Source organism: Erythrobacter aurantius, from assembly GCF_023823125.1.
Lineage (GTDB): Bacteria > Pseudomonadota > Alphaproteobacteria > Sphingomonadales > Sphingomonadaceae > Erythrobacter > Erythrobacter aurantius.
The window spans coordinates 2,949,188-3,006,858 of the sequence record NZ_CP090949.1 but is presented as its reverse complement, the minus strand read 5'-3'; the positions used below and the strand labels follow the sequence as shown (position 1 = coordinate 3,006,858).

Annotated in this window: 42 protein-coding genes (2 of these 42 running past the window's edge); 16 read left to right on the top strand and 26 right to left on the bottom strand. The window is 61.9% G+C overall.

Annotation, left to right across the window (positions count from 1 at the left end; translation table 11 throughout):
• Positions 1–2,215 carry the 5' portion of a TonB-dependent receptor domain-containing protein gene (locus L1K66_RS14345; RefSeq protein ID WP_252258474.1) on the bottom strand. The gene continues 707 nt to the left of window position 1, outside the view, so 2,215 of the gene's 2,922 nt are visible here — the first part of the coding sequence; the start codon lies at positions 2,213–2,215; the stop codon falls past the left edge of the window.
• 520 nt (positions 2,216–2,735) lie between these two features.
• On the opposite strand from L1K66_RS14345, the gene L1K66_RS14340 reads away from it, so the two are divergent.
• Positions 2,736–5,582 carry a TonB-dependent receptor gene (locus L1K66_RS14340; protein WP_252258473.1) on the top strand — a complete coding sequence of 949 codons (2,847 nt, stop codon included), beginning with the start codon at positions 2,736–2,738 and terminating at the stop codon, positions 5,580–5,582.
• An 11-nt stretch (positions 5,583–5,593) separates the two neighbouring features.
• Positions 5,594–6,628 (top strand): phytase, encoded by a 1,035-nt coding sequence (locus L1K66_RS14335; protein ID WP_252258472.1) that lies wholly within the window; start codon positions 5,594–5,596, stop codon positions 6,626–6,628.
• Between the two features lie 347 nt (positions 6,629–6,975).
• Here the strand turns inward: L1K66_RS14335 and L1K66_RS14330 are convergent, their stop codons facing one another.
• Positions 6,976–7,479 (bottom strand): DUF6702 family protein, encoded by a 504-nt coding sequence (locus L1K66_RS14330; protein ID WP_252258471.1) that lies wholly within the window; start codon positions 7,477–7,479, stop codon positions 6,976–6,978.
• The gene (locus L1K66_RS14325) at positions 7,476–9,935 is read right to left on the bottom strand and encodes a M1 family metallopeptidase (protein ID WP_252258470.1); all 2,460 of its coding nucleotides are present in this window, start codon (positions 9,933–9,935) and stop codon (positions 7,476–7,478) included. Before L1K66_RS14325 ends, L1K66_RS14330 begins: the two co-directional genes overlap by 4 nt.
• Before the next feature lie 277 nt (positions 9,936–10,212).
• Between L1K66_RS14325 and ggt the strand changes: the two genes are divergently transcribed.
• The gene (ggt, locus tag L1K66_RS14320; RefSeq protein WP_252258469.1) at positions 10,213–11,988 is read left to right on the top strand and encodes a gamma-glutamyltransferase; all 1,776 of its coding nucleotides are present in this window, start codon (positions 10,213–10,215) and stop codon (positions 11,986–11,988) included.
• Between the two features lie 51 nt (positions 11,989–12,039).
• Here the strand turns inward: ggt and L1K66_RS14315 are convergent, their stop codons facing one another.
• A complete protein-coding gene (locus tag L1K66_RS14315) occupies positions 12,040–14,427 on the bottom strand; it encodes a YbcC family protein (RefSeq protein WP_252258468.1) in 2,388 nt (795 codons plus the stop codon).
• Positions 14,428–14,439: 12 nt separating this feature from the next.
• Positions 14,440–16,056 carry a proton-conducting transporter transmembrane domain-containing protein gene (locus L1K66_RS14310; protein WP_252260523.1) on the bottom strand — a complete coding sequence of 539 codons (1,617 nt, stop codon included), beginning with the start codon at positions 16,054–16,056 and terminating at the stop codon, positions 14,440–14,442.
• Between the two features lie 47 nt (positions 16,057–16,103).
• Between L1K66_RS14310 and L1K66_RS14305 the strand changes: the two genes are divergently transcribed.
• The 3 genes from L1K66_RS14305 (at position 16,104) to L1K66_RS14295 (ending at position 19,462) form a co-directional block, all read left to right on the top strand.
• Complete coding sequence (locus L1K66_RS14305; RefSeq protein WP_252258467.1) at positions 16,104–16,967, top strand: LysR family transcriptional regulator; 864 nt, start codon at positions 16,104–16,106, stop codon at positions 16,965–16,967.
• 130 nt (positions 16,968–17,097) lie between these two features.
• Positions 17,098–18,294 (top strand): acyl-CoA dehydrogenase family protein, encoded by a 1,197-nt coding sequence (locus tag L1K66_RS14300; protein WP_252258466.1) that lies wholly within the window; start codon positions 17,098–17,100, stop codon positions 18,292–18,294.
• Positions 18,295–18,325: 31 nt separating this feature from the next.
• Entirely contained in the window at positions 18,326–19,462 is a 1,137-nt protein-coding gene (locus L1K66_RS14295; protein WP_252258465.1) for an acyl-CoA dehydrogenase family protein, read from the top strand.
• Between the two features lie 91 nt (positions 19,463–19,553).
• On the opposite strand, the gene L1K66_RS14290 is transcribed toward L1K66_RS14295, so the two are convergent.
• The 5 genes from L1K66_RS14290 to L1K66_RS14270 form a co-directional block, all read right to left on the bottom strand.
• Positions 19,554–21,842 carry a GAF domain-containing protein gene (locus tag L1K66_RS14290; RefSeq protein WP_252258464.1) on the bottom strand — a complete coding sequence of 763 codons (2,289 nt, stop codon included), beginning with the start codon at positions 21,840–21,842 and terminating at the stop codon, positions 19,554–19,556.
• A complete protein-coding gene (locus L1K66_RS14285; RefSeq protein WP_252258463.1) occupies positions 21,839–22,348 on the bottom strand; it encodes a hypothetical protein in 510 nt (169 codons plus the stop codon). The genes L1K66_RS14290 and L1K66_RS14285 overlap by 4 nt, the downstream gene beginning before the upstream one ends.
• A gap of 230 nt (positions 22,349–22,578) precedes the next feature.
• A complete protein-coding gene (locus L1K66_RS14280; protein WP_252258462.1) occupies positions 22,579–23,799 on the bottom strand; it encodes an NHL repeat-containing protein in 1,221 nt (406 codons plus the stop codon).
• A gap of 24 nt (positions 23,800–23,823) precedes the next feature.
• Entirely contained in the window at positions 23,824–24,957 is a 1,134-nt protein-coding gene (locus tag L1K66_RS14275) for a pyridoxal phosphate-dependent aminotransferase (protein WP_252258461.1), read from the bottom strand.
• A 31-nt stretch (positions 24,958–24,988) separates the two neighbouring features.
• A complete protein-coding gene (locus L1K66_RS14270; protein WP_407931954.1) occupies positions 24,989–25,810 on the bottom strand; it encodes a sulfite exporter TauE/SafE family protein in 822 nt (273 codons plus the stop codon).
• Positions 25,811–26,214: 404 nt separating this feature from the next.
• Here L1K66_RS14270 and L1K66_RS14265 point away from each other — a divergent pair, with 404 nt between their 5' ends.
• The 4 genes from L1K66_RS14265 to L1K66_RS14250 are packed head-to-tail and all read left to right on the top strand — an operon-like array spanning position 26,215 to position 35,766.
• On the top strand, positions 26,215–27,603 hold the full coding sequence (locus L1K66_RS14265; RefSeq protein WP_252258459.1) for a cytochrome c family protein: 1,389 nt from the start codon (positions 26,215–26,217) through the stop codon (positions 27,601–27,603).
• 2 nt (positions 27,604–27,605) lie between these two features.
• Positions 27,606–29,552 carry a heme-binding protein gene (locus tag L1K66_RS14260; RefSeq protein WP_252258458.1) on the top strand — a complete coding sequence of 649 codons (1,947 nt, stop codon included), beginning with the start codon at positions 27,606–27,608 and terminating at the stop codon, positions 29,550–29,552.
• 2 nt (positions 29,553–29,554) lie between these two features.
• Positions 29,555–31,468 (top strand): hypothetical protein, encoded by a 1,914-nt coding sequence (locus tag L1K66_RS14255; protein WP_252258457.1) that lies wholly within the window; start codon positions 29,555–29,557, stop codon positions 31,466–31,468.
• Positions 31,468–35,766 (top strand): multiheme c-type cytochrome, encoded by a 4,299-nt coding sequence (locus L1K66_RS14250; protein WP_252258456.1) that lies wholly within the window; start codon positions 31,468–31,470, stop codon positions 35,764–35,766. Before L1K66_RS14255 ends, L1K66_RS14250 begins: the two co-directional genes overlap by 1 nt.
• Before the next feature lie 85 nt (positions 35,767–35,851).
• On the opposite strand, the gene L1K66_RS14245 is transcribed toward L1K66_RS14250, so the two are convergent.
• From L1K66_RS14245 to L1K66_RS14230, 4 genes are read right to left on the bottom strand one after another with little or no spacing between them, the layout of a single operon-like run.
• Positions 35,852–36,733: a metallophosphoesterase gene (locus L1K66_RS14245; protein WP_252258455.1), complete on the bottom strand. Its 882-nt coding sequence runs from the start codon at positions 36,731–36,733 to the stop codon at positions 35,852–35,854.
• Positions 36,734–36,735: 2 nt separating this feature from the next.
• Entirely contained in the window at positions 36,736–38,523 is a 1,788-nt protein-coding gene (locus L1K66_RS14240; RefSeq protein ID WP_252258454.1) for a cytochrome c3 family protein, read from the bottom strand.
• An 11-nt stretch (positions 38,524–38,534) separates the two neighbouring features.
• The gene (locus tag L1K66_RS14235) at positions 38,535–39,395 is read right to left on the bottom strand and encodes a hypothetical protein (RefSeq protein WP_252258453.1); all 861 of its coding nucleotides are present in this window, start codon (positions 39,393–39,395) and stop codon (positions 38,535–38,537) included.
• Entirely contained in the window at positions 39,395–41,839 is a 2,445-nt protein-coding gene (locus L1K66_RS14230) for a cyclic nucleotide-binding domain-containing protein (protein ID WP_256471460.1), read from the bottom strand. Before L1K66_RS14230 ends, L1K66_RS14235 begins: the two co-directional genes overlap by 1 nt.
• Positions 41,840–41,946: 107 nt before the next feature.
• Between L1K66_RS14230 and L1K66_RS14225 the strand changes: the two genes are divergently transcribed.
• Positions 41,947–42,915 (top strand): tetratricopeptide repeat protein, encoded by a 969-nt coding sequence (locus L1K66_RS14225; RefSeq protein WP_252258452.1) that lies wholly within the window; start codon positions 41,947–41,949, stop codon positions 42,913–42,915.
• Between the two features lie 75 nt (positions 42,916–42,990).
• On the opposite strand, the gene gdhA is transcribed toward L1K66_RS14225, so the two are convergent.
• The gene (gene gdhA / locus L1K66_RS14220; protein WP_252258451.1) at positions 42,991–44,343 is read right to left on the bottom strand and encodes an NADP-specific glutamate dehydrogenase; all 1,353 of its coding nucleotides are present in this window, start codon (positions 44,341–44,343) and stop codon (positions 42,991–42,993) included.
• Between the two features lie 98 nt (positions 44,344–44,441).
• A complete protein-coding gene (locus L1K66_RS14215; RefSeq protein WP_252258450.1) occupies positions 44,442–44,780 on the bottom strand; it encodes a tRNA-binding protein in 339 nt (112 codons plus the stop codon).
• A gap of 122 nt (positions 44,781–44,902) precedes the next feature.
• Here L1K66_RS14215 and L1K66_RS14210 point away from each other — a divergent pair, with 122 nt between their 5' ends.
• From L1K66_RS14210 to L1K66_RS14190, 5 genes are read left to right on the top strand one after another with little or no spacing between them, the layout of a single operon-like run.
• A complete protein-coding gene (locus tag L1K66_RS14210; RefSeq protein ID WP_252258449.1) occupies positions 44,903–45,382 on the top strand; it encodes a (2Fe-2S)-binding protein in 480 nt (159 codons plus the stop codon).
• Positions 45,383–45,385: 3 nt separating this feature from the next.
• Positions 45,386–47,638 (top strand): xanthine dehydrogenase family protein molybdopterin-binding subunit, encoded by a 2,253-nt coding sequence (locus L1K66_RS14205; protein WP_252258448.1) that lies wholly within the window; start codon positions 45,386–45,388, stop codon positions 47,636–47,638.
• Between the two features lie 34 nt (positions 47,639–47,672).
• On the top strand, positions 47,673–48,137 hold the full coding sequence (locus L1K66_RS14200) for a c-type cytochrome (RefSeq protein WP_252258447.1): 465 nt from the start codon (positions 47,673–47,675) through the stop codon (positions 48,135–48,137).
• A 22-nt stretch (positions 48,138–48,159) separates the two neighbouring features.
• The gene (locus tag L1K66_RS14195) at positions 48,160–49,107 is read left to right on the top strand and encodes an XdhC family protein (RefSeq protein WP_252258446.1); all 948 of its coding nucleotides are present in this window, start codon (positions 48,160–48,162) and stop codon (positions 49,105–49,107) included.
• Positions 49,100–49,696 (top strand): nucleotidyltransferase family protein, encoded by a 597-nt coding sequence (locus L1K66_RS14190; protein WP_252258445.1) that lies wholly within the window; start codon positions 49,100–49,102, stop codon positions 49,694–49,696. Before L1K66_RS14195 ends, L1K66_RS14190 begins: the two co-directional genes overlap by 8 nt.
• On the opposite strand, the gene hemN is transcribed toward L1K66_RS14190, so the two are convergent.
• The 10 genes in view from hemN to ccoN are tightly spaced (at most 45 nt apart) and all read right to left on the bottom strand, a layout consistent with a single transcriptional unit that may run on beyond the window.
• Positions 49,680–50,990 (bottom strand): oxygen-independent coproporphyrinogen III oxidase, encoded by a 1,311-nt coding sequence (gene hemN, locus L1K66_RS14185; protein ID WP_252258444.1) that lies wholly within the window; start codon positions 50,988–50,990, stop codon positions 49,680–49,682. The genes L1K66_RS14190 and hemN overlap by 17 nt on opposite strands.
• Positions 50,991–51,035: 45 nt before the next feature.
• Positions 51,036–51,257, bottom strand: a complete 222-nt coding sequence (locus L1K66_RS14180) for a hypothetical protein (RefSeq protein WP_252258443.1) — start codon at positions 51,255–51,257, stop codon at positions 51,036–51,038.
• Positions 51,254–51,406 (bottom strand): cbb3-type cytochrome oxidase assembly protein CcoS, encoded by a 153-nt coding sequence (gene ccoS, locus L1K66_RS14175; protein ID WP_034955154.1) that lies wholly within the window; start codon positions 51,404–51,406, stop codon positions 51,254–51,256. Before ccoS ends, L1K66_RS14180 begins: the two co-directional genes overlap by 4 nt.
• Complete coding sequence (locus L1K66_RS14170) at positions 51,403–53,535, bottom strand: heavy metal translocating P-type ATPase (RefSeq protein ID WP_407931993.1); 2,133 nt, start codon at positions 53,533–53,535, stop codon at positions 51,403–51,405. Before L1K66_RS14170 ends, ccoS begins: the two co-directional genes overlap by 4 nt.
• A 2-nt stretch (positions 53,536–53,537) precedes the next feature.
• On the bottom strand, positions 53,538–53,999 hold the full coding sequence (locus tag L1K66_RS14165; RefSeq protein WP_252258442.1) for a FixH family protein: 462 nt from the start codon (positions 53,997–53,999) through the stop codon (positions 53,538–53,540).
• A complete protein-coding gene (gene ccoG, locus L1K66_RS14160; protein ID WP_252258441.1) occupies positions 53,999–55,576 on the bottom strand; it encodes a cytochrome c oxidase accessory protein CcoG in 1,578 nt (525 codons plus the stop codon). The genes L1K66_RS14165 and ccoG overlap by 1 nt, the downstream gene beginning before the upstream one ends.
• Positions 55,563–56,516, bottom strand: a complete 954-nt coding sequence (gene ccoP, locus L1K66_RS14155; RefSeq protein WP_252258440.1) for a cytochrome-c oxidase, cbb3-type subunit III — start codon at positions 56,514–56,516, stop codon at positions 55,563–55,565. Before ccoP ends, ccoG begins: the two co-directional genes overlap by 14 nt.
• Positions 56,509–56,670 (bottom strand): cbb3-type cytochrome oxidase subunit 3, encoded by a 162-nt coding sequence (locus L1K66_RS14150; RefSeq protein ID WP_252258439.1) that lies wholly within the window; start codon positions 56,668–56,670, stop codon positions 56,509–56,511. The genes ccoP and L1K66_RS14150 overlap by 8 nt, the downstream gene beginning before the upstream one ends.
• Positions 56,667–57,434, bottom strand: coding sequence for a cytochrome-c oxidase, cbb3-type subunit II (ccoO, locus tag L1K66_RS14145; RefSeq protein ID WP_252258438.1), 768 nt, complete (start codon positions 57,432–57,434; stop codon positions 56,667–56,669). Before ccoO ends, L1K66_RS14150 begins: the two co-directional genes overlap by 4 nt.
• Positions 57,435–57,446: 12 nt before the next feature.
• Positions 57,447–57,671 carry the end of a cytochrome-c oxidase, cbb3-type subunit I gene (ccoN, locus tag L1K66_RS14140; protein ID WP_252258437.1) on the bottom strand. It continues 1,440 nt past the right edge of the window, so only the last 225 of its 1,665 coding nucleotides appear in the window; the start codon falls outside the window, past its right edge; its stop codon occupies positions 57,447–57,449.

Sequence of the window (57,671 nt, the reverse complement as noted above, 5' to 3'; positions counted from 1 at the left end):
GGCGCAGCAGGTCGAGAGCAATTGCGTTGTCATCGCCAAAGGTTCCGACCAGCCCGGTTTGCCGGACGCGCCAGTAGTCCGCCGTCAGCGTCAGGCCGGGAATGAACTCGGGTTCGAGCACGACGCCCAGATTGATGCTGGTGCTGTCTTCGGGGACGAGGTTTTCCGTACCCGAACGGAAGCTGATCACGCCTTCGCCCGGACATCCGCCGAGGTTTGCCAGCGTGCCCTTTTCAACCCGCGCCTGACACACGACGAAATCGTCGCGGGTGTTCGAACGGGTGGTGCCTTCGTCGTTGACCTGCACAAGGTTCGGTGCGCGGAAACCTCGCGACCATGCGCCGCGCAGGGTAACCCCCGGCAGCGTCGTCCACGATGCCGCGACGCGCGGAACGGCAGCGGTTTCGTTGATGTCGTCGAAATGCTCGATCCGGCCTGCCAGCTGCAGGTTCAGTTCCTCGATCAGCGGAATGTCCATGTCCGGGCCGACCAGCGGCACGAACAGCTCGGCATGCGCCGAATAGACATTGCGAGAACCATTGGTGTCGGGCGAGGGGCTGGTGCCGACGACGTCCGAACCGTTGAACACGCCGGTCACGCTGTCGGTGTAGGTGATCGTCCCGTCGAGCCGCGGGTCGCGATCGTCGTAGAACGTCTCGCGCCGCCATTCGACGCCCGCCGCGATACCCAGATTGCCGCCGGGCAATTCGAACAGATCGTCACGGCTGACCTTGAAATCGGCCAGTGCGAGGCTGGTGCCGCCCTTGCGGAACACGCTGATGCGGAAGGGATCGATCGAGCTGACCGGGTTGGGGGTGCAATCGCCCTGACCGGGATCGCCGACCACACAGCCGCCATTGAACGGGTTGTAGGCATCGGGAGTGGTCAGGTTGAGCTGCTGTTGCAGCAGCGTGTGCGACAGGCGGTTGCGCGAAACGTCGATCAGCTCGGCTTCGGAATAGACGAAGCCGGTGTCGAAATCCCACGAACCCAGATTGCCCTTGAGCCCGCCAACGAAGCGGTAGACGTCCTTGTCCACGGTGATGTCGCGGCTGCCGACATCGACGAAGCGATAACGCTCCATGATGATGTCCGCACCGCCCGAGGCAATGGTCGTGCCCGGCAGGCGATTGGGATTGGGCGAACCGTCAGCCAGCGTGGTCGGCCCGAACGGGTTCCAATAGGCATCGCGCGCAATCCCGATCGGCACCGCGCTGAGCACTGCCGACGGCGTGAGGAAGCGGCGGCTCTCGGTGCGGTAATAGCTCGCCTCAAGATAAGCCTCGAGGCTGTTCGACAGCTCGTAGTTCAACAGCGCCATGGCGTTGTAGCGATTCTTTTCGCTGATCAGCGTGTCACCGAAATTGGTGTTGTACCGCACATCGGTGGTCGGCGTTGTGCCGTTGCGCGCGCACAGGCCGTTGCCGAAGTCCAGACGGCAACCCGGGAAGGTGCTGGGCTGCAGGTAGAAGTCATCATCGCCGATCGGCGTGCGGCTCGATGGGGCCTGGATGTCGAACTGGCCGAACGGGCCGAAGGTGTTGCGATTGTTGAACGAGGCATCGCCTTCGAAATCGGTGCCCACCACCAGCGGCAGGCGGTTGTCATCGGCAGCGTAATCGCGTTCCGAGGCAGCCATGCCGTTTTCGTGGAAATAGCCGCCATAGACGGTCAGGTTCGCCCGGCCTCCGGCAAAATCGAAGCCATAGCCGCCGTTGATGCTGTAGTTGTAAAGCCCGGTGCCGTCCGATCCGCGCCAGTCGGCTTCGACGAAGCCGCCCCTGCGGTTGCCGCGCAGCACGGTGTTGATCACGCCCGCCACCGCGTCCGCGCCGTAGATGGCCGATGCGCCGTCTCGCAGCACTTCGACCCGGCGCACGCTGCCCGGTGCGATTTCATTGGTGTCGGAACTGACCACGGGCACCAGCAGCTCGGTCTGGAAGCCGGGGTGCAGTGTCATGCGGCGGCCGTTGATCAGCAGCAGCGTGTTGCCGGTGCCAAGGTCGCGCAGGTTGATCGAGGCAACGTCGCCGCGCGAGTTGTTGACGGTGGTGGCGTTCTGTTCGTTGAAGGCCACGGTACCGGCCTGCGGGATGGCCCGGAACAGCTCGTCCCCCGATGCCGCGCCGGTGTTTTCAATGTCGGTTTCGTCAAGCACGGTGACCGGCAGGACATCGTTGATCTTCGCGCCCTGAATCTGTGTCCCGATTACCACAATCTCCGTGGATTTTTCGCCACTCTGCTCTGCGGGCGGCGGCGTTTCGGACTGCGCGAAAGCGGTCCCGTGCGCCAGCGCGAGAACGGCAGTGGAAGTAATAAAAGTAAAGGTTTTTGCGGAAATAGGCGACATGCGGGCCCCTCCTGTTGTCAACATTTGCCGATGCTTGCCCCGCTTGGCCTTTACTGCAACCGGAATCCGCCCGGACTCCTAACGAATTTCCGCTACTTGCAATTCGACTTGACTTTTTGGGGTTTCAAGCGGGGGAGGTGCAAATCGGCCAAGTAAATTTTACTGAGTCGGTTTTCCGGTCGGCAGCTTGTGCCGGGTAAGAGAGCAGGATCGGCTTTGCGCTGCATCCGGCGAGCTGCCGAGTGTGACCAGTCTGTCATCACTTGGCCGTTGATTGTCATGGGGAAGCAACCGTTCGGTCGCTCTGCTGTCATTCATCCCCACTAACGCTCGCGCCGTCACAGGAGCCTTGCGAGTGCGCAGGGCAAACAGGGGAATATCCAGTATGACTCGTATTCGCTTCTTTGCAAGCAGCGCCGCTGTCGCGCTCGCAACCAGCATGGCTGCACCTGCCTTTGCTGGCGAGGTTCGCGGCGTTGTGGCTGACACCACCGACACCGAGGCGCTTCAGGCCGCCGAAGTCGTGATCGAGGAACTCGGCCGGCGCACCGCCACGCAGCGCGACGGTTCCTATTTCTTCGCGGATGTGCCGGCAGGCAGCTACACCGTGACCGCGAATTACATCGGGGCGGAGCCGGTAAGCTTCACCATTGCGGTGCCGGAAGAAGGCACGGTGGTTCAGAACTTCGCGCTGGGCAGCGCCGGTTCGAACATTCTCGTGATCGGTCAGGCCGCGAACCAGGCGAGCGCCCTTTCCCGCAAGCGCGCAGCCGACGGAGTATCGGATGTGCTGACCCGCGATGCGATCGGCCAGTTCCCTGACCAGAACGTCGCCGAAAGTCTGCGTCGCCTGCCGGGCATCAATGTTCTCAACGATCAGGGTGAAGGCCGCTTCGTTTCGGTGCGCGGGCTTGATCCAGAACTGAATGCGACATCATTGAACGGTGTACGCGTGCCTGCTCCCGAAAGCGACGTGCGCTCGGTAGCGCTCGACGTCATTTCGTCGGACATTATCGAATCGATCGAGGTGAAGAAATCGCTCACCCCGGACATGGATGGCGACACGATCGGCGCCTCTGTCGAAATCGAGACGACCAGCGCGTTCGATCGCCGCAAGGACCTGCTCTCGGTCCGGCTGGAAGGCAGCTACAATGATTTCAGCGGCGAATTGACGCCCAAAGGTTCGATCGATTTCGCCACCCGCGTGACCGAGAACTTCGGCGTTTCAGGTGGCCTTTCCTACTACAACCGCCAGTTCGAAACCGACAATGTCGAAGCCGACGACTGGGTTCAGTTTGCCGGTGCTCCGGTTCCTCTTGAGCTTCAATACCGCGACTATGACGTTGAACGTGAACGCATCAGCGGCACGCTCAATTTCGATTTCCGCGCCGGTGAAAGCACCGAACTCTATTTGCGCGGGGTCTGGAGCCAGTTCGACGATCAGGAATTTCGCCGCCGCCTGACGTTCGATCTCGGCAATTTCGAAGACAACGGACCGACCTCGCAGTCAGGTGCGACTGCCATCTTCGATGATTCGCAAGAGCGCATCCAGGTCGAACGCGACATCAAGGATCGCTTCGAACGCCAGCGCATCCAGACGATTTCGTTCGGCGGTGAAAGCCGCTGGGACAGCTACTTCGCCGAATACTCGCTCAGCTGGGCGAAGTCGTCAGAACGCGAGGACGGATCGGTCGACCCGGCGGAATTCCGCAACCGGTTTAGCGGAGACGGGCTGATCGCGGCATTCGATTTCAGCGATCCGCGCGTGCCGCTCTATTCGGTCAGCGGCAACACCGCCGATTTCTTGGACCCGTCGATTTACGAGCTGAACGATATCGAGTTCACCGCTCTTTCCGATGCGCAGGACGAAGAATGGGCCGCGCGGTTGGATTTCGGATATGAAAACTATCTCGAAAACGGGACTTTCACGCTCCAGGGCGGGATGAAACTGCGTTGGCGGACAAAGACCTATAACAAGACGGTCGAATTCTACGAATATGACGGGCCGGGCACGTTCTCGGTTGCCGATGTTCTTGGATCGCCGCGCTATCCGCTGGCCGATATCAACCCGGCCCCCAGCGACACCGGCGCAACCGATTTCTTCTTCGACAATTTCGGCGATTTCGAGCTGCAGACGGTCGACAGCCAGTTCGACTCCGCCGCCGAAGATTACCGCGCACAGGAAGACATCACCGCAGGTTACGTGCTCGGCCGCTATGAAACCGACAAGCTGCTGGTCATCGGCGGTGTGCGGTACGAGCGCACCTTCAGCCAGACGCGGGGCAATCAGGTTGCGCTGTTCGAAGAAGATTCGACCCTGCCCAACGGTCAGGTCGCGCTTGATGACACGGTACTGGTCACCCCGATCTCCTTCACCCGCGAGTATGGCGACTGGCTGCCCAGCCTCAACATCCGCTGGGAAGCACAGCCCGATCTGATCCTGCGCGCTGCGGGCTATCGCAGCCTCGTGCGTCCGCGCCTGTCGCGTCTCGCACCGCGCTTCATCGTCGAAGTGAACGACGACGATGAAGTCTCGGGCGAATTCGGCAACCCGGCGCTGGTGCCGTTCAAGGCGTGGAACTTTGACGCTTCGGTCGAATACTACATGTCAAGCAACGGCGGCATTTCGGCTGGCTTCTTCTACAAGGACATCGACAACTTCATCGTCGATGTCGAAGTCGACACGCCCGGAACCTTCAACGGCACCGCATTCGACGAAGCCGTGATCCCGATCAACGGCGACAGCGCCACGGTCTGGGGCGTCGAACTGAGCTATTCGCAGACTTTCGACTTCCTGCCGGGGCTGTTGGTGCAGGCCAATTACACTTATACCGACGCCGAAGGTTCGGTGCCGGATGGCAGCCTTGCGAACCTGCTCGATCCGGTCAACTATCGGGACATCGCCCTGCCGGCATCGTCCAAGCACACTTTCAACGGGGTGCTCGGATATGAGCAGGGGCCGCTCAGCCTGCGTTTCGCAGGGACATATCGCGACGGCTATCTGGATGAAATCAACAATGACGCGACGCTCGATCGATTCGTTGACGATCACTTCCAGCTCGATTTCAGCGCCCGGTTCGAACTGACGGACAACATCCGCCTGTTCTACGAGTGGATCAACATCAACAACGCCAAGTATTTTGCCTTCAACAATCTGGGCAACCGGCAGAACCTCTATCAATTCGAGGAATACAACTGGACGATGAAGGGCGGCGTCCGCCTGACCTTCTGAGGATGGATGCAATGCTCAGACCGTTTCACGGCTTCGCTCTGATCTCGCTCGGGATTGCTGCCGCTTGCGCAACGATCCCGAGCGGTGATCCCGCTGTCACCGTCACCGCCGTCGCGCAAACTCCTCCGGTCGGAACGGCCAATGAGGATGCGGCGGACGATCCGGCGATCTGGCGCAATCCGGCGGACCCGTCGAAAAGCCTGATCGTCGGCACCGACAAGAAGGGCGGCCTGTATGTCTACAACCTTGCGGGCGAGGAACGCTCCTTCCTCGCCGCGCCGGGGATGAACAATGTCGATCTGGTGGAAATCGAAGGCGGGCGCATTCTCGTCATCGCGAGCGACCGGGCCGATCTCGCCACCGCGCACCTGTTCCTTGCCATGCTCGATCCGGCGACGGGGGCGCTCGCGCCTGCGGGCCGGATCGCGGTGGGGCCGGGCGAAGGCTATGGCATCTGCATCGCCAAGCCGGCGGGATCGGACGAAGTGGTGGTGTTCAGCGCGCCCAAGAACGGACGTATCTACCGCACGGTCCTGACGCCATCGGTCGCAGGCTTCGCGCCTGTCACCGGCACGCTGGCAACGGTCGCGACCCAACCCGAAGGCTGCATCGCCGATCCGCGCACCGGCACGCTCTACATCGGCGAGGAAGTCGCCGGACTGTGGGCGATCGACATGACTTCGGGCGAAAAGCGCATGGTCGCCCCGATCGACAACAGGATGCTGGTGGCCGATCTGGAAGGTCTGGCCATCGCACCCGAAGGCGAGGACGGCGGCTATCTCGTCGCGTCATCGCAGGGCGACAATGCCTATGCCGTCTATCGCCTGCCCGGCCATGAGCCGGTGGGCCGCTTCCGCATCGCCGCCGGAATGTTCGGCGCGACCGAGGAAACTGACGGGATCGAACTCGACAATCGCGATTTCGGCCCGGACTATCCGGGGGGCCTGTTCATCGCGCAAGACGGCATCAACCCACCCTATGCCCAGAACTTCAAACTGGTGTCATGGGCCGACGTGCTCGAGGCGCTGGGAGAACCGCGACCGTAGCGTTGCGGGGGGCGCTGCCCTCTTCGAACCCGCGCTGTCCTACACCGCCTCCCGGCGCTACGAACAGACGCATGGTCGCCCTTTATCCCGCCCCCAATCCACCCGCTGCGTGTAGGCTTTCGGGTGACACTTTCGTCCGTGAAAGGCGACACTTCGGGTGCGGCTATCGTGACACCTTCCCGCTCAAAAGCGACACTCCCGCCAATCCGGGTGACACTTCGCGCTCAAAGGTGACACTTTGCGTGCCAATGGTGACAGAACGGAGGTTTTTTCTCCTGGACCGTGTTCCACCTGTTCCAGACTGTAGGGTTTGGCTGGCCAGAGCGCCGAAGGCCGATTCGGCGGTGTCAGCGCAGCGGGGCGGTTTGCGGGCGGTCTCCGGCGCGGAAGATCAGCGTTCTGCGCTCGCCTCCGCTGCCGATGTTGACCCGGTTTTCCTGCCGCGCCCAGATGTCGGTCAGCAATTGCGAGCTGAGGCGCACATCAGCTCCGGCGCCGGGGGAGGGGCCTTCGAGGTAGATCACCAGATTGCCGCCGTCGATCTCGCTGCCGAGCAGGGTCAGCGCGACGGGCGCGCCGCCGCTTTCGAGCACGAACCGCTCCGCCAGATAGCGCACGAAGGCGCGGCGGCTCTCGATATCGCCGACGATGTCGGGCGCGGCGACACCCTGCGATTTGAGCGCGTGTTCGGCATCGTGCAGGGGGACGAAGTGGATCACCTCCACCATGCCGGTGCGCGAATTGTGCGAGACATTGGTGATGGTGGTCTTCTGCTGGTGTGCCCATGCCGGTGCGGCAGCGGGGAACGCCAGCAGCAGCGCCGCCAGAAGCTGAAGGGCGAGGCGCTTCACTCGGCGGTTTCCTCCTCGGTCTTGCTCTCGCTCTCGTCCTTCTCCTGCACCAGCACTTCGGCCATCAGGTCGCGGCCGAAGCGCGAAGACGGCTCGGGGCTCTTGAAGGCCTCGACCCGGCTGTCGATGATGCGGCGCGGGTAGTGGTTGTTGTTGATGTCGGCATCGGCGGTTTCCCAATCAGGGTCCAGCACCACTTCGGCCAGTTCCTTGCCCTTGGGGAAGACCAGCAGCTTGCTGACATTGCGGGCGTTGCGGCGCCAGATCTCCGCCGGGATCATCATGCGTTCGCTGGTCCCGTCGGTGAACCGCAGGTCGAGGATGATGGGCATGACAAGCCCGCCGATGTTGGAGAAGCTGAGCACGTAGTAATTGCTGTCCTCCTCCACCGCACGGTCGAACACGCGCCGCTCCCAGTCGTCGAGCCCTTCGAGGAAGCCCTCGTACCGCTTGGTGTCGCGCGGGGTGACGGTGAACTGGTCGTTGCTGTCGTAGAAGTCGGTGACGCCGGGGTTCTCCAGCACCCAGATCGGCAGGCCCTGTTCGCGGTTGAGCCGGACGCCGACCTTCTCGGGCTCGTCGGCAAGCTCCTGGCGGCGGCGCGACAGGTCGATGTCGGGGTTCTGGGTGTCGAGCCGCAGGCGGTGGATGCTGTCGAGCGAGATGTCGACGTGATCGGTGGTGTAGAACCAGCCGCGCCAGAACCAGTCGAGATCGGTGCCCGATGCTTCCTCCATGGTACGGAAGAAGTCGGCAGGGGTGGGCCGCTTGAACCGCCACCGCCGCGCATATTCGCGCAGGGCAAAGTCGAACCGCTCGCGCCCGATCACCGTATCGCGCAGGATGTGATACGCGGCGGAGGGCTTGCCATAGGCGTTGGGGCCAAGGTTCAGCACGCTGTCCGACTGGGTCATGATCGGAACCTGCTGGTCCGACGTCATGTACGGGATGAGATCGCGCGGCAGGCTGCGGGTCCACGGCAGGTCCGGATCCCATTCATAGCCGGCGACGCTGTCGAGGAAGGAGTTGATGCCTTCGTCCATCCACGTCCACTGCCGTTCATCGGAATTGACCGTCATCGGGAAGTAGATGTGCCCGATCTCGTGGATGACCACGCCAATCAGATAGACCTTCTCCGACAGCGAATAGGTGCGGCTGCCGTCTTCGTTGAGAGTGGTGCGCGGCCCGTTGAAGGTGATCATCGGGTATTCCATCCCGCCCACCGGACCGTTGACGGACTGCGCGGTAGGGTAGGGGTAGTCGAAGCTGTAGCGCGAATAGACCTTCATCGTGTGGACCACGGCCGCGGTCGAGTACTTCCGCCACAGCTCGCCGCCTTCCTTGGGCCAGAACGACATCGCCATAACGGTTTCATGCTCCGCGCCGGGCTGTTTGTGGCCCTGTGCGTCCCAGATGAACTTGCGGCTGGAAGCCCAGGCGAAATCGCGCACGTTCTGCGCGGTGAAGCGCCAGGTCTTGTTGCCGGTGGGGCCGGTGGCTTCGTTGGCCTCAGCCTCTTCGGGGGTGACGATGAACACCGGCGCGTCCGAATTGCGCGCAGTCGCAAGGCGTTGGCGCTGGGTTGCGGTGAGAACCGCGGTGGGGTTTGCCAGCACGCCGGTGGACGACACGATGTGATCGTCGGGCACCGTCATCGTGACATCGTAATTCCCGAATTCGAGCGTGAACTCGCCCCGGCCAAGGAACTCCTTGTTGTGCCAGCCTTCATAGTCGGAATAGGCGACAAGGCGCGGGAACCACTGGGCGAACAGGAAGATGTCGTTGCCGCCTTCGCGCGGATCGTCGGGGAAGTGTTCATAGCCGGAGCGGGCGAAGATCACGTTCTCTTCGACGATGTTGTAAGCCCAGTCGATGTTGAACGATACGCTCTGGCCGGGGCGCAGCGGCGTTGGCAGGTCGATCCGCATCAGCGTGCCGACGATCGTGTGATCGAGCGTCGCGCCGCTGGCGAGCGTCACGCGGCCGATTTCATAGCCGTATTCATTGTCCGCCATCGCCTGTTGGCGACGCAGCTCCTCCAGCGAAAGCCGTGCCGGGGCATCGCCGCTGCCCGGCCCCATCGCCGGCCCGCGCCTGCCGGGGCCGCCGAAAGTGGTGGTCAGCTCCGACATCGAATCCTTGCGGAAGATGTTCTGATCCAGCTGCATCCAGATCCACGGCAGCGTGTCGGGCGAGTTGTTCTTGTACGTGATCGTGGCGCGGGCGGTCAGCCGGCGGCGATCCTCGTCGAGATTGGCGGTGATCCGGTAATCGGCCTGCTGCTGCCAATACTGGTGTCCCGGAGCGCCGCTGGCGTTGCGGTAAACATTCGCATCGGGCAGCACTTCGTCGAGCTGGCGGAACTTGTCTTCGAAATCGCCGCGGGTTTGCTGAATGCCTTGCGCGGCAGCCGGTGTGACGATGAAGAGAGCGAGCAGGAAGGCGATCAGGCGCAATTGACATTCCTTTGTCGGTCGAAAGAGACAGTGTATCGCGGGGGCTTCTGGCAGCGACCGCCCATTTCGACAATCCCCGCAACCCGGATCAATGCCCCGATCCGGATTGCGATCCCGCCTAGCCGGATTCCGGTGGATCGGGAAATGTCGTTTGTCGGTCGCGATTGGCGGCTCGCCGATTGCAGGCGGGCGACATGATCGTGCAGATGCTGGGGAACCTTCAATGATCGGTTCTTGTTCTGGCACTGATCGAGGTTTCAACTTTCAGGAGAAGAAGATGCGGGCTGCATTGCTCACCGCCATTTCGGCATTCGCGCTTTCGGCGTCCCCGATCGCCGCGCAGGAGGCAAAGCCGGTCGAGGAGCAGATCGGCGCGGGCGGCAGGCCGGTTGGCGCCAACTGGTCGCGCAGCCCGGTCTATTCGCGGCATGGCATGGCCGCGACCGCACACCCGCTGGCGACGCAGATTGCGCTTCAAATCCTGCGCGATGGCGGAAGCGCGGTCGACGCCGCGATTGCGGCCAATGCGGCGCTGGGCCTGATGGAGCCGACCGGCAACGGGATCGGCGGCGATCTGTTCGCGATCATCTACGATCCGAAGAGGGGTCGTCTGCATGGCCTCAACGGTTCTGGTCGCTCACCGATGGGGCAGACGCTGGAAGACCTCCTTGCCAAGCTTGGCGGGGAAACCTCGCTGCCCGCACTCGGGCCGCTGCCGGTCACGATCCCCGGCACGGTAGATGGCTGGTTCGCGATGCACGAACGTTTCGGCAAACTGCCGATGAGCGATGTGCTGGCGCCGACGGTCGATTATGCGCGTGAAGGCCATCCGGTTGCGCCGGTGATCGCGATGTATTTCGCCCGCAACCTCGCCGGATTTGAGCGCCGTTCCGACCAGTTCGATTTCACCAATGCCCGCGCGACCTATTTCGCCGACGGCGCGCCCGAGGCGGGCGAAGTCTTTCGAAATCCCGATCTGGCGAACACGCTTGAGACAATCGGCCGCGAAGGCCGCGATGCCTTCTACAAGGGTGAACTTGCCCGCGTGATGGTGGACTATCTGCAAAGGCAGGGTTCGGCCTACACGCTGGAGGATTTCGCCGCGCATGAGAGCACATGGGTCGAACCTGCCTGCGCCGAATATCGCGACGGTTATGAGCTGTGCGAGCTTCCGCCGAACTCGCAAGGCTTCGCCGCGCTGCAGATGGTCAACATCCTGCGCAATGTCGATCTGTCGCAATGGGAACGCGGCAGTCCCGAGGTGATCCATTACATCACCGAGGCGAAGCGGCTGGCCTATGCCGATGTCGCCCGGTTCTACGCCGATCCGGACTTCGCGGCACTGCCCGAAGAACTGCTGACGCCCGAGTATGGCGCTCAGCGTTTCGCCCTGATCGATCCTGAGCGTGCCACCCCCGAATTCGGCCCGGGCGAGCCGAAGCTGGAGGGCGAAGGGGATACGACCTATCTGACCGTGGCCGACAAGGACGGGATGATGGTGAGCCTGATCCAGTCGAATTATCGCGGCATGGGCGGCGGTCTGGTGCCTGACGGACTGGGCTTCATGTTCCAGGACCGCGGCGAGCTGTTCAGCCTCGATCCCGCGCATCCCAATGCCTATGAACCGGGCAAGCGACCGTTCCACACGATCATTCCCGCATTCGTGAAAAAGGATGGCCAGCCTTTGATGACGCTCGGCCTGATGGGCGGAGGCATGCAGCCGCAGGGACATGTTCAGGTGCTGATCAACATGGTCGACTACGGCATGAACATTCAGGAAGCGGGCGATGCCGCGCGCATCAATCACGATGGCGGCAGGCAGCCGACTGAGCCTCTTTCAGGGCCTTCCGCCGATCCGCTCGGCACGCTCAATGTCGAACCGGGAATCCCGGCGGAGACGGTCCGTCGCCTGCGCGAGATGGGCCATGATGTCCGGGTGGTATCCGACGGGATCATGTTCGGCGGATATCAGGCGATCATGCGTGATCCGGAAACCGGAGTCTATGCCGGGGCTACCGAGATGCGCAAAGACGGGCAGGCCAGCGGATATTGAGATTTAGGCCGGAGCCGGGTGGTTGGGGGATGCCCGGCTCCGGCCAGCGGCTCACGAAGCAAGCCGCTCGGGCTCGATCATGTCAGACCATGCAAGGCCGGGCCGATAGCGAGCATCGACCTTGCCGTCCTTCAACGTGAACAGGTGCAGCCAGCAATTGTCGAACAGGGCGCGCACTTCCGGGTGCCGTTCGAGAATGTCGGCAATCGCTTCGCGCGGTGCCTCCACCATGACGGACAGGCGCAGCGGTTCGTGGGCGAGGCTTTCCCCGTCGTGGACTGACTGCCACGGCAGGCCGGGACGCAGACGTCCGCTGTTGCCTTCGATCACGCCGATCCCGCCGGTTACGTTGTGGATCAGCTTGTTCCCGCCGCCGAACACGTCCGGTGCCACGCTGGAGCCGTAGTATTGCAGGCTGATCCAGCTGGCGACGACGACTGGCGCTGTCATGATCAGTTCTAGCGTCGCAAACCCTTCGTCCGCCTGCCAGTCATAGCTGTGCAGGAACGAGCGTCCGCCAAGATCCTTGCCCGCAGTCGCTTCACGCGGGGCGGCGATGAAGGCCGCGCAGCCGGCAAGGCCCCATTCCGGGCGCGTTTCGGCCCAGTTGAAGGCGCGTGCGGCAACATTGTTCCATTTTGCCCCCGGCAAACGGGCCGAACGCTCCGTGCGGGCAAAGCGGCCAGCGGTTGCAAGGAACCCGCGCACACGGGCGATGTCGGACGCGCGATCTGCGGGCAGAGTGTCTTCGTAGATGGTGATTTCGTCCGTGGTCGTGTCGTGCAGACCGGCCACAAACAGCGTGTCCTCCGGCACTTCGATCCCGCGCGCCTTCAAGCCCACGCGGGTTTCCGGATCGTTGAGCAATGTCGCCAGCACCCGGGCGGAGACTTCGCCTGTGTGCCCGCCGCATGCGCCGCAGTGATAGGCGCTTTCGTGCGGGTTGTTGGTGACGTTGCCGCCATGACCCAGCAGCAGCACGATTTCCCCGTGGCCGGTGGTCAGGCTCATCGCCCTTAGCACGGCAGCGGCGGTATCGGCCTTGGCTTCTGGCGAAAACCCGCCGACGATTTGCGGTGCAGGAGCGATGGGCCTGTTCTTGCTCGCACCCCCCAGCGCGCTGCGCACCAGCTTGGCTGCGTACAGCGGTCCCATCGATTCAACGAAGGCGAAGGAAGACACCGCCGCCTGCCGGAATCGGCCCCACGCGCGGCTGGTGCGCGCGGCGATGCGGCTGGCCTGATCCTTTGCCGGATCGCCCGCGCTGGTGGTTTCGATCGCGGGATTGAGCAGCACCGGAAGGCGCGCCTCGACAATGTCTGAGGCGTGCGGATGATGCGCCAGCGGCAGGCCGAAGAAGCCCGCGAACCCGATCGTCTCAATCCCGTCGTCAACGCTTTCCAGCGCACGTCGGAACACTTCGGATCGCACGTCGATGCAGAACGCGGCTTGCAGGAACGGGCGGCGATCCAGCGTGTCGCCCCCGTCGAGGGTTGCGATCAGGCTGCGCTGGTGCGCGCGCTCAGCTGCGTCCTGAAGGATCGCGAGAGTGATCTGGTCGAATGTCGGCGCAATCGGCGCTGCATGCGCGGCGAGGGTTTCGGCCCAGCGATCGGCGATCTGCGGGACGTGCTCCAGCAGTGCCTCTTCCCAGATCAGCCGGATGGCGAGCAGATCGGCAATGGTGCCGTCGGTTTCGCCTGCCAGCTCTGCCTGCCACAGCAGCCAGCGCGCATGCTGCGACCATCCGCCAAGGCTCATGTAGAGGCGGTGAAACGCGGTTTCCGCCGCTTCGCCCGAAATGCCCAATGCATCGGCACAGGCGAGGATCGCGCGTTCGGTGGTGTCCGGAGCGGCGGCTACATGCGCGCAGAACCCCTTTAGCCCGGCAACTTCCGGGGTGAGGTCATGCACGGCCCATTCGCGCCATGCGACGAAGGCGGGTGTGCCCGGAGTGGGCGACCACAGCGCCTGACCCCGGTCGAACTGGCCGGCGGCCCAGCGGCCCACGGTCTTGTCGATGATCGAAGGCCAGTCGATGCCCGTCGCTTCCGCCGCCAGATCGGCAATAGTGGGCAGGGCGGTTGCAGCCACCCCCGATCCCATGGCGGTGGCTGCAACCTTGAGTGCGGAAAGGCTGGATGGCTTGCCGGAGTGCGGCGATGCTTCAAGCGCTTCGGACAGGTCTTGATCGGTGATCTTCCCTTCGCGGATGGTAGTCGCAAAGTGCTGCGCGTCGAGCGTGACGGGGCAACCCGCAACCCGCGCAAGCCGCGCCTGCGTCGTGGCGAGGTCTTCACCCGTCTGACCCAGGAACGGATTGACGGCGACCGTCGCATCCAGCGGGAAGGCGGGGGGGATCGCCCGTGCAGCGGCCTCTGCAGCGCCGAGGATTTCCGAGAGGCGGACGGGGGTGATCTGCGAATGCTTCATGAACATGACTGGTCTGCCTTACGAATTGGATTTGGCTTTGCTGAACCCGCCAATGGCGCGATCAAGCAGGGCATTGAGGTAAAGGCCGTTGGCGAGGTGGACCCGCAGGCCCGCAGTTGACGGGTGGTGCGCCCACAACGGGAACAGAGCCTGTGCAAAGGCGACAAGGCCGAACGAAAGCACTGCGACCACGATCAGCGCCCATTCCAGCGGGCCGGGAACGGGTGCGGCGGGCAGGCCCGGCCCCCAGATTACCTCGGCTGCGGCCTGAAAACTGAAGTAGGCGATTGCCGCTGCCAGCGAGGCCGCAACGGTGCGCTTGGTGAGAGCAACCGGGGCAAGATCGGCAAGACCCTGAGCCACCAGATAGGCGACGCCGAAGATCAGGATCGCACCCAGCGCCAGCGCCTGCGCGCTCTTGGGGCCGATGAAGATCGTGAACAGTGTGGCAATCGCGGCATAGAGCACCAGTGCAAGGCCAAAGCTCTTCAGCACGGCCGGGACACTGGGCGCGGCAACCGGGCCGGGGCGGCGGATGCTGGCGACATCCTGCACCGCTCCGCCCGACGACAGGAAAGCGTGCGCCTTGTAGAGCGAGTGGGCGACGATATGCAGCAGCGCCAGCGTCCACAGGCCCAGCCCGCATTGCAGCAGCATGAAGCCCATTTGCGAGACAGTGGACCAGGCAAGCGCCGTCTTCACAGCATTCTGCGTCAGCATCACGGCAGCGCCGAACAGCGCGGTAAGCCCGCCCAGCAGCACCAGCGCCGCCATCGATCCGGTGCTGGCCTGAACCAGCGGCGCGGCGGTGATCAACAGGACGCCGCCTGAGTTGATGATACCCGCATGCAGCAGCGCGGACACCGGCGTCGGAGCCTCCATCACCTCAGTCAACCAGCCATGCAAGGGGAAGGCGGCGGTCTTGAGCGCGGCGGCAAGGACGATGAAAGCCACCGCCAGATTGCCTGTAAAGCCGAGCCTCTCGGTGCTTGCTGCGTTGGTGATTGCGGCGATGTCGCTCGTGCCGAAGACCGCGAACAACAGCGATGCGGCGAGGATCAGCAGCATATCGCCCGAATGCCAGACCAGCGCGAACTTGGTCGCCGCGCGCTGTGCCTCGGGGCGGTCAGGGTAGAACAGCAGCAGACGCTTCAGCGTCACGCCGACAGTCATGGCGGCAAGGATGATCGTTACCATGCTGCCCGCCTGCACGAACACCAGAACCGCAGCGAGCGTTGCCAGCATCAGGCCATGGAACGCGCCTTCGCGTTCCTCACCGTCGAGATAGGTGCGGCTGTAACGCATGACGATCCAGCCAATAAAACCGACAAGTAGAGCCATTGTCGCGCTGACCAGATCGGCGCGAAGGGCGATAAGCAGCGGTTCCTTAAGGGCTGTCAGTCGCGCAGGCTCGCCAAGGATCACCTGAGCAAGGCCGATCAACGTCAGCACCATCGCGCCAAATGCTGCCAGCTCTGCGAGGCGCGGCAGATTGCCGGGGCGTTTTCCCGGGCGGAACAGCGCGATCGCTCCCACAAGCAGCAGGATTACAGGGGCAATGTGCGATAGCGAGAATGCAAGCGGCATCTGGAACTCCGATGAAAACTTGCGCACCAGATAGAGGGTGGAATTCATCAAGAAAAATTCATATAATCGCACTAAGCATTCTATTTTGTGGAACTATGTCCAATCTCAATCTGCACCATCTTCGCCTGTTTCGCGCGGTCGCGCGGGAAGGCAATTTGACTGACGCGGCACGGGCGCTGAACATCTCGCAATCGGCGGTTTCGACCCAGATCAGGACGCTTGAAGCCGCGCTGGGCCACGACCTGTTCGATCGGGTCGGGCGCACGCTGCAATTGACCGAAGCCGGGCGGATCGCGCTTGATCATGCCGACGAGATATTCCGGGCCGCCGATCATCTGACTGCAACGCTCGACCGCGCGGAGGGCCAACGCCGTGTCTTGCGCATCGGGGCGCTCGCCACCTTGTCGCGCAACTTCCAGATGCGTTTCCTCGAGCCTCTGCTGGGCCGGGACGATGTCGAGGTGGTTCTGCGATCAGGCACGCAAGAAAGCCTGTTGCGGCGGCTAGAGGCGCTTTCGCTCGACGTGGTGCTTACCAATCTGGTTCCGGCGCGTGATGCCGGCAGCCCCTATCTGGTGCGGCGGCTCGACGAACAGCCTGTCAGCCTTGTCGGCACGCCAGCGCGCAGATCGGGTGGCGGGGTCGAGCAGTTGCTGGCCGACAACCCATTGATCCTGCCGACCCCTGAAACCGCGTTGAGGGCAGGTTTCGACGCGATGGTTGATCGCATGGGCATTGTACCGCGCATCGCGGCAGAGGGGGATGACATGGCGATGCTGCGCCTGCTGGCCCGTGCTGATGTCGGCCTTGCGGTGATTCCCCCGATCGTCGTCAAAGGCGAGTTGGAGAGCGGGATCCTTGTCGAACTGGAGCGTTTGACCGGCATCACGGAAGTTTTTTTCGCCGTCACGATGCGGCGGCGTTTTCCCAATCCGCTCATCAAAGACGTATTGCCGTAGCGTCAGGCGCAATTGGGTTGCTCGCAATCGAACAAGGCTTGCGCATAATCGGCGCAAAAGGGGCTTTGAGCACGGAACGCACCGTGGCAGGAAGCGTAGCAACTAAAGACTTAATTGGGAGACAGTCGCGATGAATCTCGAGTTCACGCAGGAAGAGATTGCGTTCCGTGAAGAGGTGCGCGCCTTTATCGAGGAAAACCACCCCAAGTATCTCGAAGGGATGGGCAACCGCGAGGACATGACGCCTGAGGACATGACGGCCTGGCACAAAATCCTTGGGCGCAAGGGCTGGTCGGCACCGGCATGGCCGGTCGAATATGGCGGCACCGGATGGACCCCGACGCAGCGGTATATCTGGTCCGAGGAAAACGCCCGCGTCGGCACGTTCATGCCGCTGCCGTTCGGCATTTCGATGGTCGGCCCGGTGATCTACACCTTCGGCAATGACGCGCAGAAGCAGCAGCACCTGCCCGGCATCCTGAGTGGCGATGTCTGGTGGTGCCAAGGCTATTCCGAGCCGGGCGCCGGTTCCGACCTCGCCAGCCTCAAGACGACGGCGGTGCGCGACGGCGATCACTACATCATCAACGGACAAAAGACCTGGACCACTCTGGCACAGCACGCCGACTGGGGCTTCTTCCTGTGCCGCACCGATCCGGATGCCGCCAAGCCGCAGGAAGGCATCAGCTTCATTCTGGTCGACATGAAGACCCCGGGTGTCGAAGTGAAGCCGATCAAGCTGATCGACGGCGGACACGAAGTGAACGAAACCTGGCTCACCGATGTGCGTGTGCCGGTCGAAAACCTTGTCGGGGTCGAAAACCAGGGTTGGACCTATGCCAAGTTCCTCCTCGCCCATGAACGCAGCGGGATTGCGGGTGTCGCGCGTTCGAAGCGCGGGGTCGAAAAGCTGCGCGAGATCGCCGCGCAAGAGACGATCGACGGCAAACCGCTGATCAGCGACTTCGATTTCGCACGCAAGGTCAGCCAGCTCGAGATCGACCTCGCCGCGCTCGAATACACCGAACTGCGCACTTTGGCTGGTGAACAGGCGGGCAAGGGGCCGGGGCCGGAAAGCTCGATCCTCAAGATCAAGGGCACCGAAATCCAGCAGCGCCTGACCGAGCTGACGCTGGAAGCCGTCGGCAGCTATGGCACGCCGATGTACGGCAGCATCGCTGATGTGGGATCGAACCAGTATCCGATCGGCCCGGACTACGCGCAGCTTTCCGCCGCGACCTATTTCAACATGCGCAAGACCTCGATCTATGGCGGATCGAATGAAATCCAGCGCAACATCATCACGAAAATGATCCTGGGCCTGTAACGGCACCTAAAGGACACTGAGGGGATTAGAAGTGGACTTCAACTTCACCGAAGAACAGCAAATGGTGCGCGACGGTCTGGCTCGCCTCGTTCGCGAGGAATACGGCAGCGAAACGCGCCGCGAAGTGATCGCCAGCGATGCCGGATGGCGCCCGGAAATCTGGGCGCAGCTGGCCGAGCTTGGCATTCTGGGTATGCCGTTCAGCGAAGAGGACGGCGGCTTTGGCGGCGGTGCGATCGACGCGATGGTCGTCATGGAGGAGTTCGGCAAGGGGCTGGTGGTCGAACCGTTCGTGCCGACCGTCGTTTGCGCTGGCGGTTTCCTCAAGCATGCTGGCACCGCCGCGCAGAAGGAAGAACATATCGGCGGCATCGTTTCGGGCGAGCGCATCTTTGCTTTCGCCTATGCCGAACCAAAGGGCCGCTATGATCTCGCCGATCTCCAGACGACGGCAAAGAAGGACGGCGATGGCTATGTGCTCAACGGGCACAAGGCGGTTGTCATCGGTGCGCCCTGGGCAAGCCACCTGATCGTCACCGCGCGTACATCGGGCGAACAGCGCGACAAGGACGGGATTTCGGTCTTCATCGTCGACAAGTCGGCCGAAGGCGTAGTCACCCGCGATTATGCGACCTTTGACGGTCGCCGCGCTTCCGAGGTCTATTTCGAAAACGTCAGCGTTCCGGCAGACGCATTGATCGGAGAGGAGGGCGCGGCTCTCCCCCTGATCGAGCGGGTCGCAGACGAAGCGGTCGCCGCGCTTTGCGCCGAAGTCTGCGGGGCGATGAAAGTCGCCAATTACATGACGCTCGAATATTCCAAGCAGCGCAAGCAGTTCGGGGTTCCGATCGGCAAGTTCCAGGTGCTGCAGCACCGCATGGCCGACATGTACACCGAATATGAGCAGGCTGTTTCGCTGACCTACTACGCCACGCTCAAGCTCGACGCGCCTGAGCGTGAGCGCAAACTGGCCGTGTCCACCGCCAAGGTCCGCATCGGTCAGGCCGCGCACAAGATCGGTCAGGAAGCGATCCAGATCCACGGCGGCAACGGCATGACCGACGAATACGCCATCGGCCACTACTTCAAGCGGCTGACGCTGTTCGATTCCGAATTCGGCAATGTCGATCACCACATGAAGCGCCACATCGCGCTTTCGGCGGGCTGATCGAACCGCAAACCGGGAAACAAGGGCGGGGCGTTTGTTCCGCCCTTTTGCTTTTGCCCCTTTTGCTTTTGCCCCTTTTGTTTTCGAGGGCCTATTTCGAGGTCATCACCCAGACCCCGTCCCAGTCATCGCCGGGAGGGTTGGCCTTCATCAGTTCGCAGCGTTCGATATACGTGCGGCTTAGCTTGTCATCGGGATTGGCTTCCAGCGCTTTCCCGAAATAGCCTGCGGCGCGGTCCCATTCCTGCTTGCGATAGACCTTCACCCCTTCGTTGAAATTGCCCAGCACATCCATCAGATTGGGGAAGCTCGCATCAGAGTGGTAATCGAGGCATTCGAACACCCCGACGGGCTCGGTCTTGCCCTTTACCACCACCTTGTCGACTTCGCGCAGGCGGTAGACGCCCTTCAGCCGCGCCACGGTGTATTCGGACAGCAGGATGCGCGCGGAATACTGCTTGCAGGCGCTTTCAAGCCGGGCAGCGAGGTTCACCCCGTCGCCGATCATGGTGTAGTCCATGCGTTTGCGCGATCCGATATTGCCCGCGACGATCCTGTCAGTGTTGAGGCCCAGCCCCATGTCGACGGGCATTTCGCCGCGCGCCTCGCGCTCGGCATTCCATTCCCACAGCGTCTTGATCATGTTGATCCCGGCACGCAGGCCGCGATCCTCGTCGTCCTCATGCCCCACGGGAATGCCGAAAGCGGCCATGATCGCATCGCCGATGAACTTGTCGAGCATCCCGCCCTGTTCCGAGATGCAGCCAACCATCAGCTCGAAATAATCGTTGAGCAGAGCCACCGTGCCCTGCGCGCCCAGCGATTCCGTAATGGTGGTGAAACCGCGGATGTCGGAGAACAGCACCGTGGCCGTGGTGTCCTTGCCGCCCAGGATTTCATCCTCGCCGCCGCCGCTAAGCATTTGCGCGGCGACACCCGGGTCCATGTAGCGTGAGAGGGTGGATTTGGCCCGCTTGGCGTCGGAAATGTCCTCGATCATCACCAGCGTGCCGAGTGAGGCGCCTTCGCCGGATACCATGGGCAGAACGGTGACATTTGCCGATACCTTCTCACCCGCGAACACCAGTTCCATGTCGAGCAGGCTTTCGCCTTCGTCGGTTTCGGCAACATGGGCGATGGTGTCGACCAGCCAGCGGTTTTCCTCGCCCAGAACCTCCGCTGGAGACTTGCCGATGATCGTGCGCGGATCGATCCGCAGGATGCGTGCGCCGGCCTGATTGCACGTGCGGTTTTCGCCTTCCTCGTCGAAGGTGATCACACCGTTCGACATCGATTGCAGCATGCTTTCATTGTAATTCTTCATCGACTGGATGTCGCCGAACAGCTTGGCGTTCTCCAGACCGATGGCAATCTGCGCGGTGAAGGCTTTCAGCCGGCTCTCGTCCTCTTCGGTGAAAGGGCCGCCACGCTTGTTCAGCACCTGCGTCACACCGATCGTCTCGCCCGCCTTGTTGACGACGGGCACGCAAAGGATCGAGCGGGTGAAGAACCCGGATTGCTTGTCGAAAGCGGGGTTGAAACGCAGATCGGTATAGGCGTGCGGAATATTGATCGCCTTGCCCGAAGTGAAGACCGTGCCCGCGATGCCCAGATGATTGGGTAGACGGATTTCCATCGCATCGAGCCCTTCGCCGACATGGCTGAACAGCTCGTTGGTCTTCTCGTCATTGATGAACAGGGTAGACCGTTCCGCATCCAGCATCGATGTCGCCTCGGTCATCACGCGGCGCAGCAACGTCGAGAGTTCCAGTTCCGACGTCATCTCGGACACGATATTGAGGAATTCGATTTCGCGCCGCCGCGTGTCCTCCATCCGCTCGACCATCTGCATCGATTGCAGCGTTATCGCACATTGGGTTGTCACACCTTCGAGCACGTCGAGATCCTGCTGGGTGAACTCGCCTGACTGCTTGTTCAGCACCTGAGCGACACCGATAATGTCGCCGCGCGCATTGCGGATCGGCGTGGCAAGGATCGACTTGGTGGTATAGCCGGTCTGTTGGTCGACCTCCCGGTTGAAGCGTTCATCGGCATAGGCATCGTGAATGATCACGCCTTCGCCCTTGTGAAACGTCCACCCGGCAATGCCGACATCATCCAGAATGCGGATTTCGCGGCGCTTCAGCCCCTGCGCGATCCGGCTGAACAGCTCGCCAGTGGCCGCATCGTGCAGGAACAGCGAACCGCGCTCCCCGCCGGTCTGTTCCACCGCAACGCTGACCAGAGTATCGAGAACCGCATCAAGCGTGTCCATCGACGCGACTTGGCGCGAAACATCGAGCATCATCTGCAATTGCCGCACGCGTTCCGCCTGCGTCAGATTGGCGCCCCCGGCCTTGGTGTTTGATACATCGCTCAAAGCTGTTTCTCCGTAAGCCGTTCCCGCAGGTGCTGGATCGTGTTCTTGAGTTCGAGCAGTTGATCGCGCTGGCTGCGTTCGAGCGCCTGCCGCTCCGAATTGAAGGTGGCGCGCATCTCGTCCATTTCGTCGCGCTGCGATTGCACGGCGTGTCGCAACTGGGCGATTTCGGCTGCTGCAGCCTGTTTTTCCGCCTGGATGCGCCTTGCCGCATCGGCCTGCGCGTCTTCGAGCCCGTCACGCAGGGCCTGTATCGTTTCCTGCAAGAGTTTGATTTCGGCAGAGGCTTCCTGCCGTGCTGCCTGCACCTGCCGTGCGGTTTCGTGCGTCTGCAGTTCTAGTTCTTCGCGCAAGGCCTGCGCGGTGGCTTTCAACTGGGTAATCTCGGCGGCGGACTCGGCCCTCGCCGCCTGTGCCTGTCGCCGGGCATCGGCTTGTGCGTCCTCCAGCGCTTCGCGCAGCTTGCGAGTCTCCGAAGCGGAATCGTCTTGAACGTTGTCGGACATATCGCACCCCTGCCGCTGAAACCCATCAAACCGATTAAGACAGCGACCCGCTAATTTCCCCCTAACCCGGCTAATCGGGGAAGAAAGCCGCATACACAAGGGGGCTCTCAGAATCCTGGCACAGACCCGGTAGGCTCAGGAGAGGGTGCGGGCAGGGCATCAGCGGCAATTCCCGCAGCGCGCCCGCCCACAATGTTTTTACAGTTGGCTGATTGAAGGCAAGCCAGCCGTTACTGCGTCATACCTTGCAGCACGAAACGTTGCACCCGGCGTCCGGTGTTCACTTCGGTGGTGTAGACATTGCCTTCGCTGTCGACATCGACGCTATGCAGCCAGATGAACTGGCCGGGATAGCGCCCGTTGCGGCCGAACCATCCGACAACGCCGTGCGTTTCACGCAGCAGGATCCACACCCGCCCGTTCATCATGTCGGCGATGTAGACATATTTGCCGTCCGGGCTGAAGGCGACGTCCGATGCTGTGCGGGTGCCGCCGGTTTCGGCTGCGATCACGATGTCCTGCACGAATTCGATGCCGTCATCGGTTTCGCGGAATACCTGCACCCGGTTGTTGCGGCGGTCGCAGACATAAACGGTGTTGTCCGGGCCGCGCACGACGCAGTGGACGATGTCGCCGAAGCTCCTGCTTTCGGGATTGGCCCCGCCGTCGCCGGTGCTGGTGGCCTGGCTCTGATCGAACGGCTCGTCCCGCGTGCCTCCGTCGGGGTCCTCGCCATAGGCGCCCCACAGCTGGAGGAAGCTTTCGTCCTCGCTCGAAAATTCGATGATCCGCTTGTTGATATAGCCGTCCGCGATCAGCACGCTGTCGCCATTGGCGGCGATATCGGCGGGGTTGCCGAGATATTGCTCGCTCGAATTGCCGTCGGTGGTCTGTCTGCGGCCGATCTGGCGGATGAATTCCCCGTCAGCGGTGAAGTTGAGCACGACGTGATCGCCATTGCCGTTGCCTCCGATCCACACCGTGTTGTCGGCATCGACATAAAGCCCGTGGACATTGGCGGGCCATTGTTCGTCGCCTTCCTCCACGGCGTTGCGCCCGCTGCCGGTAACGGTGCTTTCGCCCGGTGCCAGCGCCGGTCCGCCCCAGCTGCGAAGGAGATTGCCCTCGCGATCGAATTGCAGCACGTGCGGCGGTGCCTTGCAGCAGGCGACCGTGATCGGCGGGTCCCGGTCAAGCCCGGTTTCGGTTGCGTCTAGCGAATTGGGGCGAGTCAGAATCCAGATCGTGTCGTCCTGCGCCACGGCAAGTCCGGGGATCTGGCCCAGGATCATGTCATCGGGCAGTTTGGGCCAGCTGGTGTCGACCCTGAACTGCGGCATCGGCACATCGCTGGCTATGTGTTCGCTTTCCACATCAACGAGTGTATCCGCCAGAGCTGCGGCGGGAGCGCAGGCAGCAACGCCGGCCAGCAAAAGGGACATGAAACGCATTTCGGGATCTCTCTCTTCCTTGGGTTACGCGCGTAGCGACTCGATAACTTGCGGGAGCGCCTCTGCATAGCGGGCAACATCTTCCAGCTTTCCGGTGCTGACCCGCGAATATCGCGTCCAAGGGCCATAGGCGCCCCGGATAAGGATGCCGCGCTCGCGCATGGCGGCTTGCACCGCATCGGCATCGGGCACTTCGACATAAACGAAATTGGTTTGCGAGGGCAGGGCAGTCAGCCCCGCTTCCTTCACTGCGGCCATGATCATCTCGCGCCCTTCGATCACCATCGCACGCGAACGATCGAGAAATTCGGTGTCGTCAAAGCTCGCCATCGCCGCGGCGACTCCGGATACATTGCCGCCAAAGCTCATCAGATAACCACGGATGCGATCAGCGTTTTCCTCACTGGTGATGGCATAGCCAACCCGCATTCCTGCCATTCCGTAGATCTTGGAGAAGGTGCGGCAAACGATCACATCTGCTCCCTCCCGAACGAGGTCGATCATCGTGTTGTTGGCGGGATCGTCGGTGAGTTCGTTATAGGCTTCGTCAACCAGCAGCGTCGCCGTGTTCTTGATCGCCTTGGAAAACGCCCGCAGGTCCGCCGCAGGGATCAGCACGCCGGTAGGGTTGTTGGGATTGCAAATCTGGATCAGTGATACTTCGTCTGTCAGCGCCGCCCGCATCGCAGCCAGATCGACATTCATGTCCGCTGTCAGCGCGACACGGATCGATTTCACACCCTGCCGCTCACCGTAAACGACCGTTGTATCCCAGAACAGGTCGGGACAAAGGATCGCTCCTTCACGCCCCCAGGCGAGCGCGATGGCGCAAAGGATTTCGGTTGAGCCGCTGCCCACCACCACCTGTTCCGAACGGACGTTGTGCCTTGCGGCAATCATGTCCTGCAAATGCCGCAGGCCGCGATCGGCATAGTAGCACCCGAATGATGCCGAGCGCCTGATCGCTCGGATGGCGGAGGGGGCGGGACCATAGGGGTTTTCGTTCCGGCTCAGCAGTGCCTGCCCCGGCATTGGGCCGAAATCCGGAGCAACCGGGCCGGGGATGATGGTCGCGCTTGCTGCAGATCCTGCGAGGCCTGCCCCGATTCCGGTGCCTATTCCGGCTCCGGCGAGGAAAGTTCGGCGATTGGTCTGCATGGCGTTCGCTCCTTTCGAAAACTTGGGCTGATCAGAACTTGGCGATCATCGTGGCTCCGACGACAATGAGATACACGCCGAACACCCGGCGCAGCACGGCCGGGGGAAGCCGGTGCGCCGCCGCGACGCCGAGCGGGGCGAAAATGACGGATGTGATCACAATGGCGACGGCTGCGGGCAGGTTGACGAAGCCGATGGAGCCCCAGGGCAGCCCGCCTTCGCCAAGGCCGATCAGCATGAAACCGATTGTGCCGGGGATGGCTATGATCGCGCCCATGCCTGCCGCCGTTCCGATCGCGCGGTGGATGGGGGCACCACATACGGTCATCGTCAGCGTGGTCAGAGTTCCGCCGCCGATACCGAGCAGCGCCGAAAACGCGCCCAGCGTGCCTGCCATGCCGACCCGGGGCAGGCCCGTGGGCATGGCTGCGAACAGCGGCGCGCCCTTGCGCTCGGGGAGCAGGAAATAGATGGCGAAGACAAAAACACCGATCCCGAAGATCAGGGCCAATTGCGCCCCCGATACATATCCGGCAACCAGCGTGCCTAGTGCCGTGCCGATAACCACCCAGACGGCCCAACTGCGCAGTACATCGAAATCGACGGCGGCACGCTTGGCATGGCTTTGGGTCGAACGGATCGAAGTGAAAATGATTGTCGCCAGCGAGGTCCCTACGGCGACATGCGCCGTCTGATCGGGCGCGACGCCAAGCAGCGGGAGCAGCACGACGAGAGCCGGGACGACCACAAAGCCGCCTCCTATGCCGAAAAGCCCCCCTGCAAATCCCGCACCCGCGCCCGCCAGCAGTAGCGCGGCAACGGCAAAGGTCAGGGAATGAAGATCACCCACCAATTGAACATACCCTTGCACCCGGATTCGCCAAGCGAAATGTTGCAATGCGATATCGCGCTGCACCAATATGATGATGCAGGAATGCACGAAGCGGCAATCCGATCCTGTCCGCTGGCAATCAGTGGCACGCGCAATGGATTCTGCCGACAATTCGGGATTTTCAGCGGATTGGAGGTTGCAACTCGCACGCAAGCTTGTGACAAGGGTGGGCGGGGATAGCGTGTCACCAGCAGAATCGGCGTTGAAGATGCTGCTGTCTGGCGGGACTGTACAAGCCTCGATCTGGCGGGATCGCTAATTAAGGTGCGATCCGCAGTTCGCGGCGTCGGCTTTTGGCAAGTGATGCAACACTTGCGCGGGGCTGAAAAATTGGCAAAGTTAGCGCATCTCGTGGGGGGCTAGAGATGACAGTATCAGGGCCGAAGCGGGGATTTCTCAATCCCTTTGACCGGATCGGTTCCGGTTTCTTCCGCATTGTCGCGGTAGGTGCGCTTGCAGCGGGCTTTCCCGCAGCCATCGCCTATGGCAACGGCACGTTCGAAGGCGTGGCAAGCTGCGCCGGTTCCACCTGCCATGGCCGCGCGGAAGGCAATGGCGCAGTTGTCCGTCAGGATGAAATCGCAAGCTGGCAGGAGCCCTCCTCCCCCAGCGGCGCGCACAGCCGGGCCTATGCCGTGCTCGCAGGACGGCGCGGTCAGCAAATTGCCAGCAGCCTTGGTCTTGGGCCTGCCACTCAGGCAACCGAGTGCCTCGGCTGCCATGCGACCTTTGCCCCTAGCGCGCAGCGTGGCCCGCGCTTCCAGCTCAGCGACGGGGTGGGGTGCGAGAGCTGCCACGGTGCGGCTGAAGGCTGGCTGGCCTCGCACTATGCCCGCCCGGCGACTCATGCTTCGAATGTCGCAGACGGGCTGACCCCGCTGGAGAACCCGCAGGTTCGCGCCAATGTCTGCCTTGATTGTCATTTCGGTTCGACCAAGCCGGGGCAGTTCGTCACGCATGAAATGATGGCCGCAGGCCATCCGCGCGTGTCGTTCGAGCTCGACCTGTTCAGCGCGCTCCAGCAGCATCACGACATCGACGGCGATTACGCCTCACGGAAGGGCAAGCCGAATGCCGTGCGCTTCTGGGCGGTGGGTCAGGCCGAAGCCGTGCGGCGCCAGACCAGCCTGTTCGCGCAGCCGCGCTTCTCTATGGAAGGCGCGTTTCCGCAGTTTTATTTCTTCGACTGCCATTCGTGTCACCGCGAAATTCAGGACTCTGACAATCGCCGCCTGACGTTTGAAACCAATCCGGAACGCCCGATCGCATTCGGAAATCCGCCGTTCAACGATGAAAACATCATCATGCTGTCGGCTGTAGCCGGGGCGCTGGTTCCGGCTCAGGCCGATGCGTTCAAGGCCGCGAGCCGCGACTTCCACAAATCGATGGCAGGCGGCGGCAATCCGCGCGAAGCTGCGCAGGCGCTGTCGCAGCGTGCAGGGGCATTGTCCAACGCGCTCAGCCAGCGGGCCTATATCGATGCGGACGCTTTCCGCGTGATCGAGATCATCGGCGGTTCGGCTACGCGTCCGCGCTTCACCGACTACACCGGATCGGTGCAGGCGGTGATGGCGATCGACACGCTGCTCAACGGGCTTGTTTCCAATGGCCGCGTCACGGCCGGGGCGGCTGCGGGTATCCGCGCCGACATCAACAAGGCCTATGCTGCGGTTGAAGAGCCCAACGCTTACAAGCCGGCTGATTTCCGCACCGCGCTTGCCTCTGCCACCACCGCCATTCGCAGGTTGCAATAGACATGGCCGGGGGGTGGAGAATCCTAGTCGGAGCGCCGCTGCTCGTACTGGCGGCTTGTGGTGGAGGCGATTCCACGCCTTCGGGCGGGGGGTCGGGCAATGTCCCGCCGCCTTCTCCGCCGCCGCCACCGCCAACCGGCCAACTCTATTCCATTCCGGCGGCTGAAAGCCTTTCGGTCGCCGATGTCCAGAAAGTGATCGCGCAGGCCGCGGCGCAGGCCAATTCGCAAGGGGCTCCGGCGGTCATTTCCGTCGTCGACCGGGTAGGTAATGTGCTGGCGGTGTTCCGGATGCCGGGCGCTCCAGCCAGTGCCTCGATTCCCGATGCGCCCAACGGCCAGAATATCGACATCCAGGGGCTAGATGTGCCGGCAGAGGCCGCCGCCATCGCCAAGGCCATCACCGGCGCCTATCTTTCGAGTGGTGGCAACGCTTTCTCCAGCCGTGTCGCTTCGCAGATCGTGCAGCAGCATTTTCCGCCCGCGCCGACGACTGTCGGCCTTGAAAGCGGCCCGCTGTTCGGTGTGCAGTTCAGCCAGCTGCCCTGTTCCGACCTGTCCTCGCGTTTCAGCGACGGCATGATCGGCCCACAGCGTTCGCCGCTGGGCCTTGCGGCTGACCCGGGCGGCTTCCCGCTGTACAAGAACGGCGTGGTCGTCGGCGGCGTCGGGGTGATGTCCGACGGTGTCTACGGCTTTGACCCCAATGTCCTCGACGTGGATATCGATGCGGATGAGATGATCGCGCTTGCCGGGACAGTCGGCTTCGAAGCGCCCGTCGATATTCGTGGCGACAGGATTTCAGCGGACGGGACGACATTCCGCTATACCGATGCCACCTACAACGGGCTGTCGAATGTTTCCGGGGCGAGCTTTGCCGGGACAGCAGGGACGCTGGTGCAGGTGCGCGGATATACCAACGGTACCATCCGTGCAGGTGCAGCCTATGGCACCGAAACGTCGGGTATCCGTCCCTCGCGCGCGACGGAATTCTCCATCGCCGATGCCTTTGTCCTGAGCGATGGCGCGGGCAACAATCGTTACCCAGTACGCGGCGGTACCGATGCTGCGGATATCGCGCAGCCGATCACGCAGGCAGAGGCCGCGATCATCCTCGAAGAAGCCTTCACAGTGATGAGCCGGGCGCGCGCGCAGATCCGCAAGCCGCTCGACAGCCGCGCGCAGGTGACGATCAGCCTTGTCGATACGCGCGGGCGTATCCTTGGCATCGTGCGTTCACCCGATGCGCCGATTTTCGGCACCGACGTGTCTTTGCAAAAGGCGCGCACGGCAAACTTCTTCTCCTCGGCGGTGGCGGCCAGCGAATTGCAGGCGGCGAGCGGCGAAGTGCCCCTGTTCGTGCAGCGCGTTCGCACTTTCCTGGGTGATCCCAATGCCCTGACCGGCGGATTTGCCTTTGCTGATCGTTCGGGCGGCAATTTGTCGCGGCCCTATTTCCCCGATGGCGAAGTCGGCACGCCGCACGGCCCGCTTTCCCGCCCGATCGAGCAGTTCAATCCCTTCTCCACCGGGCTGCAATCGGCGCTGGTGGTTTCCAACCTGGCCCGGCACCTTGGTTTCGTGACCGGGGCGGTGGCGGATGACACGCCGCGCAATTGCACCGGGCTTCCCAATATCGCAGGGGCCGGGACGCGGCTGGACAATGGCATCCAGATCTTCCCCGGTTCGGTTCCGGTCTATCGCGGCGGCCAGCTTGTCGGTGGTATCGGCGTGTCGGGCGACGGGATCGATCAGGACGACATGATCAGCTTCCTTGGCCTGCACAATGCCGGGGTGCGTTCGGGCAGCATCAACAACGCGCCGAAGGATATCCGCGCGGATCGGATCGTCGTGCAGGTCGGCAGCCGTCAGGTCAGGCTGCGGTATATCAATTGCCCATTCGCGCCTTTCCTCGACGATCCGGCGTCAAACGTGTGTGAGGGGCTGTAGTCATGGCGCTCTCGCTCATCCCGCTCGTGGTGCTTGCCCAACCCTTTGCAGCGCCAGAGGCTGCGCCCGCTCCGGCGCCAACGCCTCCTCCGGCCGAGCAATCGGAAGAGCAGGTTGAGGAACCCGCGGAAGGCCTGAACCAGACGGCCAAGACCGAACCGGAGCCGCTTGATCGCGACATCATCGAAGGGCGCGAACGGCCCGGTTTCAATTCGGAATTACCGGTCGAGATAACGCAGGAAAATCAGGGCGCGGTGCGAGCGCCTCCTCCACAGGCGTTCTCTCCCGATCAGGTGCCGCTCCCCGATCGCTGGCGTCTGATCGATGCGGTGACCGATATCGAAGGCAATCCGGTGATCCGGGAAAGCCTGCTCGATCCCTATAACCAGAACACCTACAAGGGCGACCGCCCGATCAACCCGGACAAGGTTCCGTGGCTGCCGATCAAGGGTGATGACTGGTTTTTCGTTCTCAACGCGATCAGCGACACCGTTTACGAACCGCGTACATTCCCGATCCCTGTCGGTATCCAGACCACGCAGGACCCCGATCGGCTCGATGTGTTCGGCAACGACTTCTCCACGGTCTTGTCGCAGACCTTCATCGTCGGCGCCGCGCTGCTGAAAGGCAGCACCGCGTACAAGCCGCCCAGCATCGAATACCGCGTGACGCTGGCCTACAACATCAACTACGTCGACGTGCCAGAACGCCGCGTGCTGTTTGTGGAGCCGTCGAAGGGCACCGATCGCCTCGATCATTTCCTTGGCGTGCAGGAAGCCTTCGTCGATTACCACTTCACGCCGCAGGATACCGACCGGTTCGACTTCATCTCGATCCGCGCCGGCATTCAGCCGTTCCAGGCTGATTTCCGCGGCTTCCTGTTCAACGATCAGCAGCTGGGCGTGCGGCTGTTCGGCAATCGCGACAACAATCGCTTCCAGTTCAATCTGGCCGCGTTCTGGCGTCTTGAGAAAGACACCAACAGCGGCCTCAATTCCGTGGTGCAAAGCCCGCGCGATGATCTGGTCTTCATCGCCAATGTCTATCGTCAGGACTTCCTGATCCCGGCGCTGACCAGCCAGTTTACGCTTGCCTACAATCGCAACCGCGAAGGCAATGATATCGAGATCGACGACAACGGCTTCCCCGTGCGCCCGGCGCTTCTGGGCGATTTGCGCGGGCGCGACTATGATGTGTTCTACCTAGGCTACAACGTTGACGGGCGCATCGGGCGGATCAACATCACCGGCAGCGCCTATTGGGCGCTGGGCGAGGATCGCAACAACTTCTTCACCGGAGAACCGGCGGACATCAACGCGCAGTTCGCGGCAGCCGAAGTCAGCTATGACCGTGACTGGATGCGCTTCCGCCTGTCGGGCCTGTATCAAAGCGGTGACAGCGATCCTTACGACAACGAAGAAAACGGCTTTGACGCCATCTTTGAAAACCCGGTGTTTGCGGGCGCCGACACGTCCTACTGGATCCGTCAGACGATCCCGTTTGCAGGTGGTGGCCGCGCGGTATCGGTGAACGGTCGCAACGGCATTCTCAACAACCTGCGCTCTTCCAAGGAGCAGGGGCAATCGAACTTCAACAACCCCGGCCTGTGGCTGGTCGGGGTAGGGGCCGATTTCGACCTGACGCCGGAAGTCCGCGTCAGCGCCAATGCCAACCACCTGTGGTTCGAAGACACATCCTCGATTGAAAATCTGAGGGTAGAAGGATCGATCCCGGATGACATCGGATACGACCTGTCGGCGTCGGCCATCTGGCGACCCAAGGCTAACCAGAACATCGTTTTTCGCCTGTCGGCCGCCACGCTGATTTCCGGCGATGGTTTCAAGGACCTGTTCGACAATCTGGGCAATCAGGATGAGTTCTACTCGATCCTCGCAAACGTGACGTTGACCTACTGATGGCTGCAAACCCGATCTCGACCCGCAACGGCCGCTTCTCATACGCTCAGGCGCTTCTAGCAGTCGCTGTGCTGCTTTTGGGGCTGTCCGTGTTCCAGTCCGAAACACAAGCCGCTGACAAAGAAGTGGCGGTCTATCGCGATTACAGCCTGGTAACAGCGCCGCCTGCGCCCGCACGCCAGTCTCAGGCGGAAATGGATGCGAAATCAGAAGGTTGCTACACTTGTCACCTTCAAACCGACGCGCCAACGATGCACGAAACACCAGCGGTACGGCTGGGTTGCACCGACTGCCACGGCGGCAATGCGAGCGTGCGCGGCAATTCCGATCTGCCGCAGGATCACCCCGAATACGTCGCCGCCCGCGACGCTGCTCATGTCCTGCCGAAATACCCGGACAGCTGGCATTTCCCGTCCTCGGCGAACCCTGAACGCTCCTATGCGCTGCTCAACAAGGAAGCGCCTGAATTCATCAAGTTCGTGAACCCGTCGGACTACCGCGTCGCTCGCGAAGCCTGTGGTGCGTGCCACATCCAGTCGATCGAGGCTGCCGAACGATCAATCATGGCAACCGGCGCAATGCTGTGGGGCGGGGCGACCTACAACAACGGAATTCTGCCGTTCAAGAACTACATACTCGGCGAAGCCTACACCCGCAGCGGTGATCCGGCGACGATCAGCGGCATTGCCAATGTCATCTCCTCGCCCGGAGATGGCGAGGAAGGCGCGCTTTCCGATGAACAGAAGGCACGCGGCGTGCTTTCGACGCTGTATCCGCTGCCGACTTGGCACGTGATCCCGCCCGCCGACGTCTTCCGCGTGTTCGAACGTGGCGGACGCACGATCAACTCGCAGTTCCCGGAAATCGGTCTGCCAAGCCCGACAGGCCAGATCCAGCGGCTTGAGGAACCCGGTCGTCCTGATCTGAAGCAGTCGAACCGCGGTCCCGGTACCGGCCTGCGCGTCGCGATCCCGGCGCTCAACATCCACAAGACCCGCCTGAACGATCCCTTCACTTGGTTCATGGGGACGAATGATCAGCCCGGCGACTACCGCCATTCGGGCTGTGCTTCGTGTCACGTCGTTTACGCGAACGATCGCGAGCCGCGGCATTCGTCAATCTATGCCCAATACGGTCGCGACGGCCAGACGATCACCGTCGATCCGACGATCAACAGCCAAATGGAAGAAGACCACGGCTATGACGGGCACGGATCGGGCAAGCTTAACAGCGGCATGGGACACGGCGGGCTGAAGCAGCCGGGCGAACACTATGACGATCACAACGGTGATGGTCATGACGAGGCTCCGGTGCGCGAGAAGGGGCACCCGCTCCAGCACGTATTCACCCGCTCGATCCCGACATCGCAGTGCATGAATTGCCACATGCACCAGCCCAATATCTTCCTGAACTCCTACCTCGGTTACACGATGTGGGATTACGAGAGCGACGCGCCGTTCATGTGGTCCGGGCCGGAAAACCGCACACCGCGACCGCACGGGATGAGCGATGAGGATTACGAGGCGTTCTACAAGGAACAACGCTTCCCGACGGCTGAGGAAGTGCGCGCGATCCTTGATCGCAACCCCGAGGGTGCATCACCGCGCGGCATGTGGGGCGATCTCGACTTCCTGCGCAACGTCTATGATCTGAACCCCTATCTCGAACACACCCAGTTTGCCGATTATCACGGCCACGGGTGGAACTTCCGCGCGATCTTCAAGCGGGATCGTGACGGCAACATGCTTGATGCCGAAGGCAACATCCTGCGCCCCGGCAATCCCGAAACCGACAGCGCACAGGAATTCGCCTATCACGAAAACCGCTGGCGTCAGCGCTGGCGCCGTGATGGCGAAGGCAAGTTTGTCGAACCCGGCACCAATCCGGGCGAAGCGGTGCACATGATGAGCATCCACGCCGAAGTCGGGATGCAGTGCGTCGATTGCCATTTCGAGCAGGACACCCACGGAAACGGTCTGATCTATGGCGAAGTCGCCAATGCGATCGAGATCGGGTGCAAGGATTGCCACGGCACAGCCGATGCCTATCCGACCCTGCGCACCAGCGGGCCGGCCGCACCGCCTGAAGGCCACAACCTCGCCCTGCTGCGTAATCCCGATGGTCAACGTCGTTTCGAATGGGTCGAGAATGAAGAGGGCCGCCGTGTCCTGATCCAGCGTTCGCTGGTCGATCCCTCGCTTCAGTGGGAAGTCAGCCTGGTCAAGGACTCGGTTGATCCGTCGACCCCAGTTTTCAACGCCAAGGCTGCCCGTTCCAAGCTGATGAGCCGCTATGGCGCGGAAACGGGCCGTTTCGAATTCGGCACGGGCATCGAGGCGGGCGACCGCGCGCACCGCGACGAGGAAATGGCCTGCTTCACCTGCCATCTTTCTTGGACGACCAGCTGCGGCGGGTGTCACTTGCCGATCGAAGCGAACTGGAAGACCAAGTCGCACCGCTACGAAGGCGGGTCGACCCGTAACTTCGCAACCTACAACCCTCAGGTTGCCCGCGATCAGATGTTCCAGCTGGGCATTCACCAGACGACCAAGGGCAATCAGACCGCACCGGTCCGTTCGTCCTCGGCGCTGGTTCTGTCCTCGACCAACATCAACCGCGAACGCATCTATGTGCAGCAGCCGCCGATCTCAGCGATTGGCTTCTCGTCACAGGCTTTCGCTCCGCACTTCCCGCATACCGTGCGTCTGACGGAGACAAAGACCTGCACCGATTGCCACCTGTCCGAAGAAGAGGACAACAACGCAATCATGGCGCAGCTGCTGCTGCTGGGTACCAATTACGTGAACTTTGTCGGGATGCATGCCTTCACCGGTCTGGAAGGCGGGCTGACCGCGATCCGCGTCACGGAATATGACGAACCGCAAGCTGTCATCGGCTCTTACCTGCACCGTTATGCCTATCCGGATTACTGGCGGATGCACGTTGAAGACAACGGGCGCGAGCTGAAGAACTGGGTCCGTGGCCAGGCGTTTGATGAAGACTTCTCGGGTGAAACCAAGCCGTTCGAGGAATTCGTCAACCCGCACGAACGGACGCGGGATCGGGTCGGATGCTTGCAATTGCGCGGCGAATATCTGTTCGTGGCCGAAGGCAAGGGCGGCTTCCGTGCCTATGACGTTGCCTCGATTGCGAACAAGGGAATTTCGGAGCGGATCATCACCGCGCCGTTCTCCCCGCTGGGCCACGACACTCATGTGAAGACACGCAATGCGACCTGCATGGCGCTGGCCACCAACCAGCCGATCGCGCCGCAACGTAACACTCCGCAGATGCGCGAAGTGAACCAGGAGCAGCCGTTCCTGCCGATCTACAACTATGCCGCAGTCACTGACGCTGAAGAGGGACTGATCCTCGTCGATGTGAACACGCTGGCAGATGGCGAATTCCGCAACAACTTCTTCGAGCGGATGGAATACGCCGACGGTTCGGATGCGTGGAACCCGGATGGGGTTCTGAACGGGGCGACCCATATCCATCTGGCTGGCGAGATTGCCTATATCACCGCCCGTCGCGGTCTGGTGGTGGTTGATCTTTCCGATCCGAAAGCGCCCAAGCTGGCGGCGGTACGGGAGTTGACCGGAGCGAAGGCCAGCGCGATCCAGTTCCGTTACCTATGGGTCAGCGATGCCGAGGGCGTGAAGCTGTTCGATGTGACCAATCTGCGCAATCCGGTTGCCGTGCCTGAGGCGACATTCCCGCTGGCCGATGCCCGGCGGATATATGTCTCGCGCACCTACGCCTATGTCGCTGCAAAGGGTGACGGGCTGGTCATTCTCGACGTGAAGTACCCCCGCGCACCGCGCCTCCATCAAAAGGTGACGCTGGGCGGGACGCTTAATGATGCCGAGGACGTGATCGTCGCCTCCACCAATGCCTCGCTGTTCGCCTATGTGGCCGACGGCCGCAACGGCATGAAGGTGCTGCAACTGACCAGCCCTGACAGCCAGCGCAACTTCTATGGCTTCAGCCCGGCGCCTGTGCCGGAGCTCATCGCCTGGACCAAGACGCCGACGCCCGCAATCGCCCTATCCAAGGGGCTGGATCGGGATCGTGCGGTGGACGAAACCGGCGGCCAGATCGCCGTGTTCGGGCGCCTAGGCTCGCGGCCATTTACCCGTGAGGAAATGGAGCAGCTGTTCATGACCCGCTCCGGTGTGCCATGGCGCGTAAGTGACGAGGTCAACATGGATCGGTGGGTAGGCCGTGAAATAGGCCCATTGCGGCGCAATGCCGATATGGATGCCAGGCCGGAAGATACGGCGTTGGGCGGAGACTGATCCGCCCACGCCGCCTTCCGTCGCACGGTTGGCAAATCAGAAAACTGTCGTGAAATCCGCCGTTGAGCAGTTGGCCGCCGCGGCTCTACCCGCGTTCGGCCAGCAGGCCCCGCATCATCGGCTTTAGGTGTTCCTCGAACCGGGCAAGCGTCTGCCAATGGCCGACAGGCTGGAAGTGGGAAACCAGCGTTCCGTCCTTCCACAGGTGCAGGCTGTAAAACGGCGGTTCGGCAGCGACGATTGGGCGGCTGTCTGCCACTTCCGCGTCGAGCGGTCGCAGATCGAGTGACACCGCAGGCGCTACAGCTGGGGTCACGCTCAGGGGAATGCCTTCCACTACGGAATGGAGCGGGCGATGCAGATGGCCTGCCTGAATGGCGACAATCTGCTTGTGCCCCTTCACTGTGTCATGAAACCGGGTGAACCACTCCTCTGACGGCTTGGGGTCCATCCATTCAATCCCGGCGACCACAGGCGGGTGATGCATGAACAGCATCGTCGGCGTGTCAGGATGGGCTTCCAGTTCGCGGGTTAGCCAGGCTGCGCGTGTTTCGCAAAAGGCGCCGCCATGCCGTCCGGGCTCGAACGAATCCAAGCACAGTATGCGCAACCGATCGCTCCCTTCGCCGCATTCCAGTGCGTATTGTGCATATCCATCCGCAGTCGGGCATTCCGGGAAAGCGCGCAGCAGTTCATCGCGATTGTCGTGATTGCCGGGAAGCACGTGCACGGGGAAGGGGCATTCCTGCACAAGATCCCGGATGCGATGATAGCATTCCGGCTGCCCGCCATTGGTCAGATCGCCCGAGAGGATCAGCATGTCCGGCAGAATGGGCTGGCTCATCAAATGGCCAAGCACATTGCGAAACCGCACGAAGTTGAATTCGTTTTCGCCCGCTTCCGGTTCGAATCCGACATGCGTGTCAGTGATCTGCGCGATCAGGACGCCGATGCTATCATTCTTCATAATCAGCGTCTTAGACTACTCAGGATCGCAGCGACACTATCACTGCCGCCATTTCCGGGCAATTTCGGATGATCCTCCGGCCGCCACGGCATCGTCGGCGTGTGATACCCATGGCACATGGCGCAGCTTGATGGGACGATTTCTTCGGTCTTTACCGCCGTTTCGCCAAGGTGGCAGTCGCGGCAGCTTTCAAGATCGGGGATCAGCAGATCTGTCGCTTCCTTCGAAGTGTCCGTTGCGTGGCAATCGCTGCATTCCGCCACGTCGTCGCCATGCTCCTTGTGATTGAAGAAGCCCCGCATCAGGAACCGATCAGGCAGATTGACCGGGGTGAGATCGCGGCGCCCGTTCGTCATTGTCGGAATGTGGCATTCACCGCACACGCCGGTTGGCTCAAGCGCGCGGTTGATCGAGATATAGGCGCTCATCGGGCGGCCGAAATTCGAATAATAGGTGCCGCCGCGCGCGAATTGTCCGGGACGATCGCGCCCTGTGACGATCGACCCGCGCGAACCGCGACCCATGGTGGCAAGATCTTCCATCAGATCGTCCACGTCGCCATGGCGCAAGTTTCTGAAGTTGGGGCCGGCACGGTCGAAGACCAGGCTGTGACAGGCCTCGCAGGAATCTTCCATCTCAACCGGAGCAAATCCCACACCGTCTTCCTCTTCGGCATGGCAGTCGCTGCATTCCAGCGGCGCGCCATATTGCGGCAGGCTGATCGCCATGCGCGCGGCTCCTCCCGTTTCCGAAACGTGGATATCATGCGGGAATATGAGGCCGCTCATTTCCTTGGGATTCTTGTCGAGCGAAACCCGCTTGGGGTTCTTGTCGAAATGCGCGGTGAAGAATTGCGGGCGGAACTGCGGGTGCTTCTTTCCGAAGTCCGAGGCATTGCCAAACGCCACATCGGTCAACCGCGTATCGAGATCATTGTGGCAATCGGCGCAGAACTTCTCGTCGGATGCCTCAAGCTTCACAGGGCCTTCGTGCTCGGAATGGCAAGAGACACAACCCAGCGGCCCTTCCTTGCCAAGGCTCTCGGCAATCGACCACTGGATTGCATCACCGGTGCTGAGCGGTGCCATGCCCTCCTTAAGGCGCGGCATCTTGGCATGATCGCCCAGCTCTTCATGGCAAGTCAGGCAGGTTTCATCCTGAACCGAAACAAACGGCGTGACGTGGCAGGCCTCGCAATTCCCTTCGAGTTCATGGTGCGCCATGCTCAGTTCGCCGGCGCTCCAGGCTGCATCAAACAGAACCTGGCCTTCAGTGATATTCTCCGGATCATTCTCCACCGGCGTCCGGGTGAGGTGGGTAAAGATCGGTACGCTCAACAGCAGTACGAGAATTGCGAGCGAAAACACCCATGCCATCGCCCGCTTGCTCGGCAATGCGCTGGCGAGTGCAAAGTTCTGCAGCGCGTCGCCAGCGCCTTCGTCCTTTTCGACCTGCTTGATGACGATCTGAACCGGGCCGTCACCGTCTCTTGAAATCGCGAGCCGCGATGAGCCGAGCGACAGTTCGGCACCGATGTTTGGATCAACATCGGCACCCATCGTCGAACGTCCGTCAATGCCGAATTCGAGCCCGCCGACAGCCTCGATCTTCAGCATGCCGCCGCCCGCATCGCTGATGCGGACATGGCGCTGTTCGACTGCGAGATCGGGCAGGTGAATGTCGTTTTCGGCAGCACGGCCGATATTGACGGCCGCAGCATCCACGGTTCGGTCGCGCACGATTTCGCGTCCGGATGCGGTGAAGTCGATGGTTCGGATCAGGAATGCCATGGCGCTTGCCCTCACCAGTAATAAAATACGCTCACGACATGCGCGAGCAGTGCGGCGAGCAGGGCTATGGTCGCCGGAATATGGATGAACAGCCAGACTTCGAGGAGCGCCCGAATGCGAAGGTGGCGGCGGATCTGGCCGAGTTGTTCAGCGCGTTTGGTCAACAGCGTGTGCACCCGTTCTTCGGCCGCCGATGCGGTGCCGATGCCCTTTAGCGCCTTGTTGGTCTTGCAACCGGGGTACGCCCCCGTCAGCCGGGCCAGCGCGCCGCCGTAAAACACATCCTGACCAAGCGCGGAGATGACTAGGTCTGACTGCTCGCGTCCCAGTGGCTGCGCCGCGCTTTCAAGCTGGCGATCAAGCGCCGTGAGCGCTTCTAGCATTTGCGCGCGCGTCATTTCCTTGCGGTTCGACGAGAGCGAGGCGGGCAGGGTCGCGTAGACGATGACGCCATATATGCCCGTGATGATGACAAGCAGCATCAGGAAATAGGCAAGGGTGTGAACGTTCCAGCCGATCTGGAAACCGGTATGCAGCGTACCGACGACAATCAGCGCAAGGCCCAGATAGACATGCGCGCTCGTCCATGCCTTGAGGCTCCATGCCCCGGTGGTGATCTTGCGCTTGCGTACACCGAGCAACGACAGCCACACGATCAGCAACAGTCCGATCGTGCCGAGGGTATAACCGTACCAGCTGCCGCCATTGGGACGCGGTTCCTGATCGATCAGGGCATAGCCGAGCCCGCTGACGATCGAGAGCAGCAATGCAATCCACAGGTACCGGTATTTCTTGTGCTTCAGGAAGCTGACATGGTCGGCGTTCCGACGGGCCTCATCCTGTTTGAAACGGTTGTTGGGGACGCTTGCCATTATTCAACGTCCTCCGTCAGCTTGGTGAATGTCAGGAACTTGTCAGGCGAAACGCGGATCGCAGCGCCCGTCGGGCAGGCGCGCACGCAAGCGGGCCCGCCGTCAATGCCGGAGCACATGTCGCATTTGATCGCCTGCTTTGGCGTTTCAGGGTCGCCGTGCTCCTTGCGCCACTTGTAGGACGCCTCACCCGGTCCTGGACCCTTGCCGAAGAAAAGCCAGGACAGCAGCGACGGCTTCTTCGGTGGCTTCGGATCCATGCGGATCACGCCGTATGGGCAATTGCGCTGGCAATTGCCGCAGCCGATGCAGGTGTCGTCGATGACTACTTCGCCATCCGGCCCGCGCTTGATCGCGTTCGGCGGGCAATCGGCCATGCAATGCGGGTGTTCGCAGTGGCGGCAGGATGTCGGCACGTGCAGATGCGCGTAGGTGCGCCCGGCTTCGCGATCGAGCCGCGACAGGCCTTCGTGCGCGTCAGCGCAAGCCTTTTCGCAATTGTCGCAACCGATGCACAGCTTCTCGTCTATCAGAAGGACGTCGGTCGCCTCGCCCAGACCTTCATCGACGAGGAATTGCGCGGTTTCTGAATAGAGATCCACGACGCTGGAAAATTCGTCCTTGCGGCTTTCGATAAATGCATTGGTCTTGCGCCTTCCGGCCATCTCCTTGAGCGCCTTTTCGCGCAACGCCGGATTGTTATCGAGCAGTTCGACGAATTTGTCGCCGGGAAGCCGGATGGCCTCGGCCTTGATGGCTGCCTTCACCGTTGCCGTGCGCAGCGAACCGTCGATCGCCGCCATTTCCCCGACATAGCTGCCCGCCGGCAGGTACGACAGGAACACAGATCTGCCGCCAAGGTCCTTTTCGACGATCATCGATCCGCGTCGGATGATGTAGACTTCCTTGTCGTCATCGCCTTCCTTGATCAGCACTTCGCCGGCGCGCAGTTGCTTGATCTCAGCGGCTTCGACGAGAGGGGCGATGTCTTTCGGAGTAAGGCCAGAGCCAAAGATTTGCAGCAATTGCCGCTCGATCGCGATCCGATTCACAGCGTCTGCAGCCTCGGGTGAGGACGCGATCAGTTTCAGGGCCGCGTTGCGGGCGAGTTCAACGGCGACAACCGGTTCGGCGGCACGGACCGTCGAGCCGCGCCGACGGCCCGAGATCAGGCCGACTTCGCCAAATATCGAGCCCTGTTCGATCGGCACCGTGATCGAGGGGTCATTCGGATTGATTTCGACCGCAACCGACCCTTGAGCGATGGTGAAGAGCGAGGAGCCCGGTTCGTTCCGGCGGAAGATAATGTCACCCGGATTGTAAGCGTGCACCGTGGAATCTAGCATCAATTCGCGCAGCTGCAGCGGGGAAAGACCCCTGAACACCGAAATGTTGCTGCCGAATACCTCCAGCCAATGCTCGACCGAATGATTGCCGGGCAGCGGAGCGAACTTGTCACGCAGGATCGGCTCGTCCGCGGGCTTGAGATCCGAGTTCCCGTTGAGGAATTCGATCACGTCATAGCCCTGGTTCATGCAGTGCTTGATCAACGGATACCCGGCCAACGCGCCGATGACGTGAATGCCCGGCTTGGTCGTTTCGAACACTGGCGACAGCTTGGGGAATGCACCCCGGTCTGGTCCGGTGAATTCGATTCCCATCGCCTCGACAAAACCCCGTGGCGGCTGAGAGCCCGTGCGTGCGATGATCCGGTTGCACGGGATGGTTTCCTGCCCGTCGCGTGTGTCCAGCACCAGTTCGCCATCGCGAACTTCTGCCGGCGTCGTCGAAAGCATGACGTTGATCCGGCCATTCGCCTGCGCTTCCATCAATAGCGCGACGTTCGGACCCTTGGCGCGGGAAAGATCGTCCGTCCGGTTCAGGATGGTGACGATGTTTCCTTGCTTTTCGTCAGCGGCAAGACCCAGAGCGTTTTCGATCCCGGCATCGCCCGCGCCAACGACGGTGATATGCTCGTCAAAATATTCGCCGGGGTCATCGAGCTGATACTGGATCATCGGGTGATCCGCGCCGGGGCAACGCAGCTTGTTCGGGTTGCCTTGTGTCCCGATTGCCAGGATGATTGCTTCTGCCCGCACGGTTTCGCCGCTCTTCAGGCGCAGCGAGAAATTCCCTTTCTCGCCTTCGACCGCGGTGACTTCCGCATTGTATTTCACATTGACTTTCAGTCCGGCGGTCTGTTCGTCCCAGATGCCGAGGATCGTCTCGCGCTTTCCGGCGTCGAAATCCATGTCGCTGCGCAGCACCAGATTGGACGGCGTCGCCATGACGTGCTTGCCCTTCTGGTACTTGAAAATCGTATCCGAGAGATGGTCTGTCTTTTCGAGCAAGACATGCGGCATGCCGAGCGCTGCCGCACGGCCTGCAGCACTCATTCCGGCCGGGCCGGAGCCAACGATGGCGACTTTATACAAGTCCGACAATCTATCCCCCCCTTCGGATAGATTTCACACACCCCCACCATAGGGAAAGTGTTTCCCATTGCCAGAGAGAATTGCTGTTTTCTGCACGGGTTGCTAGTGAAAATCTCATGGGATCAGGTGCAAATAATTCGATTCAGTCGTCGCCCGAGGGCAAATCCAGCTCCAAGGCAGGTTGGATTTTACTTGGCGCGGCGGCGGTGCTCGCTGTCGGTTCGATCGGTTTCAATATCTATGGTTCGGGAGGGAGCGACGAGGAAGCCGAAGTTGCGGCTGATTCCGGCCCTTCGATTGAGGACCTGCGCAAGGCTGCCGAGAATTCGAGCGATGATGCCCGCCCGTGGGCCGACCTTGCTTATGCCTATTTCGAACGTGGTGAATTCGGCGATGCGGCAGAGGCCTATGAACGCGCGGTAGCGATTGACGATAGCGAAGCCGTCCTGTGGTCCGCATTGGGGGAATCGCTGGTCTATGCGAGCGAGCGTGATCCGCTTCCGGCGCGCGCGCTGGATGCTTTCAAGAAAGCTCTCGAACTCGATTCGCAGGATCCGCGCGCCAGGTATTTTCTCGCCGTGCGACAAGACCTTGATGGCGATCACGACGGGGCGATCAGTTCGTGGCTCTCGCTCCTGTCCGATTCGCCTCCGGGCGCACCCTGGGAAGGTGATCTGGTCCGCACTATCCAGCAGGTCGGAGCAATCAACGATATCGACATCGAGGAACGGCTCGCCACGGTAATGGAAGCACGGGTCCCGCAGGTCATGATCCCCGGTTCGGGAAGCGCGGCAGGTGAAGCCGCCTCGCCGAACGTCCGTGGCCCGACGGCACAGCAAATGGCTGATGCCAGCCGGATGACGCCGGGTGAGCAGGAGAACATGGTGGCCGGTATGGTCGCGGGGCTGGAAGAACGGTTGAAGAGCGAACCCAAGAATCTCGATGGTTGGGTCATGCTGATGCGCAGCCGGATGACGCTTGGCGAACCGGGTAAGGCGCGCCGTGCGCTTGAATCGGCGATTGCCGCCAATCCGTCGCAGGAAGCCGAATTGCGTCGTCAGGCGGAACTGCTCGGTATTCGCTAGGCTTCGGCACTAGCGCAAAGAAAAAGGGCGGCCCGATCAGGCCGCCCTTTCTGTTTCTTGCGACAGCGTACCTTGTCAGACCACGCCGAAGGCCAGCATCGCATCGGCCACTTTCTTGAAGCCGGCGATATTGGCACCTTTGACGTAGTTCACGTGGCCGTTGCCCTCGTCGCCGAATTCGACGCACTTGCCGTGGATGCCTTCCATCAGGTCGGTCAGCATCTCGCCGAGGCGGCCATGGTTCCAGCTGATGCGCTCCGAGTTCTGGCTCATTTCAAGGCCCGATACCGCGACGCCGCCGGCGTTTGCGGCCTTGCCCGGCGCGTACATCACCTTGGCATCGTGGAAGACGTGCACGCCTTCGAGCGTGGTCGGCATGTTGGCGCCTTCGGACACGGCCTTCACGCCGTTCGCCACCAGGGTCTTGGCCTCTTCCTCGTTCAGCTCGTTCTGCGTGGCGCAGGGCAGCGCGAGATCGGCAGCCACGCCCCACGGACGCCCTTCGTGGAAGGTCGCGCCCTTGAACTCGTCACAATACTCGCTGATGCGGCCGCGCTTGACGTTCTTCAGGTGTTTGACCCAATTGATCTTTTCCTGATCAATGCCGTCGGGATCATGGATGTAGCCGCCCGAATCCGACAGGGTCAGAACCTTGCCGCCCAGCTGGGTAATCTTCTCCGCGGCATGGGTGGCGACATTGCCCGAACCCGAAATGACTGCGGTGTGGCCTTCGACGTCCATGCCCTTGTGCTTCAACATGTTCTGCAGGAAGTACACCGCACCATAGCCGGTTGCCTCAGGGCGCATGGCCGATCCGCCATATTCGATGCCCTTGCCGGTAAGCACGCCTTCCCAGCGGTTCACGATCCGCTTGTACTGGCCGAACATGTAACCGATTTCGCGAGCACCGACGCCAATGTCGCCAGCGGGCACGTCGGTGTCAGGGCCGATGTGGCGGTAAAGTTCGGTCATGAAGCTCTGGCAGAACCGCATCACTTCGGCGTCTGACTTGCCTTTGGGATTGAAGTTCGCGCCGCCTTTGCCGCCGCCCATGGGCAGGCCGGTGAGTGAGTTCTTGAACGTCTGCTCAAACGCGAGGAACTTCAGCGTCCCTTCGGTCACGCTCGGGTGGAAACGGATCCCGCCCTTGTACGGACCGATTGCGTTGTTGCACTGGACGCGCCAGCCGCGCTGCACGCGAATGTTGTGATTGTCGTCTTCCCAGCACACGCGGAACGAGACGACACGGTCTGGCTCTGCAATGCGACGCAGGATTTGCGCTTCGTGATATTCGACCTTGTCGGCCATGAAATCGAAGATGTCCTGAGACACCTCCTGCACTGCCTGCACAAATTCAGGCTGGCCCGGATTGCGCTTTTTCACGCCTTCCATGAACTGTTCGAAATTTACGTGATCGGAAACGGCCATTTTGATTTCCCCCCATAGAAACAACGCGACCAGGACATGTTTTCGTTTGTGATGCCCTGTATCCTCGCAAAGGCGGCGAGGCGCAAGGGACTTAATAATCAGGCCATTCGCGAACCATTGGGCACATCGCTATCCGGCCCGGCGAGCACTATTGCGCCATCGGCATCGGGAAACCCGAGAACCAGCACTTCGGACATGAAAGGCCCGATCTGGCGCGGTGGAAAGTTGATCACGGCCATCACCTTGCGCCCGATCAGCTTTTCCGGAGTGTAATGAGCGGTGATCTGGGCCGAGCTTTTCCTGACCCCGATTGCGTCACCGAAGTCGATCCACAGCTTGATGGCGGGCTTGCGCGCCTCCGGAAACGGCGAGGCGTCAATCACGGTGCCAGCGCGAATATCGATGGCAAGAAAGTCGTCGAAAGAAACCGTATTCATGCTCCAACGTTAGGACGTAACAGGCAAGCGCGCCATGCTGTTCCGCCTTTCACCCTTTCCAAGGCGGCCAGCGCGGCATAGATTGCTATTCGAAACTCAAGGTAATTCGGGGGAAGCCGGAAATGGTAAGCTTCATTCTCAACGGAAAACCGGTCAGCGTGGATGCTGATCCGGCGATGCCGATCCTGTGGGTCGTGCGCGAAAAGCTCGGGCTTTCCGGTACCAAGTTCGGCTGCGGCATTGCGCAGTGCGGCGCATGCACGGTGCATCTCGACGGGCAGCCCGTGCGCAGCTGTTCCACCCCGGTTTCGCAGGCCGAAGGGCGTCAGGTCACGACGATCGAAGGGATCGCCGGACCGGAGGGCGAACTCACCAAGGTGCAAGAGGCCTGGATCAGCGAGCAGGTGCCGCAATGCGGATATTGCCAGTCGGGCCAGATCATGAGCGCGACGGCGCTGCTGCGTGACAATCCGAACCCGACAGATGCGGATATCGATGCCGCCATGTCCGGCAATATCTGCCGCTGCGGCACCTACACCCGTATCCGCCGCGCCATCAAGGTAGCGGCCGGACAGGTCGAACCCAGCACGCAGGAGGCCTGATCCATGAACGACATGACTCCTGAAAAGAAAAAACGCTCGAAATTGGCCAAATGGAGCAGGCGCGGTTTCATCGGTGCAGGCGTACTGGCAGGCGGCGGTTTGCTGATCGGCATAGGTGTGCGCCCCGGAAATCCAATTGGTGCGCTCGCGCCCAAGGTTGCGGCGGGCGAAGGCGAACAGCTGATCAACAGCTGGGTCAAGATCGACATGGACAACATCGTCACCGCGATCGTCCCGCATTGCGAGATGGGGCAGGGCGCGCATTCAGTGCTGGCGCAAATGCTGGCGGACGAGCTTGACGCGGCGTGGGACAAGGTGCGCGTCATGCAGGCGCCCGCTGACGGCAGCTATGTGGTGACTGACACCGCGCGCATGTTCGTTGCCCCTTTCACCATGAACGCAGCCGACTGGATCGAACCCACATGGAACGGCCTTTTCACGCAGGTGGCAAGGCTTGCCGATGCCATGATTACGGGCGGGTCTTCCTCCATACGTACCACAGGCCAGCATTCCATGCGCGTTGCAGGGGCTGCGGCACGCAAGATGCTGATCGGTGCTGCGGCTGATGCATGGGGTGTTCCCGCCGCCGAGATCGCGACGCGCGACAGCACTCTGTTTCACGAAGCCTCCGGCAAGTCGGCGACCTATGCGGAGTTTGCGAGCGCCGCGGCGGAGCAGCCGATGGATCAGACCCCGACGCTCAAGACCAGCGATCAATATCGCCTGATGGGCCGCAGCAAGCCGCGCACGGACATTCCCTGCAAGGTCGATGGCTCGGCCAAGTTCGGTATGGATGCGGTGCCCGAAGGCCTCGACCTCTCCTATGCCGCAGTTGTCCGGCCTCCGGTTCCCGGAACCAGCGTCACCGCCATGGACGCGAGCCGCGCGAAGGACATGCCGGGTGTGCTGCAAATCCTCAACATGGGCGATTTCGTGGCTGTCGTGGCGGATAGCTACTGGCAGGCTCAGCAGGCGATCAACACCGCCAAGATCGACTGGAGCCCGTCGGACAGCCCGATCAAGACGATGGACGATCAGTTCGCCGTCTTTGCCAAGGCACTGGACGAAGCGGGCGAAACCGGGGGCAAGGAAGCCGCCGCAAAAGGCAATGCGCAAGATACGCTTGGCACGGCGGCAAAGCGAATCGACGCGGAATATCGCGCTCCTTACCTCGCGCATTCACCGATGGAGCCAATCAACTGCACCGCGCATGTGACTGATAGCAAATGCGATATCTGGGCAAGTACGCAGGTTCCGCTGATGGCGCGTAGCGCGGTGGCGGATACGCTTGGTTTGGATAAGGACGCGGTTTCTGTTCACCAGGACTATCTCGGCGGCGGCTTCGGGCGGCGGCTCGGCAGTGACGAAATGGCCATGGCGGCGCGGATCGCCAAGACGACAGGCTATCCGGTCAAGGTCGTTTGGAGCCGCGAAGAGGATACGCAGAAGGCCTATTACCGCTGCGCAGACCTGTGCCGGATGCGTGCAGGGCTGGACGCCGATGGCAGGCTGATCGCTTATGACAGCGTTTTCACCCAGCGCCATGATCCGGCCGAAGCCAGCGTCCCCGCGATGTATGGCATTGAAAACACGTCAATTCGCGTCGCTGAGGCACCGCTTCACCTGCCGTTTCAGGCATGGCGTTCGGTCGATCATTCGCAGCAGGGTTTCTTCGTCGAGAGCTTTATTGACGAAGCCGCTCACGCTGCCGGGCAGGATCCGCTTGAATACCGCCTTGCCATGTTGGCCGATGCCTCTCGCCAGAAAGCGGTGCTCGAAAAGGTCGCACAGATCAGCAATTGGGGTGAAACCTTGCCCGAAGGTAAGGCAAAAGGCGTCGCGATCGTTGAAAGCTTCGGCACCATTGTCGCTGAAGTGATCGAAGTCGACATGACATCGGGGAAGCCGCGCCTCAGCAATATCTGGGCAGTCTGCGATGCGGGCTATGTGATGAATCCCGACGGGTTCAGGAACCAGATCGAAGGCGGGATCGTGTTCGGTCTGACAGCTGCGATGTATGGCGAACTGGAGCTGAAAGACGGTGCTGTCGTTCAAAGTAACTTCCATGATTACAAGATGTTGCGCATGAACGAAGTGCCCGAGATCGCCGTCGAATTGATCAATAGCGGCGATGTCCCGATTGGCGGAGCGGGCGAGCCCGGACTGCCTCCTGCGGCACCTGCTCTGGCCAATGCCATCTTCGCTGCAACCGGCAAACGTATCCGCGAATTGCCCATCGCAAAGCAATTCGCGTAAGCGCGGCTGAAAGCGGCCTAAAGGGGACATAAGGATGCACAGAAACGCGTTTCTCGCGGCAAGCCTGCTTACAGTGATGGTGACGGCCTGCGGTTCGGCGGAGCAGCCGGAAGTGGTCGAACAGATCATCGTGCGCGAGCCGGGCGAACCCGAAACTGCGGTCGATCCGGCTGGCAATGACGAAGCGGTCGATCTGGTCGCATTGGGAGAAGATGCGTTCCAGATGTGCACCGGTTGCCATGTCAATGAAGCGGGTGCTCCTTCGACTGCTGGGCCGAACCTGCATGGCGTTATCGGGCGCACCGCCGGCGGATTGGAGGGCTATCCCTATTCCGATGCGCTGATCGCTTCGGATATCGTCTGGGACGAGGCGAGCCTTGACGGCTATCTAGCCGATCCGGCCGGTTATCTTCCGGGCACCGACATGCTCGCAGGCGCGGTGCCTGATCCTGATGCCCGCGCCGCGATCATCGCCTACCTTGCGAGCACCGGCGAATAGCCGGAGCAGGGCGGCCAAAGGGGTGGACACCTCCCGCGTTCTAGATTTCCTGCATGATCGCCAGAGCCGGGCCGAACGAGCCGTGCTTGTCACCGTTTGCGCGGTCGAAGGGTCTTCGATGCGCAACCTCGGCACGATAATGGGGGTGGCACAGGACGGCAGCTTCGCCGGATCGCTTTCGGGCGGATGTATTGAGAATGCGGTGGTTGCCGAAGCACTGGAAGCCCTGAAGGCCAATGCACCGCGTATTGTGCGGTTTGGCGCAGGCTCGCCCTATCTCGACATCAAGCTGCCGTGTGGCGGGGGGCTGGACGTGCATTTCCAGCCGCTCGGCGATGGCGATCTGATGGAGCAATGCCGCAAATCGATCCGCGAGCGTGCACCCTTTTCGATTTCGCTGGGTGACACGCCCCGGCATCTCGACAAATGGCACGCGCCGACATTCGATGGCGAAAGCGGCACGTTCGGCTATTGGCCCGCTCCGGTTCTCCAGATCATCGGGCATGGTGCCAGCGTCGAGGCGCTGGCACGGCTGGGGCGGACGCTCGGCTGCTGGATCAAGGTGTTCACGCCCGATCAGCGGATAATCGACGGCTTAACGGCGGAAGGCATCTGGGCCTATCGGCTTGCCCGGGCGAACCAGACGGACGTGCTGGGCGGCGATCCGTGGACGGCGACGGTTTTCCTGTTCCACGATCACGACTGGGAAACGCAACTGATGCTGCGCGCGCTGGAATTGCCGCATTTCTACATCGGGGCGATGGGCGGGCGTAAGGCGCATGCGCAAAGGTGCGAGGCCTTGGCAAAGTGCTGCGCCACCGCCGAACAGATCGCCAGCATCCGCGCGCCCATCGGCCTGTTCCATTCCTCCCGCGATCCGCAGACGCTGGCGCTGTCGGCGCTGGCCGAAGTGATCCGCGCCTATGACGAGGCCGATTTCGCGGCAGGTGCAGGATACCCGAATGGTTGAAGTCCGCCTTGGCGTGGCGATCCTTGCTGCCGGGCAGTCCCGCCGCTTTGGCGAGACGGATAAACTCACGGCAAGGCTGCACGGCAGGATGCTGGGCGAACACGTCGCGCGGACGCTTCGTGGGCGCGACTTCAGCATGGCCGCCGTCATCTGTGCGAGCGATGCGCACCCTTGCGCGCCTGTCTGGCGCGAATGCGGATTTGATGTGGCGGCCAATCCCGATGCAGAGCAGGGGATGGGCACTTCCGTGGCGATGGCGGCCCGGCTGGCGATGGAGGCAGATTGTGACAGGCTGCTGATCGCATTGGCCGATATGCCGATGGTGCCTGAAGCTTTCTATTCGTCGCTTATCCGATCCTGCGATGGCTCCGGAGGAATCTTCACCTCCGCAATCGGGGGCACCCGAATGCCGCCTGCGGTGTTCGGATGCGACCATTTCCCGGCGTTGGCGAAATTGCATGGCGACAAGGGCGCGCGCGAACTGCTGGCGCTGGGCGAGACATGTCCTTGCCCGCCGGAATGGCTCGTCGATGTCGACACGCCGGAAACGCTCGCCGCGCTTGAATCGGGTGTCAGATCGCCGAGCTAAAGCGTTTCTGGGTCGTCTCGCGGAAGCGATCGAACAGCGATGCGATCACCCGCGCATAGGGCAGGCCCGAAGGCGTGATCGTCAGTGTCATGCCCTCCAACGTCGCCAGTCCGCGTGCGAGGAAGGGGGCGAGTCGATCCTGAACCTGCGAAAACAGGCATGGGGAAAGCTTGGCGTTGCCCTTGCACAGCAGCGCCTCGATCAGGCGTCCGCGCATCTGGTCTTCGGCTGAGCGCACGATACCTACCGATGCCGAAAGCCTCCCTTGCGCTGACAGCACACGGTAACGGCCATTCTTCTTTTCATTTTGCGCGATCAGATCAGGAAAGCCGCTGATCGACGAAGAGCCGAGACCGATAAGCACTTCGGCGGTATCATCTGTAAATCCCTGAAAATTGCGCCGCAGCGTGCCATCGCGCGTGGCGATCGCCATGGAGTCGCTGGGCAGCGCGAAGTGATCGAAGCCGACTGCCTGGTAGCCATTGCAGGTGAAGAAGCGGAAGCCGTCCTCGGCCATTGCAAACCGTTCTTCGCGGCCGGGCAGATTGGTGGCATCGATCATCTTTTGCCGGGAAACGAGATGCGGAACATGGGCATAGCCGAAAACCGCGACGCGATCTGCGCCAAGCAGGCGGGTCTTTTCCATGCTGTCGACGAGATCGCCTCTGGTTTGTCCCGGCAGGCCGTACATCAGATCGAAATTCAGCGACGTGACCCCGGCTGATCGCAGCCAGTCCGTGCTCTGGCAGATCAGGCTGTCGCTCTGCTCGCGTCCGATGGCTTTCTGGCAATGCGGGGCGAATGTCTGCACCCCCATGCTGGCGCGAGTAACGCCAGCCTCGCCAATCGCGCCGGCCCAGCGCGCTGACATGGTGCGCGGGTCAAGCTCTATCGACCATTCGGTGTCATGCAGCCGGAAATGGTGGTTGATCGCATCGACGATGGAGATGAATTCATGCGGCTCGATCGCGTTGGGGCTGCCTCCACCAAAGGCGATGCGCCGCACCCGCGCGCTGACGGGAAGCAGGCTGGCAACGATCTCGATTTCCTCGTGCAGCGCGGTGAGATAGCTCTCTACCCGCTCACGCCGTCCCGATGCCCCGGTGTTGCAACCGCAATAATAGCAGATCTTCTCGCAGAACGGGATGTGGAGGTAGAGCGAGACATCGCCCGTGCTCCGCTCAATCGCCTGCTCTATCGATCCGGCGGGAAGCTGGCCGAAATCGGCAGCGGTGGGATAGCTCGTGTAACGCGGTACGGGCGTTTCGAGCAGGTCAGGATGATATGGCCACATGAGAACGCTTAGAGCGTTCCACCGCATCCGCGTCTTTGAGTGAGATCAATTTGGGAGTTTGTCCGCTCTTTTTGATTTCTCGCGACAAGTCCCTGCGTGGCATGCCTGTTGATGGCAATCGCGCTTGTCCTGTGGCGCTTCATCACCCAGCGAAATGGTGATTTCGCCCCCGCCACACAGCGAAACCGTCAGTCCCTCGGGTTCCTGCGGCAGCGGGCCGGTGATCATGGGGATCAAGGCGATCAGGGCGATGGGGGCAATGTTCATGACGCGTCCTGTTCGTCATCGATCAGGATGCGCGCTGCCGCGCCGTCCATGTCTTCATACTGGCCATCGCGCATCGCCCAGAAGAATGCGGCAAGGCCCGCCGCGCCCATCAGCAGCGCGATCGGGATGAGGAATGCGAGGCCGGTCATGCAATAGGCTCCTTCGCGCTGCCCGCCAGCCGCAGCGAATTGGCCACAACCACCAGCGAACTGACTGACATGGCGATCGCGGCGATCAGCGGCGTGACATAGCCGAACAGCGCCAGCGGGACGGCCAGCACATTGTATCCGATCGCAAAGACAAAATTCTGGCGGACGATCTGCATGGTGCGCCGTGCGACACGGATCGCGAGCGCAACCGGCATCAGCCTGTCACCGATGAACACCGCGTCGGCGGCCTGCTGGCTCGCGTCGCTGGCGGTGCCGGGAGCGATGGAGGCGTGGGCAGCGGCGAGGGCGGGGCCATCGTTGAGGCCGTCGCCGACCATCAGCGGGCGTTTGCCGGAACTGCGCAATTCCTCAAGCGCGGCAAGCTTTGCCTGCGGGCTGACTTGGGCGCGGGCCTGCATGCCGAGCGTCTGCGCTGCCGCTTCCACCGCCTCGCTGCGATCGCCGGAAAGGATGCTGGCTTCGATCCCCTGATCGCGCATGGCCGCAATCGTCTCTGCCGCATCGGGGCGCAGCGGATCGCTAAAGGTAATGGTTTCGACAGCATCGCCGATGCGCAGTCTCGTCGCCAGATCGGCGGAATGGCTGTCGGGCCGTTCCAGCGCGACGCGCAGTCCGTTCCATGTGCCGGACAATCCCTGACCGCTGATTTCCTCGACGCCTTGGACAGCTGCGGCCTCTACCCCTTCGCGGCGAAGGCTTTCCGCCAGACCGCGGCTGAGCGGGTGGCGGCTCGATTGTGCAAGGCCCAGCGCCACGCTGCGGGCTTCCGCATCAAGGCCGGAGATATCCGCGCGCGGTTCGCCAAGGGTAAGCGTGCCGGTCTTGTCGAACAGCGCAACGTCGGTTTCGGCAAGCCGTTCAAGCGCGCTGCCGTCTTTCACCAGAAGCCCGCGCTTGAGCAGCGCGCCAGAGGCGACCACCTGCGCTGTCGGCACGGCAAGTCCCATCGCGCAGGGACAAGTGATGATCAGCACCGCAATCGCGATGACAAGCGACTGGTGCCAGCCCGCTCCGGCGATCATCCAGCCCACGAAAGCAAGCGCGGCGAGCGTGTGGACAGCGGGAGCATAGGCGCGGCTGGCGCGGTCGGCGATGCGGACATAATGGCTGCGCGATTGCCCGGCTTCGTCCATCAGCCGTGCGATTTCAGCCAGCGCCGTGTCATCAGCGGTGCGGGTCAGGCGCATACGGAACGGAGCGCCGAGATTGATCGCGCCGGCATGCACCTTGCTGCGGGGGCCGACAGGTTCGGGCGTGCTTTCCCCTGTCAGCATGGAATTGTCGATCGTGCTGGTGCCGTCTTCGACTTCGCCGTCAGCCGCCAGCGCTTCTCCGGCTGCGACCAGAACCAGCATTCCCGGCTCCAGATCGCCAGCCGCCATGCGGGTGGTGGTGCCATCGGGGCCGATAACGCTGGCGCTCTTGCCCATCCGGCCCAGCAGCGCACCGATCCCGGCGCGGGTGCGGGTGCGCATCTCTGCGTCCAGCGCTCGTCCCGCAAGCAGGAAGAACAGCAGCATCACCGCGCTTTCGAAATAGGCATGACCGCCCCCGGTGATCGTCTCGTAGAGGCTGAGAGCGGTTGCCAGGATCACCCCGATCGAAATCGGCACGTCCATGTTCGTGCGGCGATACTTGAGCGCCATCCACGCAGATGAAAAGAACGGCCGGCCCGAATAGGCGATCACCGGCATCGCGATCAGAGCGGACAGCCAGTGGAACAGCTCGCGGGTGGCCCCTTCCGCGCCCGACCAGATGCTGACGGAAAGCAGCATGATGTTCATCATGCCGAAGCCCGCAACCCCCAGCGCGCGCACCAGCGTCTTGCGCTCCTGAGTTTCGACCCCCAGCGGATTGGCCTCGATTGGTTGCGCTTCAAATCCCAGCTTCAGCAGCGCTTCCGTCAGATCCGCTTCTGTCACGGACGGATCATGTTCGACCGCGACCCGCTTTGCCGAGAAGTTCACCCGTGCAGCCGCGACACCATCGAGTTTGGGCAGTTCGCGCTCGATCTTGGCGATGCACCCGGCGCAGCGCATTCCGGGAACGGTGAAGCGCGTGCCTTTCAGCAGGGCATCGGTTTCATGGGTAATGGCGGGGGCTGCAATGTTCACTTGAGCTCGCTTTCCTCGGCCCAGCGCTTGTCGCCCGCTGCGATGAACAGCCGCATGGTCCAGCGTCCCCCGTCAACCGGTTGGCTTGAACGGTAGACGCCATTGCCAAGGTCTTCGAAGGTGAGGCTGGCGAATTCATGATCGCCAAGCGGACGGCGCAGTTCGGCCTTGATGTCCGCTCCCGCCGGCACGTCCGTGGTCGTGATCACGACGAAGCCCGCATCCTCGCGGCTGGCTTGCACTTCCCAGCCAAGTGCGCGCGAGGCCTCCGCATCTTCCATCCAGCCGTTGAATTTCTGGCTTGCGACATAGGAGTTTTCGACCACCACCCCGTGGAAGCCCCCCACGGCCAGACTCGCCATGTAGAAATTCACCGCAACGACTATGCCGAAACCGACGACCAGCACACCCACCATGTGTCGGCCGGTGAAGGTCCCCTTGCGTGAAGTCTGGGCCATCAATTGCCTCCCGGAGTGCTAAAGGTTGTTTCTTCCCGATCCTGTTCGCGCTGTTCGTCAAGCGAAGTCAGCTGGAAAACGAACTGATCGGCAGTGGTCCCGGCGGGGATGGTGACATAGGCACGCACCACCCTCGTTTCATCTGCCGGAACGTTGATGGTCTGGATAGGAGCGGCGGCATCGCTGCCGATCCGGTCCGTCCACATCACCGCGCCTTCGGGAAGTCCGACCAGCGCCACTTCCATGTCGCGGGGCCGTGCTTCCATATTGCGCAGCCGCAGCGTGTAGGCGTTGCGAACCGCGCCGTCCTTAAGCAGCATATAGGGCGGGTTGCGATCGGGCGAAACCGTCAGGTCGGTGTGAGTCCGCGTACCCAGCGCAAACAGCATGGCGAGGCCGATGCTGGCCCAGATCCCGGTGTAGATGAAGGTGCGCGGACGCAGCAGCGCCTTCCAAGCCGGCTTTGGCGCGGCACCGGCAGCCTCCGCTTCGCATTGTTCAAGCGTCGCATAATCGATCAGCCCGCGAGGGCGGCCGATGTCCTTCATCACCCGGTCGCACGCGTCGATGCACAGTGCACAGGTGATGCAACCGATCTGCTGACCTTCGCGGATGTCGATCCCGGTGGGGCACACCGCCACGCACTCGCGGCAATCGATGCAGTCGCCGTATTTCTCCGGCTCCTTCTGCGCTTTTTTAAGGCTGCCGCGCTGTTCGCCGCGCCAGTCCTTGTAAGTGACGATCAGCGACTTTTCGTCGAGCATCGCCGCCTGGATACGCGGCCACGGGCACATGTAAATGCACACCTGTTCGCGCATGAAGCCTCCCAGCCAGAAAGTCGTGCCGGTCAGGACGGCCACGGTCATGTAAGCGACGGGCGCGGCCTCTCCGGTGAAGAAGTCCCGGAACAGCGTGGGCGCATCGGCAAAATAGAGGATCCATGCGCCGCCGGTCAGCATGCTGATCAGCAGATAGACAGTCCATTTGCTGCCCCGGCGCGCGATCTTGGCAGGCCCCCAGGGTGCCTTGTCCAGCCGCATGCGCGCATTACGATCACCGTCGAAGAACCGGTCAACATGCTGGAACACATCGGTCCAGACCGTTTGCGGGCAGGCATAGCCGCACCATGCGCGGCCCACGGCGCTGGTCACCAGAAACAGGCCGATCCCGGCCATGATGAGCATGCCGGCGACGAAATAGAATTCGTGCGGCCAGATCTCGATATCGAACATATAGAAACGGCGGTTGGCGAGATCCACCAGCACCGCCTGATCAGGGGCGTAGGCGCCGCGATCCCAGCGGATCCACGGGGTCACGTAATAGATCGCCAGCGTGACGACCATGACCAGCCATTTGAAGCGGCGGAACGGGCCGTCGATCCGCTTGTTATGGACGGCCTTGCGCTTTTCATAGAGCAGCGTCGATCCACCCGGGCCGCCCGACAGGACGGGCTTGGGCTTTGGCTGACGGTCGGACGGCGAGAGGATGCCGTCCGACGCTTCAGCTTCAGTCACTCCGGTTCGGTTGAGAGCTCCCTGCCAATCGCGGGATTTCTCGATTTCATCAGAGTCGGCCATTGCCCTTGTCTTCCTGCGCCTGAGCGACATCATCCGACGGAGTTTCAGGCTCCGCCACCGGCGTTTCCGCCTCGAAATCCTCACCACCACCACGCGAGTGGACATAGGCGGCGAGCATCTTGATCGTCACCGGATCAAGCTTGTCACTCCAGCCCGGCATGACGCCATGGCGGGGGCTCAGGATTTGCCGACGGATATTGGCTTCGGAATTGCCATAGAGCCAGATCGCGTCGTTGAGTGCGGGTGCACCCTGCGTACGGTCACCGGCGCCTTGCGGGCCGTGGCATGCGGCACAATTGTCAGCGAACAATTGTGCGCCTGCCGCGCTGCCAGCCCCTTCGCCGCTGAGCGAACGGACATGCGAGACCAGCGAGTTGACCTGGCCTGCGTCGAAGATACCGGCGAATGCAGGCATGAAGGTGATGCGGGTCTGGTCCGAGCCTTCCCAACGGATGCCGTGAGTCAGGGTGTATTCGATCTCGTTCAGATCGCCGCCCCAGATCCAGTCGTCATCGTTGAGGTTGGGGTAGCCGTATTGTTCATACCCTGCGGCGCCTTGTCCGTGGCACTGGACGCAGTGCTGCTTGAAGGCCGCAGCGCCGCCTGAAATGGCCTGGCTCATCAGCTCTGGATCAGCAGCAAGCTGTTCCATGTCGGTTGCGGCAATGCGTTCGAAGATTTCGGTGCGCGATGCCTCTGCCGCGCGCATTTCTTCGGCCAGCACTCCGCGCGAAGACCAGCCAAGCGTGCCAGCCGTAGCCTTTTCGACCATCGGCCATGCGGGATACAGCACCACATAGACGATGCTGAACAGGATCGTCGCGTAGAAGGTCCACAACCACCAGCGCGGCAGCGGGGTGTTCAGTTCCTCGATCCCGTCCCATTCGTGGCCGACAAATTCGGTGCCGGTCGGTTCGTCGATGCGTTTTTGGTCAGACATGATCGTCTTCCTTGAAAATCGAGTTCTTGGCTTGCTCTACGCCTTCGCGTGAGCGCGGCAGGAAATGCCATCCGCAAAGCAGCAGGTAGAGCGCGAACATTATCGCCAGGCCGTAGCTGTCGGCGAAGTGGCGCAGAGTTTCGTAGAAGCTCATCGGCCCTTCTCCTCTGCCAGTTCGGCCTGTGCGGCGGCGCTATCGACATCCACCAGCGTGCCGAGCATCTGGAGGTAAGCGATCAGCGCGTCCATTTCGGTGACCTGATCGGGATTGCCGTCGTAATCACGCACCTGCGCCTTGGGATAGCGTTCCTCAAGATCGCCCGGATCCAGATTGGGATCGGCCTGCGCGAACATGTCGTTTTCGGCCATGTCGATGTCGATCTGGCTGTACGGCACCCCGACCCGGCTCAGCGCCGTGAGGTTGGCCGAAATGTCCGCAACCTTCAGCGGGGTTTCCGCGAGGAAGCTGTATCCGGGCATGATGCTTTCGGGCACCACGCTTTGCGGGTCCTTGAGGTGCTGGACGTGCCATTCGTCGGAATAGCGCCCGCCAACGCGCGCCAGATCAGGCCCGGTGCGTTTCGAGCCCCATTGGAAGGGGTGATCGTACATCGATTCCGCTGCGAGGCTGTAATGGCCGTAGCGTTCAACCTCGTCGCGGAACGGGCGGATCATCTGGCTGTGACAGACATAGCATCCTTCGCGGATGTAGATGTCGCGGCCGGCCTGTTCGAGCGGGGTATAGGGATGCATACCCTCTACCTTCTCGATCGTGTTGTCGATCCAGAACAGCGGAGCGATTTCCACGATCCCGCCGATTGCGACAGTCACGAATGTTGCCGCAGCGAGCAGGGTGATGTTCTTCTCAAGCTTCTTGTGGCCCTCAAAGGCGCCCTGATTGGGTGAGTTGGTGCTCATCTTCGTGGCTCCTTATTCTGCCGGTTGGGCTTGGGGTTGGACGATCGGACGATCGGCGGCTTCGTTGTGCGGCGTGTCATCCATCGGGGCTTCTTCACGCTGGTGGCCAGCGATCGTCATCCAGATGTTGTAGACCATCAGGATGGCGCCCGAGAGGTAGAGAAGGCCGCCAAAGGCACGCATCAGGTACATCGGGTGCAGCGCCGAGACGGTGTCGATGAAGCTGTTCACCAGATA

Excerpts from the sequence above, each read along its gene's own strand:
- L1K66_RS14340 (WP_252258473.1), top strand. The coding sequence starts at position 2,736 with ATGACTCGTATTCGCTTCTTTGCAAGCAGCGCCGCTGTCGCGCTCGCA.
- L1K66_RS14335 (WP_252258472.1), top strand. The coding sequence starts at position 5,594 with ATGCTCAGACCGTTTCACGGCTTCGCTCTGATCTCGCTCGGGATTGCT.
- ggt (WP_252258469.1), top strand. The coding sequence starts at position 10,213 with ATGCGGGCTGCATTGCTCACCGCCATTTCGGCATTCGCGCTTTCGGCG.
- L1K66_RS14315 (WP_252258468.1), bottom strand. The coding sequence starts at position 14,427 with ATGTTCATGAAGCATTCGCAGATCACCCCCGTCCGCCTCTCGGAAATC.
- L1K66_RS14310 (WP_252260523.1), bottom strand. The coding sequence starts at position 16,056 with ATGAATTCCACCCTCTATCTGGTGCGCAAGTTTTCATCGGAGTTCCAG.
- L1K66_RS14305 (WP_252258467.1), top strand. The coding sequence starts at position 16,104 with ATGTCCAATCTCAATCTGCACCATCTTCGCCTGTTTCGCGCGGTCGCG.
- L1K66_RS14300 (WP_252258466.1), top strand. The coding sequence starts at position 17,098 with ATGAATCTCGAGTTCACGCAGGAAGAGATTGCGTTCCGTGAAGAGGTG.
- L1K66_RS14285 (WP_252258463.1), bottom strand. The coding sequence starts at position 22,348 with ATGTCCGACAACGTTCAAGACGATTCCGCTTCGGAGACTCGCAAGCTG.
- L1K66_RS14280 (WP_252258462.1), bottom strand. The coding sequence starts at position 23,799 with ATGCGTTTCATGTCCCTTTTGCTGGCCGGCGTTGCTGCCTGCGCTCCC.
- L1K66_RS14275 (WP_252258461.1), bottom strand. The coding sequence starts at position 24,957 with ATGCAGACCAATCGCCGAACTTTCCTCGCCGGAGCCGGAATAGGCACC.
- L1K66_RS14265 (WP_252258459.1), top strand. The coding sequence starts at position 26,215 with ATGACAGTATCAGGGCCGAAGCGGGGATTTCTCAATCCCTTTGACCGG.
- L1K66_RS14260 (WP_252258458.1), top strand. The coding sequence starts at position 27,606 with ATGGCCGGGGGGTGGAGAATCCTAGTCGGAGCGCCGCTGCTCGTACTG.
- L1K66_RS14255 (WP_252258457.1), top strand. The coding sequence starts at position 29,555 with ATGGCGCTCTCGCTCATCCCGCTCGTGGTGCTTGCCCAACCCTTTGCA.
- L1K66_RS14250 (WP_252258456.1), top strand. The coding sequence starts at position 31,468 with ATGGCTGCAAACCCGATCTCGACCCGCAACGGCCGCTTCTCATACGCT.
- L1K66_RS14245 (WP_252258455.1), bottom strand. The coding sequence starts at position 36,733 with ATGAAGAATGATAGCATCGGCGTCCTGATCGCGCAGATCACTGACACG.
- L1K66_RS14240 (WP_252258454.1), bottom strand. The coding sequence starts at position 38,523 with ATGGCATTCCTGATCCGAACCATCGACTTCACCGCATCCGGACGCGAA.
- L1K66_RS14235 (WP_252258453.1), bottom strand. The coding sequence starts at position 39,395 with ATGGCAAGCGTCCCCAACAACCGTTTCAAACAGGATGAGGCCCGTCGG.
- L1K66_RS14225 (WP_252258452.1), top strand. The coding sequence starts at position 41,947 with ATGGGATCAGGTGCAAATAATTCGATTCAGTCGTCGCCCGAGGGCAAA.
- gdhA (WP_252258451.1), bottom strand. The coding sequence starts at position 44,343 with ATGGCCGTTTCCGATCACGTAAATTTCGAACAGTTCATGGAAGGCGTG.
- L1K66_RS14215 (WP_252258450.1), bottom strand. The coding sequence starts at position 44,780 with ATGAATACGGTTTCTTTCGACGACTTTCTTGCCATCGATATTCGCGCT.
- L1K66_RS14210 (WP_252258449.1), top strand. The coding sequence starts at position 44,903 with ATGGTAAGCTTCATTCTCAACGGAAAACCGGTCAGCGTGGATGCTGAT.
- L1K66_RS14205 (WP_252258448.1), top strand. The coding sequence starts at position 45,386 with ATGAACGACATGACTCCTGAAAAGAAAAAACGCTCGAAATTGGCCAAA.
- L1K66_RS14200 (WP_252258447.1), top strand. The coding sequence starts at position 47,673 with ATGCACAGAAACGCGTTTCTCGCGGCAAGCCTGCTTACAGTGATGGTG.
- L1K66_RS14190 (WP_252258445.1), top strand. The coding sequence starts at position 49,100 with ATGGTTGAAGTCCGCCTTGGCGTGGCGATCCTTGCTGCCGGGCAGTCC.
- hemN (WP_252258444.1), bottom strand. The coding sequence starts at position 50,990 with ATGTGGCCATATCATCCTGACCTGCTCGAAACGCCCGTACCGCGTTAC.
- L1K66_RS14180 (WP_252258443.1), bottom strand. The coding sequence starts at position 51,257 with ATGAACATTGCCCCCATCGCCCTGATCGCCTTGATCCCCATGATCACC.
- ccoS (WP_034955154.1), bottom strand. The coding sequence starts at position 51,406 with ATGACCGGCCTCGCATTCCTCATCCCGATCGCGCTGCTGATGGGCGCG.
- L1K66_RS14165 (WP_252258442.1), bottom strand. The coding sequence starts at position 53,999 with ATGGCCCAGACTTCACGCAAGGGGACCTTCACCGGCCGACACATGGTG.
- ccoG (WP_252258441.1), bottom strand. The coding sequence starts at position 55,576 with ATGGCCGACTCTGATGAAATCGAGAAATCCCGCGATTGGCAGGGAGCT.
- ccoP (WP_252258440.1), bottom strand. The coding sequence starts at position 56,516 with ATGTCTGACCAAAAACGCATCGACGAACCGACCGGCACCGAATTTGTC.
- L1K66_RS14150 (WP_252258439.1), bottom strand. The coding sequence starts at position 56,670 with ATGAGCTTCTACGAAACTCTGCGCCACTTCGCCGACAGCTACGGCCTG.
- ccoO (WP_252258438.1), bottom strand. The coding sequence starts at position 57,434 with ATGAGCACCAACTCACCCAATCAGGGCGCCTTTGAGGGCCACAAGAAG.